The organism is Prevotella sp. P5-92 (assembly GCF_002251245.1).
GTDB lineage: Bacteria > Bacteroidota > Bacteroidia > Bacteroidales > Bacteroidaceae > Prevotella.
On record NZ_NPJG01000075.1, the window covers coordinates 1 to 43187 of the forward strand.

At 49.0% G+C, this 43187-nt stretch carries 38 protein-coding genes and 1 pseudogene; 12 read left to right on the top strand and 27 right to left on the bottom strand.

Features of this window, described 5'->3' with window-relative positions; translation table 11 throughout:
* Window positions 1–295: 295 nt before the first annotated feature.
* A complete protein-coding gene (locus CIK99_RS07760) occupies window positions 296–1441 on the bottom strand; it encodes a glycosyltransferase family 1 protein (protein WP_173805335.1) in 1146 nt (381 codons plus the stop codon).
* Window positions 1442–1606: 165 nt separating this feature from the next.
* Between CIK99_RS07760 and CIK99_RS07765 the strand changes: the two genes are divergently transcribed.
* Genes CIK99_RS07765 through CIK99_RS07775 form a run of 3 tightly spaced genes read left to right on the top strand, consistent with a single transcriptional unit; the run spans window position 1607 to window position 4760 of the window.
* Window positions 1607–3556, top strand: a complete 1950-nt coding sequence (locus CIK99_RS07765; RefSeq protein WP_094380966.1) for an LTA synthase family protein — start codon at window positions 1607–1609, stop codon at window positions 3554–3556.
* Between the two features lie 39 nt (window positions 3557–3595).
* Window positions 3596–3994, top strand: a complete 399-nt coding sequence (locus CIK99_RS07770) for a glycosyltransferase (RefSeq protein ID WP_094380967.1) — start codon at window positions 3596–3598, stop codon at window positions 3992–3994.
* A 19-nt stretch (window positions 3995–4013) separates the two neighbouring features.
* Window positions 4014–4760, top strand: a complete 747-nt coding sequence (locus tag CIK99_RS07775; RefSeq protein WP_254047752.1) for a glycosyltransferase — start codon at window positions 4014–4016, stop codon at window positions 4758–4760.
* Here CIK99_RS07775 and CIK99_RS07780 read toward each other — a convergent pair.
* From CIK99_RS07780 to CIK99_RS07820, 9 genes are all read right to left on the bottom strand, one after another.
* On the bottom strand, window positions 4738–5703 hold the full coding sequence (locus CIK99_RS07780) for a glycosyltransferase family 2 protein (RefSeq protein ID WP_094380969.1): 966 nt from the start codon (window positions 5701–5703) through the stop codon (window positions 4738–4740). The two genes, CIK99_RS07775 and CIK99_RS07780, sit on opposite strands and share 23 nt — an antisense overlap.
* A gap of 36 nt (window positions 5704–5739) precedes the next feature.
* On the bottom strand, window positions 5740–6534 hold the full coding sequence (locus CIK99_RS07785; RefSeq protein WP_094380970.1) for an alpha-1,2-fucosyltransferase: 795 nt from the start codon (window positions 6532–6534) through the stop codon (window positions 5740–5742).
* Entirely contained in the window at window positions 6521–7285 is a 765-nt protein-coding gene (locus CIK99_RS07790) for a glycosyltransferase family 2 protein (RefSeq protein WP_094380971.1), read from the bottom strand. Before CIK99_RS07790 ends, CIK99_RS07785 begins: the two co-directional genes overlap by 14 nt.
* Window positions 7286–7290: 5 nt before the next feature.
* Window positions 7291–8265, bottom strand: a complete 975-nt coding sequence (locus CIK99_RS07795; RefSeq protein WP_094380972.1) for a lysophospholipid acyltransferase family protein — start codon at window positions 8263–8265, stop codon at window positions 7291–7293.
* Between the two features lie 113 nt (window positions 8266–8378).
* On the bottom strand, window positions 8379–9314 hold the full coding sequence (locus CIK99_RS07800) for a M14 family metallopeptidase (RefSeq protein WP_094380973.1): 936 nt from the start codon (window positions 9312–9314) through the stop codon (window positions 8379–8381).
* Window positions 9315–9377: 63 nt separating this feature from the next.
* The gene (locus CIK99_RS07805; RefSeq protein WP_094380974.1) at window positions 9378–10310 is read right to left on the bottom strand and encodes a M14 family metallopeptidase; all 933 of its coding nucleotides are present in this window, start codon (window positions 10308–10310) and stop codon (window positions 9378–9380) included.
* Window positions 10307–11086, bottom strand: coding sequence for a transglutaminase family protein (locus CIK99_RS07810; RefSeq protein WP_094380975.1), 780 nt, complete (start codon window positions 11084–11086; stop codon window positions 10307–10309). Before CIK99_RS07810 ends, CIK99_RS07805 begins: the two co-directional genes overlap by 4 nt.
* On the bottom strand, window positions 11083–11781 hold the full coding sequence (locus tag CIK99_RS07815) for an alpha-E domain-containing protein (protein ID WP_094380976.1): 699 nt from the start codon (window positions 11779–11781) through the stop codon (window positions 11083–11085). The genes CIK99_RS07810 and CIK99_RS07815 overlap by 4 nt, the downstream gene beginning before the upstream one ends.
* Window positions 11782–11842: 61 nt before the next feature.
* Window positions 11843–13171, bottom strand: coding sequence for a circularly permuted type 2 ATP-grasp protein (locus CIK99_RS07820; protein WP_094380977.1), 1329 nt, complete (start codon window positions 13169–13171; stop codon window positions 11843–11845).
* 371 nt (window positions 13172–13542) lie between these two features.
* Here CIK99_RS07820 and purL point away from each other — a divergent pair, with 371 nt between their 5' ends.
* The 3 genes from purL to CIK99_RS07835 are packed head-to-tail and all read left to right on the top strand — an operon-like array spanning window position 13543 to window position 18470.
* Window positions 13543–17259, top strand: a complete 3717-nt coding sequence (gene purL / locus CIK99_RS07825) for a phosphoribosylformylglycinamidine synthase (RefSeq protein ID WP_094380978.1) — start codon at window positions 13543–13545, stop codon at window positions 17257–17259.
* Window positions 17260–17300: 41 nt separating this feature from the next.
* Window positions 17301–17846, top strand: coding sequence for a chromate transporter (locus CIK99_RS07830; protein ID WP_094380979.1), 546 nt, complete (start codon window positions 17301–17303; stop codon window positions 17844–17846).
* Window positions 17847–17894: 48 nt separating this feature from the next.
* Window positions 17895–18470 (top strand): chromate transporter, encoded by a 576-nt coding sequence (locus CIK99_RS07835; RefSeq protein WP_094380980.1) that lies wholly within the window; start codon window positions 17895–17897, stop codon window positions 18468–18470.
* Between the two features lie 218 nt (window positions 18471–18688).
* Here the strand turns inward: CIK99_RS07835 and rnc are convergent, their stop codons facing one another.
* The 4 genes from rnc to CIK99_RS07855 all read right to left on the bottom strand — a co-directional run bounded on the left by rnc (window position 18689) and on the right by CIK99_RS07855 (window position 22503).
* Window positions 18689–19720, bottom strand: a complete 1032-nt coding sequence (rnc, locus tag CIK99_RS07840) for a ribonuclease III (protein WP_094380981.1) — start codon at window positions 19718–19720, stop codon at window positions 18689–18691.
* Window positions 19710–20972 (bottom strand): beta-ketoacyl-ACP synthase II, encoded by a 1263-nt coding sequence (gene fabF, locus CIK99_RS07845; RefSeq protein ID WP_094380982.1) that lies wholly within the window; start codon window positions 20970–20972, stop codon window positions 19710–19712. The genes rnc and fabF overlap by 11 nt, the downstream gene beginning before the upstream one ends.
* Before the next feature lie 84 nt (window positions 20973–21056).
* Complete coding sequence (locus CIK99_RS07850; protein ID WP_094380983.1) at window positions 21057–21293, bottom strand: acyl carrier protein; 237 nt, start codon at window positions 21291–21293, stop codon at window positions 21057–21059.
* A gap of 208 nt (window positions 21294–21501) precedes the next feature.
* A complete protein-coding gene (locus CIK99_RS07855) occupies window positions 21502–22503 on the bottom strand; it encodes a 4-phosphoerythronate dehydrogenase (protein ID WP_094380984.1) in 1002 nt (333 codons plus the stop codon).
* A 167-nt stretch (window positions 22504–22670) separates the two neighbouring features.
* Between CIK99_RS07855 and CIK99_RS07860 the strand changes: the two genes are divergently transcribed.
* From CIK99_RS07860 to CIK99_RS07875, 4 genes are all read left to right on the top strand, one after another.
* The gene (locus CIK99_RS07860) at window positions 22671–23282 is read left to right on the top strand and encodes a DUF4254 domain-containing protein (RefSeq protein WP_094380985.1); all 612 of its coding nucleotides are present in this window, start codon (window positions 22671–22673) and stop codon (window positions 23280–23282) included.
* Window positions 23279–24331 carry a glycosyltransferase family 9 protein gene (locus CIK99_RS07865; RefSeq protein ID WP_094380986.1) on the top strand — a complete coding sequence of 351 codons (1053 nt, stop codon included), beginning with the start codon at window positions 23279–23281 and terminating at the stop codon, window positions 24329–24331. Before CIK99_RS07860 ends, CIK99_RS07865 begins: the two co-directional genes overlap by 4 nt.
* A gap of 197 nt (window positions 24332–24528) precedes the next feature.
* Complete coding sequence (gene rd / locus CIK99_RS07870; protein ID WP_094380987.1) at window positions 24529–24693, top strand: rubredoxin; 165 nt, start codon at window positions 24529–24531, stop codon at window positions 24691–24693.
* A gap of 5 nt (window positions 24694–24698) precedes the next feature.
* On the top strand, window positions 24699–25628 hold the full coding sequence (locus CIK99_RS07875) for a cation diffusion facilitator family transporter (protein ID WP_094381003.1): 930 nt from the start codon (window positions 24699–24701) through the stop codon (window positions 25626–25628).
* A 79-nt stretch (window positions 25629–25707) separates the two neighbouring features.
* On the opposite strand, the gene CIK99_RS07880 is transcribed toward CIK99_RS07875, so the two are convergent.
* Both CIK99_RS07880 and CIK99_RS07885 read right to left on the bottom strand, forming a co-directional pair.
* Entirely contained in the window at window positions 25708–26013 is a 306-nt protein-coding gene (locus tag CIK99_RS07880) for a Dabb family protein (RefSeq protein WP_094380988.1), read from the bottom strand.
* A gap of 143 nt (window positions 26014–26156) precedes the next feature.
* Complete coding sequence (locus CIK99_RS07885; protein ID WP_094380989.1) at window positions 26157–28634, bottom strand: GH36-type glycosyl hydrolase domain-containing protein; 2478 nt, start codon at window positions 28632–28634, stop codon at window positions 26157–26159.
* Between the two features lie 251 nt (window positions 28635–28885).
* On the opposite strand from CIK99_RS07885, the gene CIK99_RS07890 reads away from it, so the two are divergent.
* Window positions 28886–30199 carry a cellulase family glycosylhydrolase gene (locus tag CIK99_RS07890; protein WP_094380990.1) on the top strand — a complete coding sequence of 438 codons (1314 nt, stop codon included), beginning with the start codon at window positions 28886–28888 and terminating at the stop codon, window positions 30197–30199.
* A 48-nt stretch (window positions 30200–30247) separates the two neighbouring features.
* Here CIK99_RS07890 and CIK99_RS07895 read toward each other — a convergent pair whose 3' ends face one another.
* Together CIK99_RS07895 and aroQ are read right to left on the bottom strand one after the other, a co-directional pair.
* Window positions 30248–30880 carry an O-methyltransferase gene (locus tag CIK99_RS07895; RefSeq protein ID WP_094380991.1) on the bottom strand — a complete coding sequence of 211 codons (633 nt, stop codon included), beginning with the start codon at window positions 30878–30880 and terminating at the stop codon, window positions 30248–30250.
* Between the two features lie 63 nt (window positions 30881–30943).
* On the bottom strand, window positions 30944–31357 hold the full coding sequence (gene aroQ, locus CIK99_RS07900) for a type II 3-dehydroquinate dehydratase (RefSeq protein WP_094380992.1): 414 nt from the start codon (window positions 31355–31357) through the stop codon (window positions 30944–30946).
* A 55-nt stretch (window positions 31358–31412) separates the two neighbouring features.
* Here aroQ and CIK99_RS07905 point away from each other — a divergent pair, with 55 nt between their 5' ends.
* Window positions 31413–32321 carry a site-specific tyrosine recombinase gene (locus tag CIK99_RS07905; protein WP_094380993.1) on the top strand — a complete coding sequence of 303 codons (909 nt, stop codon included), beginning with the start codon at window positions 31413–31415 and terminating at the stop codon, window positions 32319–32321.
* On the opposite strand, the gene cysS is transcribed toward CIK99_RS07905, so the two are convergent.
* From cysS to CIK99_RS15335, 9 genes and pseudogenes are all read right to left on the bottom strand, one after another.
* The gene (gene cysS, locus CIK99_RS07910) at window positions 32311–33801 is read right to left on the bottom strand and encodes a cysteine--tRNA ligase (RefSeq protein ID WP_094380994.1); all 1491 of its coding nucleotides are present in this window, start codon (window positions 33799–33801) and stop codon (window positions 32311–32313) included. The two genes, CIK99_RS07905 and cysS, sit on opposite strands and share 11 nt — an antisense overlap.
* Before the next feature lie 84 nt (window positions 33802–33885).
* Window positions 33886–35574 (bottom strand): MFS transporter, encoded by a 1689-nt coding sequence (locus CIK99_RS07915; RefSeq protein ID WP_094380995.1) that lies wholly within the window; start codon window positions 35572–35574, stop codon window positions 33886–33888.
* A gap of 6 nt (window positions 35575–35580) precedes the next feature.
* Entirely contained in the window at window positions 35581–36687 is a 1107-nt protein-coding gene (locus CIK99_RS07920) for an HlyD family secretion protein (protein ID WP_094380996.1), read from the bottom strand.
* Between the two features lie 39 nt (window positions 36688–36726).
* Window positions 36727–38049 carry a TolC family protein gene (locus CIK99_RS07925; RefSeq protein WP_094380997.1) on the bottom strand — a complete coding sequence of 441 codons (1323 nt, stop codon included), beginning with the start codon at window positions 38047–38049 and terminating at the stop codon, window positions 36727–36729.
* 603 nt (window positions 38050–38652) lie between these two features.
* A complete protein-coding gene (locus CIK99_RS15890; RefSeq protein ID WP_256387392.1) occupies window positions 38653–38787 on the bottom strand; it encodes a hypothetical protein in 135 nt (44 codons plus the stop codon).
* Window positions 38788–38808: 21 nt separating this feature from the next.
* A complete protein-coding gene (locus CIK99_RS07930; protein WP_094380998.1) occupies window positions 38809–41697 on the bottom strand; it encodes a BspA family leucine-rich repeat surface protein in 2889 nt (962 codons plus the stop codon).
* A 185-nt stretch (window positions 41698–41882) separates the two neighbouring features.
* The gene (locus CIK99_RS07935) at window positions 41883–42356 is read right to left on the bottom strand and encodes a hypothetical protein (RefSeq protein WP_094380999.1); all 474 of its coding nucleotides are present in this window, start codon (window positions 42354–42356) and stop codon (window positions 41883–41885) included.
* 35 nt (window positions 42357–42391) lie between these two features.
* The gene (locus CIK99_RS07940; protein WP_094381000.1) at window positions 42392–42796 is read right to left on the bottom strand and encodes a DUF5675 family protein; all 405 of its coding nucleotides are present in this window, start codon (window positions 42794–42796) and stop codon (window positions 42392–42394) included.
* Window positions 42797–42850: 54 nt separating this feature from the next.
* Window positions 42851–43187 (bottom strand): annotated as a pseudogene (locus CIK99_RS15335) (hypothetical protein); the annotation flags it as partial.

Sequence of the window (43187 nt, forward strand, 5' to 3'; positions counted from 1 at the left end):
TATAAGATAAAATTGGGAAAAAGCACACCGTTTAAAATCAAACTGTAATACTGTAATACTGTATTCATTTTTGTCTTTTTGACTGTCTTTTCCTAAAAACAAGATTTACTCTGATTTATCAATTTGTTTATGTTCACACGTCATTTCTTGACCTTCTATCAAGTGAATGTTTACTTTTTTCCTAAAGTATTTTACCCTATGGAATGAACCAGACTTGCACCCTTAGAGCTTATAATTTTTGGTAGCCTCGATTCAATCGAGGTTACCACTGACTGACACTGACAGAAGGGAAAAGTCAACTCTGATTCATAACCTTCTGATATACGGCCATAAGGTCTTGGGCAAGTGTCGAGGCGGCGAAACGGCGCGAGTAAGACAGACCTTCGGAGATCATGGCGCAGCGAAGGGCGTCGTCAGACATGATACGACTGATGGCCGCCGACATCGCCTCGACATCGTCGGGCGACACATATAGCGACGACGGACCGCCTGCCTCTTCAAGACACGACCCCGTGCAGCCTATGGCAGGCACTCCGGCCGTGATGGCCTCGAGCAGCGGGATGCCGAAACCCTCCACACGCGACGGATAGACAAAGGCCGAGGCAAGACGATAGAACGACGGGAGATCGGTATAGCCCACTCCGTGATAGACGTGAAACAAGTCCTCGATACCTTCTTCCGCCACACGGCGCTCTATCTTGTCGAGATATGAGGTGCGACGACCCACGGCCACAAGATGCACTCGTTCGCCACGAGCCGCCAGACGCGCCACAGCCTCAACGGCGAGAAGGAGGTTCTTTCGCTCCTCGATGCTTCCCACATAGAGCAGAAACTGCTCGGGCAACGCATGGCGCCTTGCCACGTCGATAAGACGCGACTGGGGAACAGGGACGGCAAACACAGGGTCGCAACCCTGATAGACAACGTCTATCTTGTCTGCCGCCACGCCATAGCGCTCCACTATCTGCCGCTTGGTGTAGTGGCTGACGGCGATGATGCGGTCGGCATTGACACAGGCACGGCGGAACTTGAAGTCGTAGATCTTTCGGTCGATGAAATGATAGCAATGAGGATGGCTGAGAAAGATGAGGTCGTGGATGGTGACCACCGACTTGCATGAAGCACGACGGATGGTGAGAGGCAGCTCGTTGCTCAGTCCGTGGAAGATATTGACGCCATCGGCCTTCAGCGCCCCGCTCATGCCCCACACTCGCCACAACGAGCGCATACGGCGCCACAACGCCTTGACAGGGAAGACGACGCCGAGATTGTCGCTGGGCGGTATCTCGCCGAGGTATTCGGTACGCCGCTCGTTGGGGACGTACATGAGGAAACGGCTGTCGGGGAATGTCTCCGACAGACTGCGAATGACGAAACGGCTATAGTTGCCAAGGCCTGTGCGGTTTTGTGCTGCCCGCTTGGCGTCAAATCCTATTATCATGAGTGCAAAGTTGTTTTGCGTGCAAAATTAGCAAAAATTATTCAATTTTCCCTCCTTCGATATATAAAAATGGTGAAATACAAAAAAATAGCTGACGACAATGTGGTTATTATCAATATTTTTTTGTATCTTTGCATAAGATAAAAAAATAGATAAGGAAGATTCATGAACGCAATAAGATTAGTGTTAAACCTCGCGCTGGTGTATGTGGCATATGGGATATGCCGCCTCGCATATATGGCGGAAAACTGGAGCTACTATGCCGACACGATGACTTGGGGAGCATTTCTCGACATCTGTCGCGGAGCGTGGTTTTTCGACACCTCTGCCATACTCTACACCAATGCCCTCTTTGCCCTGATGCTCCTCCTGCCGCTGCACGTGAAGGAGTGCCAGGCGTGGGACAAGGCCGCGAAATGGGTGTTTGTAGTGGTTAACGCTATTGCCATAACAGCTAACCTCGCCGACTCCGTATATTTCAAATACACCACACGCCGCACGACGATGACCATCTTCTCCGAATTTTCAGAAGAGGGCAACCTTGCCGGCATCGTGGGCGTGGAACTGCTGCGCCACTGGTATCTCGTATTGCTCTGCGCGGCCATGGTGTGGGCACTGTGGCGATGCTACTTCGAAAGGCCGCGGACGAGGGTGACACCTCGGCTCAGATACTACGCCATGCAGGTGGTGAGCCTCGCACTGTTTGTACCACTATGCATCTGCGGCATGAGAGGCGGCGCCACGACGGCCGTAAGACCCATAACGATAAGCAACGCCAACCAGTATGTGGATCATCCCACCGAGGCTGCACTGGTGCTCAACACGCCTTTCTCGCTCATCCGCACCATAGGGAAGAAGGTGTTTGAGGTGCCACATTATTTCGACAAGGCTGAGATGGAAGCCATCTACTCGCCCGTACACCAGCACAAAGCCGACTCGGTCAACACGACGAGAAAGAAGAAAAACGTGGTGGTGTTTATCGTGGAGAGCTTCGGACGCGAGTATATAGGAGCCTACAACAAATGGTTGGACAACGGGCGGTATAAGGGCTATACGCCTTTTGTTGACTCGCTGATACAACACAGCCTGACGTTCCGTTACTCGTATTGCAACGGAAGGAAGAGCATCGACGGGATGCCGTCGATACTATCGTCGATACCCATGTTCCTCGAGCCGTTTTTCCTCACTCCGGCATCGCTCAACGATGTGAGCGGCATTGCCGGACAACTGAAAGACAAAGGCTACTACTCGGCCTTCTTCCATGGGGCGCAAAACGGGTCGATGGGCTTCCAGGCATTTGCCCGTGCCACGGGCTTCGACGACTATTTCGGGCGCACCGAATATAATGCCGACAAGCGCTTTGGCGGCGACGACGACTTCGACGGCATGTGGGCGATATGGGACGAGCCGTTCCTGCAGTTCTTTGCCACCAAGATGTCGGAGTTTAAGGAGCCTTTCGTGTCGGCCGTCTTCACCGCCTCGTCTCACCATCCTTACAAGGTGCCGGAGGAATACAAGGATGTTTACAAAGAGGAAGGCATCGTGATACACAAGTGCATAAGATACACCGACAACGCGCTGCGGCGCTTTTTCGACAAGGCGAAGACCCAGCCTTGGTACAACAACACACTCTTCGTGATCACGAGCGACCACACCAACCTCAGCGACCACGATTACTATCAGACCGACCTTGGCGGTTTCGCCTCGCCCATCATCTTCTTCGACCCGAGCGGCGACCTGCAGCCTGGCATGCGCGATGCCATTGCGCAGCAGATAGACATCATGCCCACCGTATTGTCATATTTAGGCTACGACAAGCCCTACGTGGCCTTTGGCAACGATCTCCTCTCCACCGCCGACGCCGACACATGGGCAGTAAACTACCTGGGCGGCATCTACCAGTATGTGAAAGGCGACTGGCTGCTGCAGTTTGACGGACAGAAAGCAAAAGCCCTCTACCGCTTCCGCACTGACCTCCTCATCAAAGACAACTGTCTCGGCAAGCATCCCGACGTAGCGAAAGCCATGGAACGCGAACTGAAAGCCATCATACAGCAGTATATGACGAGGATGACGGAGAATGAATTGGTGGTGAAGGGAGTCAAGATGAGATAACTCCAGAAAAATTACACTAGAATTATATGACTTAAAATTATGTCAGAACAGAGTAATAAAGTAACGGTGGTCACGGTGTGCCGCAATTGCGCCCGTATGCTGGAGAAGACGATAGAAAGCGTTGAGACACTATCGTATCCCGATATAGAGTATGTGATAGTTGACGGCGCGTCAGACGACGACACGCTGAACGTGATAAAGAAACACGAAGGGAAGATAGACCAGTGGGTGTCGGAACCTGACAGAGGCATCTACGACGCCATGAACAAGGCTGTGACGATGGCAAAAGGCGACTGGGTGATATTCATGAATGCTGGCGACGTGTTTGCGTCAGACGACTGTGTGGAAAAAGCCATGGCATGTGCCTATGACGCCGACGTGGTAAATGACATGTTCTCATGCAAGTGGAGAGAACGAAAACAGATATTATTCAAATAATAAAAGAACAAACATATATATGATTCCAAAGACAATACATTACTGCTGGCTGTCTAACGATCCTTTCCCGCGGAAAATAAGGAAGTGTATGGATACGTGGAAAAAAATTCATCCTGACTACGAGGTGAAGAGATGGAGTACGCAAAACTTCGACATTGACTCCGTGCCATACGTGAAAGAAGCCTGCGAGGCAAAAAAATGGGCGTTTGCTGCCGACTACATTCGCATGTATGCCCTTTACAACGAAGGTGGCATATACCTCGACTCCGACGTGATGTTGCTGAAACCTTTCGACGAGTTCTTATGCAACTCATTCTTCTCGTCTATGGAGTATCACCCGATACAGATTGAGAAATGCGGAACTATGCAGTATATTGACAGCAACGGAAAGCGTATTGCCGACAAGTTTATTGAAGGAATACAGATACAGGCCGCAGTGATGGGAGCCGAGAAAGGTTGTGCGTTTGTAGGCGAAGTGCTGGAATGGTATAAGGACAAACACTTTGTAGACAAAGAGGGAAACCTGAAGACCAACGTGCTGTCTCCTTACATCTATGCCAGAGTGGCTGAGAAAATGGGATTTGTGTATAAGGATATTGACCAGTGCCTACCTGGAAACGTGAGGATCTTTCCTTCGGAAATATTTGCCGGAAACAAGCACGAGGTGACTCCAAACAGCTATGCCATACACATGTGTGCCCACAGTTGGCATCTCACTCCTATGGAGAAGATAAAGAAATGGCTTAGTGCTTTTTCACGAAAATAGAGGTGGCGCTATTAAAGCGGATGAAGAACGGAAGATGGTGCTTCAGCAGATATGCCCTCAGACGCTGTTTGGCGTTGAGACGGCTATAGTCTATAGGCATATTACGCAACTCTTCCGACACTTCTTCCACCGACTTCAACTTCTCGGCGTAGGATATAGGTGAGCGGGCAATGTCTTTTGCCACCTTGATGACGCTGTTCACATATATTGCCTTGCACTCTTCCTGACGGTCGGGAAAGAGGTGCTTCTCCTTTATGACCGACATGCGAATGTTTATGGCTTTGTACATCAGCAGGTTGTGGTTCTTGACTGGCTTGTGAAGCAGGCTGTCGGGATTCATCCTGTAGTGGTAGAGCGCACGCGAGAGGTATGCTGTGGTGCGGGCGTTTGATGCCCATGAGAAGAACGTGCCATGATCCTCAAACGACCTCATGTCTGGAAAGAGAGAGATTATTTCGCGCTTGAAGAGCGTAAGCCAAAGGTAGCTCGGCATTTCATTAGTGAAGATTTTCCATAACGTCTCTTCCCGGTTGAGAATGGTGACGCTTCCGTCGTTGTTACCTTTTATCACTGATTTCTTTTCTTCTTCCACTATATGCTCATATACAACCATGTCTGCGTTAGTCTTTTGCATGGTGTCTGCTAAAGAGGCAAGTGCGTTGGGTTCAAGCCAGTCGTCGCTGTCTACAAAGTACACCATATCGCCATTACATTTTCTGATGGCGTTGTTTTTTGCCATGGCAGTTCCCTGGTTGTTTTGGTGTATCACCTTTATTCTCTTGTCCTTTGCAGCGTATTCGTCGCAGATGGCAGGAGAATTGTCAGGACTGCCGTCGTCTACTATCCACATCTCCCAGTCGTTGAATGTCTGCTGAAGAATGGAGTCTAAACATTGTCTAAGGAATTTCTCTGTCTTATATACTGGTACAATTATGCTAATCATCGTCTTTTTTAATGAGGTGAAAGTAATGAATATTTTTCAAATGATTCTCTTGAAGAGGTTGTCGAAAGTGTCGAATTTGAGTTCTTCATCGGCTGACATAATCCATGCCAACGGCAGGTTGTGATACATGGAGGCCACGAGCGAGAAGGTGCTGGGAGCTCCTATTATGTAATCGCATTCTGAGAGCATGCAGAGGTCTTCGGCAGGATTGCCGTGAGGAATTATCACTCTTATGTTCGGATCAACCACTGAGCGTATGGAGTCAAGATTGGGGTCGTTGCCGCAAACATATAGTTCTACAGGTTTTCCGCTATGGCTGTTGGCAAAGCGTCTTACTGCTTCGGCATATTGGGTGTCGCTATACCAGTAGCGTCCGCCATGCCATGTCTTGTAGTCGCCGCGCCTGATGTGAAGTCCCAGTTTCGTTGCGTCAGTCTTTCCCATCATGCCTTTCACCTTATTTATTATATTAGGGTTGAAGGCAAAAAGATTAATTATCTCTTGCTTGTATTTCAGGAAGAGATCGTAGTATCTTACTTCCCATCCTTCCACTACAATATTATGATGGTTTTCGAGCAGTTGTTGCGCTTCTGGATTGTCGCCCACATTATGGAATCCAGCCACAGGCAACATTCCCATGTTTGCTGCGTATTTTGCCACAGCATAGGTGAGGAAGTTGTGCCATCGTGTGTGGCAGATGTGAAAATACTGGTATTTATATGCAAAACGCATCGACACAGCCTTGCGGTCGTGCTCCCTTGCCCATGCATAGACATGTCCGAACTGCAGGATGTTGTTACACATCCTGCCTTTATCTCTAACGAATATCATTCTGTCGGTTATATTCAATAATTTTTGCCACTGTTATAAACTTGTAGAAAGCGTAGAGCACGGAGTTAATAAAACCAGCCTTACCCCTTCTAATGCCCCCTTTGAAGAAATAGCTGCGTATGAAACGCCAAAGAGGCGAAACCAGGAGGGCTGTTGCGCCGTAGTGTTTTCCAAAGCGTTTCTTCACCTCGTTGTCGGTGTAGAGGTCGGTCTTTTTTAGACGCATGCTTATCGTGTCGTCTGCCAAATGGATGAAGGCAAGTTCCTTACGCTCCTTTGGCAGGTAGCCGAGTGGCCCGTTGACTTGAGGAAAGGTGTGGACATAAGGAGGCCAAGTGGTGCCTTCCTTTATGAAAAAGCGGAGCTGGTAGTCGGGATAGTCAAACAGACGTTGCATGAAGTAGTTCTTTCGCGGTATGTAAAGGCCTGCAGGACAGTCTGGCTGCGAGATGCGTGAATAGAGATAGTCTCGAAGCTCGGGTGTAACCAACTCGTCTGCGTCGACAACGAGAACCCAAGGCGACTGGGCTGACTGTATGGCAAAGGTGCGGGCAGGTTCAGCACTTTTGTGGTCGGCCTTTGGAAAAGTCACCACCTTCGCCCCGTGTTGGCATGCTATCTCCACGGTGGCATCAGTGCTCTCCATGTCGCACACGACAATCTCGTCGAAGTCTTTCACCGACTCCAACACTTTTTTCAGCAGCCTTTCGGCATTGTAGGTGTTGATTACAACCGATATCTTCTTGTCCATAACACTTATCCTTTTATTCCCTTTCGTCGTTTTATCTCTTCAAGGTCGCCAAGATCCACGCGACCTGTGGCGGCGTCGTAGCGGATGTTGAATTCCTCATGAGTGCGTTTCCATCGATTGTGGGTCCAGAGATAGAAAGCTGGCTGGCGGCATATGCTCTGTTCGAGGAGATGGAAATAGCTGCGTGTGATCTCCGTCTCAGGCTGGTGTGCGGCGTGTTCAGCCATCAGCATGTAGTTGCCCACGTAATATCCTCTCTTCTCGCGTCGCATGTCGAGATAATAGACATCGGCGTCGAAATTGCTTGCTATGCGTTCTCCTCCTGTCAGCACAGGAGTGTCGTGATGCAGGAAATCGAGCCACAGATGGATATTATTCCAGAAAGGCACCTGGTCGGCAATGAAACCCACGGTCCACAGCTTTCCCTCGCGCTTTATGCCGATGAGGCGGCGTAGAGTCTCAGCCATAGGGATGCTTTCCGCACCATGGCGTCCGCGGAGATAGAGGAAGAGGCGGTCCATAGACTCGTTTTCGAGCTTATGGTAAATCTGTCCGAACACCACGCGGTCGAGATGTTCGGTAAACACGAGAGGTGTCGATGAAACCCATTCCCAGTTGCAGTAATGGCCGAGATACACCGCCACATTTCTGCCCTCCTTATAGCTCTGTTTCACTCTCTCTACGCCTTCGAAACGCATCCTCTTCATAAGGTTTTGCCGTGATATGCTGAAGAGCTTCAGGGTCTCGACGATATAGTCGCAGAACCAGTGATAATAGTCTTTTTCTATCTTCAGCAGTTCGCTGTCGCTCTTTTCGGGGAAGCTGTCTCTCAGCTGTTTTCTCACGAGAGCTTTCCGGTATCCCCAGATGTGATATGCCACGACATACAATGCGTCGCTTATCACATACAATATCCAGAATGGCAGCAGGGATATGAGATACCACGACAGAAACAGGATGACATATAGTGCTCGTTTCATGCTTTTTTCCGTTTTTTTTATGAATGGTGGCAAAGGTAATGCTTTTTTATGAAAAAAAGGCTTGGCGAGCAAAATATTTTTCTGTTTTCGCGTATTTTATTGTGTTTTCCCCGTTAGCAGTCGAGTTTCTGTATGCGGAAGAGGATAGAGTGCTCGAGTGTCAGCGGACGGTTGTGCATGAAAAAGATGGTGCCGTCGGCAGGGCTTTTAACTTCTTCTATCACGCTGCTGTCATAAGGATCGAGGATGTGTGCCAGCGTCGCTCCTTCCTTGACATGGTCGCCCACGTTGGCCACACGGTAGAAGATGCCGGCGCGGCGCGCCTTCACGTTAATCAGCTCAGATTCGTCGAAAACGACAGACTCATAACCTGCATTCTGTATGCGGTATTTTATTATCCTCGTCTTTTTCATAAAACGGAGGATGGCGTCGGTGGTCTGTGTGACGGCTTGGTGTTCGATATGTGAAGTCTGTCCGGCATAAATTGAGAAAGCCTTTGTGCCCCAGATTTGCCAGTTGTAGTTGAGGAGTGTGGTGTCGAAGGGTAACGGCTTTCGTGTGGTGACATAAGGCATGCCAAAGAGGCAAGCCGTCTGCACGTCTTCATAGCCGGTGCTGAGCATGCGCACGTGCGGCACGAAGTCGCCCGACATGTAGAAACTTGCCAACTGCATGCCGTAAGCGAAGTCTTTGATTTGTTCAAACAGCGCCGCAGCTATGCGTTGCGTGGTCTCTCCCTTGTCGTAGCCAGGAAACATACGGTTGATGTCGGTGCCGTCCATTGCCCAGAAGCGTTTCGACACGTTCATAGAGAAGGGATTGCACGACGGGATGACAAGGATGCTCTTTCCGTCGGCAATGCCTCCGCGGCGCTCTATGTCCTTGAGCACAGCCACAAGGCGTGCGCAGATGTATTGCTGCTGTATCTCGTCGCCGCGCATGGCACCGACGATAGCCACTGTCTTTTCTCCTTCGCCAAACCAGTAGCCTTCGATTATGAAAGAGCCACGATAGGGCGATTTCATCTCAAACAATATTTCTTTTCTCATCTTGTTGTCTGCATAATTAATTCTTTTGAAGTTCCCTTAACTTCCTCAACTCATTTAACTTATTTAACTTCCCATCCTGTATATCCTCGCCATCAGCGATCCCTCATACACAATTGGGTAAGCTCTGATGGTGAAGAGATAGCCTTCTACGGGCGACACCACACGGCTCAGGATGGCTCCTGTGAGAGGTTCGACGATCTGTCCTATCTCCTCACCATCAGCCACTACCACGCCACATTTCAGTTCGGTGATGAAGATGCCCGACGTGGCGGCATTGAGAAATTCCACGTTGTCGCCTTTGCACACTATAGGGTTTGAGATGGCATTACGGTTTACGATGCCCTTCCACATGCCCATCTCGCGCATGAGGTTGAAAATGCCATCCACAAGACGATAACACATCTTGTGGTTGATGCGCTGGCCCACGCCCATCTCTACCACCACACACGGTGTGCCCGTGGAGTTGAGCGAATGGGCGAGTGTGGCTTCAAGCACCGTCGCCGCGTCGTGTATCCACACGAAGTCGAGATTGAGAAGTGTTGCCACAGGCACGAGACGGTCTTCGTCGAGGACGTTGATTCGTGCCTGTGGCGTTTCACGGAGATAGAGATTACTTGAATGAATGTCGATTACGAGGTCGGCACCCTTTAGATCTTCGATGATGGAGAATGCCATCTGCTCGGCTACCGAACCCTCGGGATTGCCGGGGAAGATGCGGTTCATGTCGAGGTCAAAATTGGGTATTCCACGTTGTATGGTGTCGATGCCGAGAGGGTTTAGTGCGGGATAGATCTCCACAACACCATCAAGCGACCCGATGCTCTCGTTCAGTCGGCGTGCCATCTCGTAGCACACCATTTGTCCTTCGAGTTCGTCGCCGTGTGTACCGGTAACGATACACAGTCGTTTGCCTGGCTCTGAGCCGGCGATGACATTTTTCTTTATCGCAAGCCGCTCGTCGATGGGCAGTTCTGTTGATGTTACTGTCTGTATCATAGTTCTTTAAGTGTCACGTTGATTTGAGTTTGCTGTATGGCGTTGCCGATATACACGCCGCGGTTTACGGGGCAGTCGGCTGCGTCGCGACCATGTGCTATCTTCACGTATCCGTATGTTATACGGCAGTCGTTGGTGGGGTCGAATCCTATCCAGCTATAGCCGTCGTGTATCTCCACCCAGGCATGTGTCTCGCCTGTGCCTTCCACAAATCCAGAAATATACCTCGCCGGGATATTCTCCAGTCGACAGAGGGCTATCATGAGGTGGGCATAGTCCTGACACACGCCACGCCTACTGTCGTATATCTCGCTTGCGGGCGTGTCGATGGTCGTGGTGAGAGGCATGTATTCCATACATTGGTAAACGTCGTGGCAGATGGTCATCGCCTTGTCGGTCACTGACGTCCCGGGCTCGAACTTGTTTATCGACTCCCTTTCAGCCTGTTTCAGGCTGAGCAACGTGAGCGGGGTCGGGATGAGATATGCCGACGAGATGCCCAGCGGAGTGCGGGTCATATAAGGCGACATATCGACGATGCCAGTGCTGACGTATGCCAAAGCGCTGTGTTCGTCGCGTTGTCCACCATAAACGATACGGTTGCCGAAGGCATCCACACCGTGCGACACGTGGAATCCATGCGGCACCACGAGATGTTCCTCCTCAATGCTCATATATGTTCCCGTCATGGGTTGACACCGCAGCAGGATATGATGGTCGGTCACGGGTTGGCTGAAGGAGACTATGGTCTCATAATTGTAAAGGTATCGTTTCATACGCGTACCAGTTGGTTCACATATTTTATCAATTTTATCTTATACTCTTCGTTGGAGAGATCGAACGCCTCGGAAGTGATGAGCTGGTCGAGCTGCCCACCAATATTGTCGTCGAGAGCTCCGTTCATCTCGCGGCAGTAGCGTTTCAGCGAGTCGTAGGCCAATGCCACCCTACGGAAAGGATAGCCGAAGCGCAGCTGCATGTCAAGATTCTCTACGTTGCGGCCTATCATCATTATGTTCAGTGCCTTGTGGTTTTGCAGACGCTGTTCTGATGATCCCCAGAATGCCAACGACCAGTCGATGATGGGCTGCATATGGCTAATGTTTACCGTTGCTTCGAGCTTACACTTCTTCAGGTGTGCCACGCTCATCTCAAGATAGCTGAGCGTCTCCGACATGATGTCCTCACGAAGAAGTATGGCATTGTCCATGGCAAACCTCAGGGCAGAGAGCACCGAACTGGGATTGTCCTCGTCGTAGAGCATGCCGTAAGTAAACTCCTCGTCGGTCTTGTATCTTCCCGACGAGTCGAGCTTGAGCCAGAAGTCGGCATAGTTTTCGGGTTCGCCGTCGATCATCTCGTCGAAACACTTGTTGAGCTGGTGAAGTGTGAGATATACACGGCACACATATCTGCCCAACCAATATAGCCTGTTTGCCTTTGCGGCTGAAATAATATCGCTTTTTACCATTGTTGTTGTGTTGCTATTCTTTCGTTATCCAATTTATTACATCGTCGTTTTACAATCCTTGTCACTCTGTCAACACCCATGTATCCTTGAAGCCACCACCCTGCGACGAGTTGACGACAAAGGAATATGGGTTGCGTGAAAAGCGTGTCAAGCCGCTTTTCCACACCTTTGTCTCTTTGCCTGTGACAACAAAAGCACGAAGGTCGGCTTTTCGCCATACCAGCTTGTCGTCTTCGAGAATCTCGAGGTCCTTGAAATCGATGACCTCCTGCGCTATCCAGCGGCGCGGATACTTCACTATCAGCTGGCGCAGCTCTTCGAGTTTGTCGGGAGCAAGGTCAGAGCCGAATACTACGCCGTATCCGCCCGCCTCGCTCACGTCCTTTATCACCAATTTGTCGATATTATCCATCACATAGTCATAGTCTTCCTTGAAATACGGCAGATAGGTGGGAGCATTCTGCAAAATTGAGTTCTCGCCGAGATAGTACTTCACCATCTTAGGCACAAAATAGTAGATGCCCTTGTCGTCGGCCACGCCGTTGCCTATGGCATTGACCAAAGCCACATTGCCCTTGCGGTATGCCTGCATGATGTTGGGCACGCCGAGAAGCGAAGAGGGCTCGAAGGTGAGAGGATCCATATACTCGTCGCTTATGCGGCGATAAATGCAGCCCACACGTATCTTCTCTTTATACATACCGCCATAATAAACCTTGTCGTCCTCGACAAAGAGGTCGCCAGGATAGGCAAGCGTGGCGCCTGTCTTCTCGGCGAAATACGAATGTTCGAAAAACGCCGAGTTGTAACGTCCAGGGGTTAATATCACCGATATGCCACGATGCTCGTTCATATCATCCATCATGTCGCGTATCAGGTCGGCATAGTCGCGGTTGTCTGCCACGGCGTTGGTGGCAAAGGTATTGGGCGACACCTTACGGGTGATCTTACGCGCCATCATCGGATAGCTCGCTCCCGACGGGATGCGGAGGTTATCTTCCAGCACATACCACTGACCATCCTTGCCTTCCACAAGGTCGATGCCTGAGATGTGGGAATAAACCTTGCCTGCCGGATTTATGCCCTCGCATATAGGCATATAACCTTTCGACGAATAGACAAACTCCTCTGGTATTATTCCGTCCTTCATTATCTTCTTCTCATGATAGATGTCCCATAAAAAAAGATTCAGTGCTTCTACACGTTGTTTAAGACCTCTCTCAAGATAGTCCCAGTCTTGCTTGCTGATGATACGGGGAACGGAGTCGAACGGGAACAACTGCTCGTTGAATACACCTTTCCTATATACTCCAAAACGTACGCCAAACCTTTCAAGCAACTTGTTGACAGCATCACGGCTGTCGGTTAGATCCTTAATATTCACTTCCATAATTCTATCTCCTGTGTTTGCGTTGTTGTTATCTCCGATTATGTCTCTTTATTATCTCATATTATACTCATTAAATTACTCTCTTCAAGTTGACACTATGTATTGTTATTCGCTGCAAAATTATACAAAATGTTAGTGCAAAACAAGAAAATTACTTACTTTTGTTATTAGAATGTTTATATATCTAACATAATGTAATATTTAACAGGATATCCTTTCACATTGGCATACAGAAGCGACTGAATGCTTACAGATTGTAAGTAAGAGGGAAATCGGCGGAAAAAAACAAAAAAATGTGTACTTTCATTCGCTAAAATAAAAAAAATGTATTAACTTTGCCGCAAAATAACAAACATTAAAGAAGACAACGTATGATTCTCTTTTTCAGAACACCATCAAAGAGCGTGATCGCCACCGAGGCAGACCACCAACTCAATCAAAGTGAAATCGACGAACTATCATGGCTTTACGGAGACGCAAAGCTTGAAGACGGCGAGTGTCTTGAAGGATATTTCGTCGGACCACGACGCGAAATGATCACTCCTTGGAGTACGAATGCCGTAGAGATTACACAGAACATGAATCTCCACGGCATTCTGCGTATCGAGGAATACTTCCCGGTAGAGTCGAAAGACGCGGAATACGACCCTATGCTTCAGCGCATGTATGACGGCATCGACCAGACGATATTCACCGTCAACCATCAGCCTGAGCCAATAAAGCATGTGGATAACCTTGAGGAGTATAACGAGAAGGAAGGACTCGCCCTCTCGCCCGAGGAAATAGAATATCTACACAAGGTGGAACAACAGCTCGGCCGACCTCTCACCGACTCCGAGATATTCGGTTTCGCACAGATCAACTCCGAGCATTGCCGACACAAGATATTCGGCGGAACATTTATCATCGACGGAAAGGAAATGGAGTCGTCGCTCTTCCAGATGATAAAGAAGACCACACAGGAAAACCCAAACCTAATCCTCTCCGCATACAAAGACAACGTGGCTTTCTCGCAAGGTCCCGTGGTGGAGCAGTTCGCTCCGGCCGACCAGTCAACAAGCGACTTCTTCCGCACGAAACCTATCGAGAGCGTCATCTCGCTGAAAGCTGAGACTCACAACTTCCCGACAACAGTCGAACCGTTCAACGGTGCCGCTACCGGCACAGGAGGAGAGATTAGAGACCGTATGGGCGGAGGCGTTGGCTCGTGGCCAATAGCAGGAACAGCCGTATATATGACTTCTTACCCGCGACTCGAAGGAGGACGCGACTGGGAGGATATTCTGCCTGTGAGAAAATGGCTCTACCAAACTCCCGAACAGATTCTCGTCAAGGCGTCGAATGGCGCCAGCGACTTCGGAAACAAGTTCGGACAACCTCTCATATGCGGTTCGCTGCTCACCTTCGAACATCAGGAAAAAGGCGACACACGATATGCTTACGACAAGGTCATCATGCTCGCCGGCGGCGTGGGATATGGCACAAAACGAGACTGCCTGAAGAAAGAACCTCAGAAAGGCAATAAAGTAGTGGTGGTAGGCGGCGACAACTACCGCATCGGTCTTGGAGGCGGCTCGGTGTCGTCAGTAGATACAGGACGATACAGCAACGGCATAGAGCTTAACGCCGTACAGCGCGCCAACCCAGAGATGCAGAAAAGAGCATACAACCTGATAAGAGCTCTGTGCGAGGAAGACACCAATCCCGTTGTCAGCATCCACGACCACGGCTCGGCAGGACACGTCAACTGTCTCTCGGAACTTGTAGAAGAATGTGGAGGAAAGATAGACATGGCAAGTTTGCCCATCGGCGACAAGACGCTCTCGGCAAAGGAGATTATCGCCAACGAGAGCCAGGAACGCATGGGACTGCTCATCGACGAGAAACATATTGAACACGTAAGACGCATAGCCGAACGAGAGAGAGCACCTCTGTATGTAGTGGGTGAGACAACTGGCGACGCTCACTTCTCGTTCGAGCAGGCTGACGGCGTAAAACCATTCGACCTCGACGTGGCACAGATGTTCGGACACTCGCCAAAGACCGTAATGGTGGATTCTACCGTGGAACGCCACTACAAGGACGTGGAATACTCGAAAGAGAAAATCGACGAATACCTCAACCGCGTGCTACAGCTCGAGGCTGTGGCTTGTAAGGACTGGCTCACAAACAAGGTCGATCGCTCGGTGACAGGAAAGATAGCAAGACAGCAATGCCAGGGACGACTGCAATTGCCTCTCTCTGACTGCGGTGTAGTAGCTCTCGACTATAGAGGGAAACAAGGTATAGCAACTGCCATCGGCCACGCGCCACAGGCAGGACTCGCATCGCCAGAGGCTGGCTCGGTGCTCTCAGTGGCCGAGTCGCTGACAAACATCGTCTTCGCTCCTATCGTCAACGGACTGGGCGGAGTAAGCCTCTCAGCCAACTGGATGTGGCCTTGCCGCTCGCAGGAAGGCGAGGATGCACGCCTCTATAGCGCTGTGAAGGCACTGAGCGACTTCTGCTGCGCGCTGAAGATCAACGTGCCGACAGGCAAGGACTCGCTCTCCATGTCACAGCAATATCCAGACGGACAGAAAATCATCGCTCCAGGTACAGTCATCGTCAGCAGCGGCGGACAGGTTACCGACGTGCGCAAGGTGATAGGACCAGTGATGGTGAACGACAAAAACGCGAAATTCTATCATATCGACTTCTCGTTCGACGAGCACCGACTCGGCGGCAGCGCCTTTGCACAGAGCCTCGGAAAGGTGGGCGACGACGTGCCTACGGTAAAGAACCCGGAATACTTCGCCGACGCATTCAATGCTGTCAACGAGATGATATCACAACGACTCATCTACTGCGGACATGACATCAGCGCCGGTGGTATCATCACCACACTCCTCGAGATGACATTCGCAAATATCGAGGGAGGAATGGATATCGACCTATCCGCAATATGCAAGAACGGCGACATCGTGAAGACTCTGTTTGCCGAAAACCCAGGCGTAGTGGTCGAAGTATCGGCCGACAACGACGAGGCTTTCAGAAACTATCTCGACCAGCAAGGCGTGGCTTATGCCATGATAGGCCGTCCAACCAACACTTCTTCACGCAACATCGCGGTGAAGATAGGAGACTGGAGCCACAACTTCGACATAGAGAAGCTGCGCGACACATGGTACAGCACCTCTTATAAGCTCGACCAGAAGCAGAGCTTCAACGGCATGGCAAAGAAGCGTTTCACCAACTACAAGAAACAACCTCTTGAGATGATCATGCGCTCAGACTTCGACGGTTCGTTCGCACAACTCGGAGTGACTCCAGACAGAAAGGAAATGTCGGGAATAAGAGCCGCCATCATACGCGAGAAAGGCACCAACGGCGACCGCGAAATGGCATACTCGCTCTATCTTGCAGGATTTGATGTCAAGGACGTGATGATGACCGACCTCATCAGCGGACGTGAGACGCTCGAGGATATCAACATGATTGTGTTCTGCGGAGGATTCTCCAACAGCGACGTGCTCGGCTCGGCAAAGGGATGGGCAGGCGCCTTCCTCTACAATCCAAAAGCAAAAGAAGCTCTCGACAAATTCTATGCACGTGAGGACACTCTCTCGCTCGGTATTTGCAACGGATGCCAGCTGATGGCTGAGCTCAACCTCATCAATCCTGACCACAAGTACCAAACTCACCTCTGCCACAATAGCTCAAAGAAGTTTGAGAGCCAGTTCCTCACGCTGAGCATTCCACGTAACAACAGCGTGATGTTCCGCTCACTGAGCGGATGCAAACTCGGCATCTGGGTAGCTCACGGCGAAGGACGCTTCTACTTGCCTCAGCCAGAAGACAGCTATAACGTCATAGCAAAGTACAACTATGCAGAATATCCTGGCAATCCTAATGGCTCGGCATACAACGTGGCTGGTATTTGCAGCGACGACGGTCGTCATCTCGCCATGATGCCACACCTCGAGCGTGCCATCTTCCCATGGCAAAACGGATGGTATCCACGTACACGCCGACAGGACGACTGCACTCCATGGCTGGAGGCGTTTGTCAATGCACGCAAGTGGATTGAGGAGAAATTGAAAAAATAATGTAGTAAAAGATTGAACAATTGAAAGATTGATTTATTGTTTTGGATAAGTTTTATTCAACAAGTTTTAAAACATTCTTCAAGATTGGCGTATTCACCCTTGGTGGTGGATACGCCATGATACCTATTATAGAGAGCGAGGTGGTGGAACGAAAGAAATGGCTCACTAAAGAAGACTTTGTCGATACGGTGGCCATAGCGCAGACATGCCCAGGAGTGTTTGCCATCAACCTCAGCGTCTTTATTGGATATAAGATGCGACGCTTACGCGGTGCCATATTCACGGCATTGGGCACGGCACTTCCTTCGTTTCTCATCATCCTAATAATTGCCATGTTCTTTCACCAGTTTGAGGACAACAAGGTGGTGGCTGCCATATTCCGTGGCATTCGTCCTGCCGTGGTGGCGCTCATCGCCGTGCCAACATTCAAAATGGCAAAGACGGCGAAGATAGGATGGAGTAATTGTTGGATTCCCGTGGCATGCGCATTGGCAATATGGGCCATGAAGGTGTCGCCTATTCTGATAATCATATTGGCAGCTGCCGGAGGATATGTATATGGCAAATATATCAAACCCACGGAGTGAGAGGCTTGTTTCACGCCATAAGTCATCCAATAAAATAACACAAAAGATATGATATTCTTTCTTCTTTTCATAACGTTTTTCCAAATAGGACTATTTGGTTTTGGCGGAGGCTACGGCATGTTGTCGCTCATTCAAAACGAAGTGGTGTATAACCATCATTGGCTCACCACTTCGCAGTTTACAGATATCGTTGCCATTAGCCAGATGACGCCTGGCCCTATTGGCATCAACTCTGCCACATATTGTGGATATACAGCTGTCCACAATGCGGGATATGGCAATGCCTTATCAATGCTCGGTAGCGGAATAGCCACGTTTGCTCTCGTGTTGCCATCGTTCATTCTCATGATTCTCATCAGCCGCATGTTCCTCAAGTATATGAATACCACGATGGTACAGTCGGCTTTCAGCGGATTGCGTCCGGCGGTTGTTGGCCTTCTTGGTGCTGCCACGCTGATGCTTATGACTCCCGACAACTTCAGCCTTCCTTCTGTCAACCCATGGCAGTTTTGGATAAGCTGTTTCCTCTTCGCAGCGACGTTTGTCGGCACTTATTTCGTGAAAATCAATCCGCTGAAGATGATTGCCTGCTCGGCTGTTGCAGGATTAGTGCTATTGTATTAGTGACGAGAAATCACTCACAATATTAATTCTGCAATAACAAAACTCACGATATTTTTTCTGCGATGACAAACTATCGATTCAAACATGAGTTTTCTTCACCAAAAATAAAAAAACCACAGAGATCCAGATTCGGAGTCTTTGTGGTTTTTTCTGTTCACAGATTCGACTATATTCGCCGATTATCTTATTCAACTTAGTCGTCAAAAACTGATTCGACATTATTCGCCGAAGGCGGCAGCTTCAGCTGCAGCGATAATATCTTCACGCGACATTTGTTTTGGCGTTGCCGTAATGTCAGAGAGGTCAAACTCGTCGTTATTGTCGAGTTTATTGTTTTTCTTCTCGGTCATTTCGGTAGCCGTTGGCATTGTTTTCGCCTGTTTTGTCTGTTCTTCATCCGTTGTTGTAAAGATGATGAAGTCGTTCTTCTCTTCTGTGTCAGGAACATTGATTACTGGAGCTTCCTCCATTTTCGTCCTGTTAGCCTTTGCCTCAAAGATGGCATCGATGAACTGCGGTTCGCGTTTTAGGCGCTGCAATGTCTCTTTGGCAGCCAGTTGTTGGCTTTCCTTTTTCGAATATCCCTTTCCTTTGCTGCCTTCCAGTCCTTCGATACAAGTTTTGTAAACGAAGGTAGGACTACCTGTCTCGTCCTTGCTTTGGCTCACTTGCTGGAAATCGAGTCTCACCTTGTTTTTCTGGCTCCATTCGATGAGTTTGCTTTTGAAATTCACCTCTTTATAAGCCACCTTGTCTATATTGATGAGTTTTTTTAGTATTTGCTTCTGCATAAACCTCATACAGGAGTCGTATCCTCTGTCAAGATAGATGGCTCCGACGAGAGCTTCAAATGCGTTTCCTCCCACATAGCTGTTATGGCTATTGTTGTGTCCCGAAGAAAGGATGAGTTGGTTGATGCCCATTTCTTGTGCAAGACGGTTGAGTGTGTCTCGCTGTACGAGTTTGCTTCTTGTATTGGTGAGGAATCCCTCTCTTTTTCCATCAAAGTGCCGATAGACAATATCGCCTACCACGGCGTCGAGGATGGCATCACCCAGAAATTCCAATCTCTCGTTGTTTACAGGTTTTCCTTTAGCGTTTCTCCTTGCCACACTCTTGTGCATGAGAGCCATTTTGTAATATTCTATCTTTCTTGGATAGAATCCCAGTATTTGGTAAAGAGAAGAAAAAAGCTCCTTCTCCTTTCGGAAAGGGAGCTTTATTTTGTCAATAATGATATTATTCAGCATATTTCTTGAATACTACACAAGCGTTGTGACCGCCAAAGCCGAATGTGTTGCTGATGGCAGCACGCACTTCGCGCTTCTGTGCTGTGTTGAACGTGAAGTTGAGGTTGTAGTCAATCTCCTCGTCGTTGTCTCCCTCTTCGTGATTGATGGTAGGAGGAACGATATCGTTCTTTACAGCCAAGATGGTAGCCATAGCTTCAACAGCGCCTGCAGCGCCGAGCAGGTGACCTGTCATCGACTTTGTAGAGCTGATGTTGAGCTTGTAGGCAGCATCACCAAACACTTCCTTGATAGCCTTAGCCTCAGAGATGTCACCCACGTGTGTTGATGTACCATGCACGTTGATGTAGTCAATATCCTCTGGTTTCAGTCCGGCGTCAGCAAGAGCGTTCTGCATGACGAGACGTGCGCCGAGTCCCTCTGGATGAGAAGCGGTGATGTGATAAGCGTCGGCGCTCATTCCCTCGCCCACCATCTCAGCGTAGATCTTGGCACCACGAGCCTTAGCGTGCTCCAGTTCCTCAAGGATGAGGCATCCTGCTCCCTCGCCCATGATAAATCCGTCGCGTGATGCGCTGAATGGGCGTGAAGCTGTAGCTGGAGAATCGTTGCGTGTGCTGAGAGCGTGCATGGCGTTGAATCCGCCTACTCCACAAGCACAGATGGCAGCCTCTGCACCACCGGCAACGATGGCGTTGGCTTTACCGAGACGCACGAGATTGAACGCGTCGGCGAGAGCATTTGTGGAAGAGGCGCATGCCGATGTCGTTGTATAGTTAGGGCCGTGGAAGCCGAAGTGTATAGATATTTGTCCAGATGCGATATCTGCAATCATCTTTGGTATGAAGAATGGGTTGAACTTTGGACCATCCTCCTCGTGGACACCGTAGTATTTCACTTCATCCTCGAAGGTCTTTATACCACCGATACCCACACCGAAAACCACACCGATGCGGTTTTTGTCAACGCTGTCAAGGTCCATTGCGCTGTCCTTCACTGCCTGCATTGCCGAAATCATTGCCAGCTGTGTGTAGCGATCCATCTTGCGTGCCTCTTTACGGTCGATGAATTCGGTGATGTTGAGGTTCTTCACCTCGCATGCGAACTGTGTTTTGAACTTTGATGCGTCAAATAATGTAATAGGTGCAGCACCACTGACACCATTGACGAGGCTGTTCCATGTCTCCTCTGGTGTGTTGCCTACGGGAGTAACGGCTCCCATACCTGTTACAACTACTCTTTTTAATTCCATGTAAAAAAAATGATGTTGAAAAAGTTGAATGAAGACAATTGGGAATTTCAGAATGTGAAATTCCCAATTGACAATGATTCAAGATTATTTTGAATTCTCTTCGATGTAAGCGATAGCGTCACCTACAGTGCCGATCTTCTCAGCCTTGTCGTCTGGGATAGATACACCGAAAGCCTTCTCAAACTCCATGATGAGCTCTACTGTGTCGAGAGAGTCTGCACCGAGATCGTTTGTGAAGCTTGCTTCTGGCTTTACTTCTGCCTCATCTACACCGAGTTTTTCAACGATGATTTCCTTTACTTTAGATTCAATTTCTGACATAATTTTTTTGTTTAAAATGTTAATTAATAATTTCTAACTCAAAATTTCGGGTGCAAAGTAACTAATTTTTAATGAATTATGCAAATTTTTTTGTGAAAATCCGACATTTTTTGCACAAACACCCATATATTGTGCAATAATTTTTGCTCAAAATAGTGTATTTTGTGCACTCATTATTTGTATTTTAGTTTTCTGTCCGAAAGGGAAATCAGCATTTTTCTCGTCGGAGATGATAGTTTCCCCGTTGTTCCTCAAATGCCTCGGGATGTGCTTTCAGCAGCTGGCTGTCGTAGAGCGGATTGTACAGTTCCAGTGGGTCGCCGTTATAATGAAATCCTGCTGGCAGTTGTGGCGGTGTTATTTTTCCTGGATTATCCATTCCGAAGAATTTGCAGAGCGCTTCTATCACCATATTGTCGGCATTGACTTTTCCGTCTGCCGAGTATCCAGCAATGTGTGGAGTGGCAATATAAGCGCGTCGGAGCAGTTCTGGGTTAATGTTCGGTTCACCTTCCCATGTGTCGATGATGGCATGTGCCACTATTCCGTCGTCCATGGCGTGTAGTAGCGTCTTCTCGTCTATTACACCGCCCCTGCTGGTGTTGATTATCGTCACTCCTCGTTGTCCTATGTCATTCATAAACCGTGAATTGGCGAGATGAAATGTAGGATGTGTTCCGTCGTATGTCAGTGGCACGTGGAAGGTGATGATGTCAGCCTTTCTGCAAATCTCGTTGAGTGTGACGAGTGTGTCGTCATCGAGGAATGGGTCGTTGACGAGAATGTTCATTCCCATTTTTTCTGCCACCTTTTTCACCTCGTGTCCCACATGTCCATATCCTACGATGCCCAATGTGGCTTTTGCCGTGTCAAAGCCGAAGTCACGTTTCATTGAGATAAGAGCCGTTTCGATATATTGTCCGACGGAAGCTGCGTTACATCCCGGACAGTTCATCCACCTTATCCCGGCACGATCGAGATAGTCGGTGTCGAGATGGTCGATGCCAATGGTGGCCGTGGCAACAAATCTCACTTTGCTGCCTTCGAGCAGACGTCTGTCGCATCGCGTGCGTGTCCTCACGATGAGTGCGTCGGCCTCCCTGACGTCTTCGGCCGAAATATCAGCACCTTTTATATATAAGGTGTCATGTGTTATCCCAGAAAGAGCCTCTCGGATATATGGTATTTTGTCATCAACAATTATTTTCATCTCTTGTCAAATATTCCCCTTTTGCTGTGTTTTTTCTCGTATTTGGGCGCAAAAGTACATAAAATCTTGAAAAAATAACCAATTTTCTATGAAAATCTACTATTTTTGTTGGTGATTTAAAAAAGATTGCTTAGATTTGCAGATAAAAATAAAAAGAAAACAGAAAAATGTCATTTTCAGAACACAGCAACAAGATTTTCAATCAGGCCATTCGCGACTACCACTTGACCGACAATGTGGACACGCCCATGAACAATCCCTACGAGAGAGGCAGCATCGACTATAGCCTGTATATGAAATGCTGGATAGACACTGTCCAGTGGCACTTTGAGGACATCATTCGCGATCCGCACATCAATCCTGATGATGCATTGTCGCTGAAAAGACGTATCGACAGGAGCAATCAGGATCGTACAGACTTGGTTGAGGAGATAGACAGCTATTTCCGTCTTCAGTATAGCCAAGTAAAGCCATTGCCCGAGGCCCGTCTTAACACCGAGAGTCCGGCATGGGCTATAGACCGTCTGTCAATCCTGGCATTGAAGATATACCACATGGCAGAACAGGTGTCACGCGAGGATGCCTCGGCGGAGCATCGTGCCAAATGCCAGGCCAAGCTCGATGTGCTCAACGAGCAGCAGGTAGATCTTGGCACAGCCATCGACCAGCTTCTCGACGACATATCCGAGGGAAAGAAATACATGAAGGTCTATAGGCAGATGAAGATGTATAACGACCCTTCTACTAATCCTGTCCTTTACGGCAGCGTCAGGAAATGAGGAAGGAGCATCTTCTCATCATCAGGTTTTCCGCCCTTGGCGACGTGGCGATGATGGTGCCTGTCGTATCCTCATTGGCAAGGACTTATCCCGACTTACGCATCACGGTGCTGAGCCGCACCTTCGCGCGGCAGCTGTTTGACGACATCTCACCCAACGTCAGTTTCATGGGCGCCGACCTCAAGGTGGAATATCGTGGTATAAAAGGTCTTAATGCCTTGTATCGTAGGCTTACGGCGAAGAATTTTACTGCCATTGCCGACTTCCACAACGTGTTACGCTCTGATTATCTACGTCTTAGATTTAATCTTGACAGATACCGTGTGGCACATATAAAGAAAGATCGTGCCGGAAGGCGACGTCTCACCTCCACCGCTAACAAGTGTCTTGTGCAACAGCCGTCTCCGTTCAAGAAGTACGCCGACGTGCTTTCATCCTTGGGCTATCCCGTCGAGGTGAAGTTCCAGTCAATCTTCCCCGATGAAGGCGGCAATCTCAACCTTCTTCCAGCCGTTGTCGGTCCGAAGAAAGCCAATGTCAAGTGGATAGGCATAGCCCCGTTTGCCGCCCACCAAGGCAAGGTATATCCGGTTCGGCTGATGTATCAGGTGGTGGAAGGCATCGCAAGCGGTAATCCTGGTTGCCGTTTGTTTCTCTTTGGAAAAGGAGCCAAGGAGGAAAGCGTCTTCAACGAGTGGTGTCAGTCTGTTCCACAGTGTGTCAGCGTAGGCGCACATCTCGAGTCGCTGTATCAGGAACTCATCCTCATGAGCCATCTCGACGTAATGGTGTCGATGGACAGCGCCAACATGCACCTTGCCTCGCTCACCGCCACGCCCGTGGTCAGCATTTGGGGAGCCACACATCCGGTTGCCGGTTTCCTTGGCTGGGGTCAGAGCATGGATAATGTCATACAGCTCGACTTGCCTTGCCGCCCATGCAGCATCTTCGGCAACAAGCCCTGCCTCAGAGGCGACTATGCTTGCTTGAGAAACATTGCGCCAGAGATGGTTGTGGAACGCGTCAACAAGATTTTGTCCAAGACATAGTGAGCACCTAAAGTTGGAGAAACCACGTATTCTTCCGACGGTTGAGGAAAACGTATTCTTCCGATGGTTGAGGAAAACGGTTGAGGAAAACGGTTGAGGAAAACGGATACTGAAAAGCAGTTACGTATCAACGATTGCGAAATATCATTTGGATATTATTCATTTATATTTACCAACATTTAAAAAAATAGAAGATTATGAAAAAGTACATTTGCGACACATGTGGCTGGGTGTATGATCCAGCAGTAGGCGATCCCGAAGGCGGTATCGAACCAGGAACAGCATTTGAGGATATTCCAGACGATTGGGTATGCCCATTGTGTGGAGTAGGAAAAGACGATTTTTCTCCAGTAGAGGAATAATGTCTATGACAACCAAAGAACGCGAGAAAGCCATCTATCGCGTAACCATCGCCGGAAGCATCATCAACATGGTGCTCCTGGCGTTTAAATTTATTGCGGGCATCCTTGGCGGTTCAGCAGCGATGATAGCAGATGCCGTCCACTCGCTGTCAGATTTCCTTACCGACATCGTCGTGATGGTCTTTGTGCGCATCAGTTCTAAGCCTGTTGACGAGGGTCACGACTATGGTCACGGCAAGTACGAGACGCTCGCCACGTCGCTCATCGGCATGGGACTTCTTGCCGTAGGAGTGATGATTTGCTATAACGGCCTTCACGACATCTACCATGCCATTCAAGGCTACCATCTCCGTCAGCCAGGGTTCATAGCTCTCGCCGCAGCATTGCTGAGCATTGCCCTGAAGGAATGGGCTTACCAGTTTACTGCCCGTGTGGGACGCAAGGTTGACTCCAAGGTGGTGATAGCCAACGCTTGGCATCACCGCAGCGACTCCTTGTCGTCGATAGGCACAGCGGTGGGCATTGGCGGAGCCATTCTCCTTGGCGACAAGTGGTCTGTCCTCGACCCGTTGGCCGCCGTCATCGTGAGTGTCTTCATCATGAAGACCGCCATGTCGCTATTGCGGCAGTCGTCCGACGAGCTGCTTGAGAAGAGTCTTCCTTCAGATATTGAGGCAGAGATAGTAAACCTTGTCAACGAGGAGCCAGTGGCAAGCGAGGTGCATCATCTCCGCACCCGTCGAATAGGCAATAACATTGCCATAGAGATGCATGTGCGTATGCCAGGAGAGATAACGCTCTACGAGTCACATCTCTATGCCACGAATATAGAACGGCGATTACGCGAGCGGTTCGGCGCAAACACCCACGTAGGTCTTCACGTCGAACCGCTGAAAATTGACGGACATTACGTAGATCCGCGCCATCTTGATTGACGGTCGTTGATATCCACGTCATAGATGTTGACGAATCGTAATGTAGATCAGCTCGTTAATCGATATGTAAATCCGCTCGTTATACTGTATAGTCGAGGCAAGTGCGCTGTACGGTATAAGGGCGGACTTTTGTATTGGCCACTGCCACATGTTCTGGATGCGTGGCATAAGCCTTCAGTGCCTCGGTACTTTCGAGTGTGCTGTCGAGCATCACGTCGCAGTTAGACGAGTCGAGTCGTCCGTCGATATTCACTTTGACATCTATCAGTCCCGGCACCTTTCCCACCAGTTGCTCAAGACCTTCCTTTATGCCTTTTTTCACTTCTGTTTTCTTCTCCTCAGAGAGTTCTGGATTCAGAGTCCAAAGAATAATATGTTTTACCACGAGAAAAAAATTAATATTGAAATAATAAAAAATTGAAAAATTCGCGCGAACGCGGCCGTGATGATTGCGCGAACGCGGCCGTGATGATTGCGCGAACGCCGGCCGTGATGATTGCGCGAACGCGGCCGTGATAAATCTATTGATTAGCAAACCACCTCTACGGTGTGTTCTCCTGGAGCATAAGGGATCACGTTTCCATCCACGGCAACTCCATCTACGGTCATCTGTCTGATGCCCGACTGGCGTCCGTCAGGATTCTTCACTGTGATGGTATAACGAGCGTCGCGGAAGCATCGTGTGACGGTGTATTCCTTTGCTGTGTCAGGCAGGCACGGACGAATGGCGAGTCCATCGTAGTCGGGTTGTATTCCGAGAATATATTGGCTGACGGTGAGCCACATCCATGCAGCTGTTCCGGTGAGCCACGAGTTCTTTCCCTCTCCAGGCTTGTAGGCATCTTTTCCTGCCACCATTTGGCAGTTTACGTATGGTTCCACCTTGTGAAGCGTCTGATATTTCTCTTCCACGTATGAAGGCAATATCTTCGTATAGTGTTCCCAAGCCTCGTTACCCCGTCCAGCCACGGTCATACCGATGATTACCCATGGATTGTTGTGGCAGAAGATGCCAGCGTTCTCTTTGTATCCTTCAGGATAAGACGATATCTCACCCATTTCGACATGATAGACAGTGTATGCAGGATTGTTGAGCACGATGCCGTGTTCGCAGTCCATCATCTTCTCCACGGAGTCGATAGCCTTATCCACCATTCCCTCTTCGAGTCCGATGCCGGCCATCGTACACCATCCTTGGCTCTCGATGAATATCTTTCCCTCTTCGTTCTCTTTCGAGCCTATTTTGTTGCCGTAGAAGTCGTATGCTCGCAGATACCAGTTGCCGTCCCATCCGTGTTTCTTCACGGCTTCCACCATGGCGTTGACAGCTGTTTCCATGCGTTCAGCCTCATCGTTGAAGTTGTCGATGCCATATTTTGCGGCGTCGTCGCCCTGCTTATCCAGCTGACGGCATAGTTTCACATATTCTTTTCCTGTCACCACGAAGAGTCCTGCAATCATGAGCGATTCTGCTTTCGATCCCTTGCTGTTGTTCTCCGTTGTCTGGAACGACTCGTTAGGATCCCACGAGAAGCAGTTGAGGTTGAGACAGTCGTTCCAGTCGGCACGTCCTATGAGTGGCAGTGCGTGTGGTCCGAGGTTGTTGGTGACGTGTTCCATCGATATCTTCAGGTGTTCGAAGAGCGTCTTCTCGCTTCCCGGCTGATTGTCGAACGGCACTGGTTCGGCGAGGATAGAGAAGTCTCCCGTTTCCTTGAGATAAGCCGCTGTTCCGAAGATGAGCCAGCAAGGGTCGTCGTTAAATCCACCTCCGATGTCGTTGTTTCCCCTTTTAGTGAGAGGCTGGTACTGGTGATAGCATCCGCCGTCTTGGAACTGTGTAGAGGCGATATCGATGATGCGCTGTCGTGCTCGGCTTGGTATGAGGTGAACGAATCCCACGAGGTCTTGGTTCGAGTCGCGGAATCCCATTCCTCTTCCCACTCCGCTTTCGAAGAAGGATGCTGAGCGCGAGAAGTTGAAAGTCACCATACACTGATATTGGTTCCATATGTTTACCATGCGGTCGAGCTTGTCGTTGTCGCTCTTCACCGCAAACCGGCTGAGCAGTTTGTCCCAATACTGTTTTAGTTCGTCGAAAGCCTTGTCCACCTTTTCCGTTCTGTCGAATCTCTGTATGAGGTTGTGAGCTTTCTTTTTGTTAATTACCTTCTTAGCCACAAACTTCTCTTCCTGTTCATTTTCCACATATCCCAATAGGAAGATGAAGTCGCGGCTTTGGCCTGGATTGAGTTCCACTTCTATATAATGTGAAGCTATCGGGCTCCATCCGTGTGCGAAGCTGTTGCGTGGTTTTCCCTCTACGACGGCGTCAGGAGCCGATTTCTCGCTGTAGAGTCCCACGAATGTCTCTCGGTCGGTGTCGTAGCCCTGTATATCGGCGTTCACGGTGTAGAACGCATAGTGGTTACGTCTTTCGCGATATTCCGTCTTGTGATAAATTGTCGAGCCTTCGATCTCCACTTCTCCTGTAGAGAAGTTACGTTGGAAGTTCTCCATGTCGGTGGCAGCGTTCCAGAGGCACCATTCTGTAAACGAGAATAGTTTGATGTTCTTCACCTCTCCGGTAGTGTTTCTCAGTGTGAGTTTCTGCACCTCGGCCAATGTCTTCAGCGGCACGAAGAAGAGTGCTGACGCCTCTATGCCGTTCTTTGTTCCTGTGATACGCGTGTATCCCATGCCGTGTCGGCACTCATAGGTGTCGAGTGGTGTTCGGCAAGGTTTCCATCCTGGGCTCCATATCGTGTCGCCGTCCTTGATATAGAAGTATCGCCCGTCGTTGTCCATCGGCACGTTGTTGTAACGATAGCGAGTGATGCGTCTGAACTTAGCGTCTTTGTAGAAGCTGTACCCTCCTGCTGTGTTGGATATGAGGGAGAAGAAGTCCTCATTTCCAAGATAGTTGATCCAAGGCCATGGGGTCTTTGGGTCGGTGATGACATACTCACGGTTGTTGTCATCGAAATGTCCGTATCTTTTTTCCATTTTTATAAGTTAATGATTACTATTGTTTCATATCAATACTGTTGGCAAAATTAGTCTTTTTTCTTTATATGGCAAAACATTCTCGCTGATTTTTTTTATTTGCGTAGCAATAATGCTTTCAATATTCACATAAATCAAGGCAAGATGTTAAAATAGTATCAGTATTTGATATGTAATATTTTTGCTGTTTAAGAATTTATGGCTAATTTTGCACCCGACAATCAAAACATAACTAAAAAACAATAATTACGATGAAAAAGATTTTTTCTCTTATGGCAATTATGTTTGCAGCTTTCGCCTTCGTTTCGTGCAAGGGCGGCAAGACAGATTCGGCAGAGAAGTTTGTGCGCGTTGCCGATGGTCATTTCGTGCGCAACGGCAAGCCATATTATTATGTAGGCACCAACTTCTGGTATGGTGCCATTCTCGGTTCTGAGGGTCGTGGCGGCGACCGCGATCGTCTTCTTTCTGAGCTCGACTTCATGAAAGGCATCGGCATCGACAATCTCCGCATCCTCGTGGGCAGCGACGGCAAAGAAGGTGTTCTGACCAAGGTAGAGCCCACGTTGCAGAGGTCTCCGGGCGAGTATAACGACACTATCCTTGCCGGTCTCGACTATCTGCTCATGGAGATGGGCAAGCGCGACATGGTTGCAGTGCTCTACCTCAACAACTCGTGGGAATGGAGTGGCGGCTATGGTTTCTATCTTGAGCATGCTGGCGAGGGCGTGGCTCCTCGTCCTAACGAGGACGGCTATCCTGCGTATATGAATTTCGTTCGCAAATACGCCACTTCGGAGAAGGCTCACCAGCTGTTTTACGACTACGTGAAGTTTATCGTGTCGCGCACCAACCGTTATACAGGCGTGAAGTATGCCGACGACCCGACGATCATGTCGTGGCAGATTGGCAACGAGCCTCGCGCCTTTGGGAAGGAAGAGCTTGCGCCGTTTGCCAAGTGGCTGTCCGAGACGTCGTCGCTCATCCGTTCGCTCGACGCCAACCATCTCATCTCCATTGGCAGCGAGGGTGCTTGGGGTTGTGAGGGCGACTACACGACATACGAGACGATCTGTTCAGACAAGAACATCGACTATTGTAACATCCATATCTGGCCTTATAACTGGAGCTGGGCGCGCGCCGACAGCCTTGTCGAAGATTTGCCAGCAGCCTGCGACAGCACGCTTGAGTATATCAACCGTCATCTTGAGATATGCGACCGTCTTGGCAAACCGCTTGTGATGGAGGAGTTTGGCTATCCTCGCGATGGCTTCAAGTTCGACAAGGCGGTGAGCACCAAGGGTCGCGACGGCTATTATAAGTATGTCTTCTCGCTTGTGGCGGACAATGCCGAACAGGGAGGCAAGTTTGCGGGTTGCAACTTCTGGGCGTGGGGCGGCTTTGCCAATCCTCAGCACGAGCAGTGGCTGCCGGGCGACGACTATACTGGCGATCCTGCCCAGGAAGCGCAAGGTCTCAACTCTGTGTTCAGTTCAGACACGACGACATTAGACATTGTGAAAGTTCAGGTTGAGAGAATGAAAAAGTTGGAGGAGAAAAAATAATTCACTTAGGAATTAAGGAGTTAATCAGTTGTTATCTCCTTAATTCCTTTATTTTATCCTTATCAGCGTTAGTCCGTCCCTTAGCGGAAGGATGACTTTTTCCGCTCGCTTATCGTTGGCAATATAGTCGTTGAAGCGTCGTATGCCGATGGTCTGTTGGTCTTTGTCGTAGGCAGGATCGGTGACATGTCCGTCCCACAGCGTGTTGTCTGCGAGAATGAATCCTCCTTTTCTCACCACCTTCATCGCCATCTCGTAGGTCTCGATATAAGTGCGTTTGTCGCCGTCGATAAAGGCCATGTCGAACACGACGCCGAGCTTAGGGGCTTCCTGTATGGCGTCGCCGATGATAAACTCAATCTTGTCTGCCAGGTGCGAGCCTTCGATCCACGGCCGTGTGAAGTCTTCCTGCTCGTCGTTTATCTCGAAGGTATAGACCTTTCCTCCCTCGTCGAGTCCTTCGGCAAGGCAGATGGCGCTATATCCGCTGAAGGTGCCCACTTCGAGAATGTTTTTCGGTCTTATCATCCTCACTATCATCTTCAGCAGCCGTCCCTGCAGGTGTCCGCTTGCCATGCGTCCGTGCAGCAGATAGATGTTTGTGGCGCGGTAGAGGCGATACAGATAGTCTCCTTCCGGGTCGCTATGTTCCCTGACGTATTTCTCCAGTTCTTCGTTCATATTTTTTTAAGTTGACAAGTTGACGGGTAAACGAGTTGACGAGTAAACGAGTTGACTGAAATATTATATAAAACTCTCTATTGCCAATCTGTATGAATCCATGCCGAAGCCGCATATCACGCCGCGGCATGCTGAGGAGATGTAAGAGTGATGTCTAAACTCCTCGCGTTTGTGTACGTTTGAAATGTGTACCTCTATCACTGGGGTTTTCAGCGAGCGTATGCAGTCGTGTAGGGCGATGCTGGTATGCGTGTATGCGCCGGCGTTGAGCACGATGCCGTCGTAGGTGAATCCCACCTGCTGCAGCTTCGTTATCAGTTCCCCTTCGATGTTGCTCTGATAGTAGTCGATGTCGATGTCGGGATAGCGCTTTCTCAGAGTGTCGAGATAGGCTTCCATCGTGTCCGAACCGTATATTCCCGGTTCGCGTGTGCCCAAGAGATTAAGATTTGGGCCATTAATTATCTGTATTTTCATTATTTCAAAAAAAAATTGTTATATTTGCAGCGCAAAAGTACAAAATAATACAGAAATGAGCAAGAAAACGACGGCAAATATATTGCAAAAGTTCAAAAGATACCTGAAATTGGAGTGCAACTTCTCCAAAAACACCATCGACGCCTATTTTTACGACGTCGGCAAGCTCGTTGCCTACTGCGACGACAAGGGTTTGGACTTGGTCTCGCTCGAGCTGTCAGACTTAGAGGATTTTGCTGCCACGCTCCACGACATAGGCATTGGCGCCGTGTCGCAGTGCAGGGTGCTGTGTGGTGTGCGGTCGTTGTTCAGGTTTATGGCTCTCGACGGCTTTCGCGAGGACGACCCGTCTGAACTGCTCGAGTCGCCACAGATGGGCGAGCATCTTCCCGAGGTGTTATCTACCGAGGAGGTTGACATCCTTGAGTCGTCTATCGACCTTTCCAAGTGGGAAGGGCAGCGCAACAAGGCCATCATCGAGGTGCTGTTTTGCTGTGGTCTGCGTGTCAGCGAGTTGGTGTCGCTGAAGCTGTCAGACCTGTTTCTCGACGAGCAGTATATCAGGGTCACGGGCAAGGGTTCGAAGGAGCGTCTCGTGCCCATTTCCGAGAGTGCCATCAAAGAGTTGAACTATTGGTTTCTCGACCGTCGTGAGATGCGTATCAAGTCTGGCAACGAGGATTATGTCTTTCTCAATCGCTGGGGCAGCAAGCTCACTCGCACCATGATCCTCATCATGATAAAGCGTCAGGCCGTGTCGGCAGGTATCACGAAGACCATCAGTCCCCACACGCTTCGCCACAGCTTCGCCACGGCTCTGCTGAAGGGCGGTGCTGATCTTCGTGTCATCCAGTCGCTGTTAGGCCACGAGCATATCTCCACCACCGAGATTTACACTCATCTCGACGATCGTATGATACGTGAGGAGGTGCTTAATTGCCATCCGAGAAATATTAGACATTAAGTTTCCAGACGCATCCGTCCTTGGTGTCTTTCACCTCGAATCCGGCGTCTTTCAGTGCGTCGCGTATTTGGTCGCAAGTGACCCAGTCTTTGTTGGCTCTTGCTTTTGCTCTGAGGCTGAGCACCATATCCACTACTTTTCCGTAAGCCTCCTCGCGGTCTTCGTTGTTGTCGGCTTTCTCGTCTCTGAGTCCGAGGATGTCGAATGCGAAGAGACGCATCACTTGCTTCAGTTCGTCGAGACAGTCTTGGCAGATGGTGGCCTTGTGGTCGAGCAGTTTGTTCACCGTAGAGCAAGCCTCGAAGAGATGGCTGATGACGAGCGGTGTGGCGAGGTCGTCGTTCATGGCGTCGTAGCACTTCTGCCTTAGTTCCTTCACCACCTTCATTGTCTCGTCGTCGCATTTGTCTGTCGGCGTGATTCGGTCGAGGTCGTTGAGTCCGTTCATGAGTCTCTCCAGTCCCTTCTCGCTTGCCACGAGTGCGTCGTTAGAGAAATCTACAGTGCCTCGGTAGTGTGCCGAGAGGATGAAGAAGCGTATTGCCATTGGGCTGAATGCCTGCTTGAGCAGTTCGTGGTTGCCTGTGAAGAACTGTTCGAGTGTGATGAAGTTTCCGAGCGACTTACCCATCTTCTGTCCGTTGATGGTGATCATGTTGTTGTGCATCCAGTATTTCACCATCGGCTCTCCCTGGCTTGCCACGGCCTGTGCTATCTCGCACTCATGGTGAGGGAAGATGAGGTCCATGCCTCCGCCGTGGATGTCAAACTGCTTGCCGAGGTATTTTCTTCCCATGGCTGTACATTCGCAGTGCCATCCGGGGAATCCGTCGCTCCATGGGCTTGGCCATCTCATGATGTGTTCTGGCTGAGCTTTTTTCCAGAGGGCGAAATCTACCTGGTTGTGTTTCTCGCCCACTCCGTCGAGTTCGCGGCTGTTGTTTATCACGTCGTCGAGGTTTCTGTGCGAGAGGATGCCATACTTATGGTCTTTGTTATATTTCTCTATGTCGAAATACACGCTTCCGTTGCTTTCGTAGGCATATCCGTTGTCGATGATTTCCTTCACGAGCTGTTCCTGCTCAATGATGTGTCCTGTGGCATGGGGTTCAATGCTTGGCGGCAGCACGTTGAGAGCCTTCATGGCGTCGTGATAGCGGTTGGTGTAGTATTGTGCTATCTCCATGGGCTCGAGCTGTTCGAGTCGTGCCTTCTTCTCTATCTTGTCGTCTCCCTCGTCGGCATCGTGCTCGAGGTGTCCCACGTCTGTAATGTTACGCACGTAGCGCACTTTGTATCCGAGATGCTTGAGATAACGGAAGAGGATGTCGAAGGTGATGGCAGGGCGCGCGTGTCCGAGATGCGGGTCGCCATATACTGTAGGTCCGCAAACATACATTCCCACGTTTGGGGCGTGTATAGGCTCGAAGAGCACTTTGCTTCGAGTCAGTGTATTGTAAATCAGAAGATTTTGTTCCATGCTATTTTTCATTTATTCTTGTTTCCGACTGCAAAGTTAAGCTAATTTGCCGACACTACAAAATAAATCAGAGAGTTTTTTCAATTATTCCCCTCTCCACGACGGCGGCGCGATAGTTTTCGACATAAGCCACTCTTTGGTGTCGCGGCTGATGTCGCGTTTAGGCCATGGCACGAGTACGACGATCAGTGCGCATGCCAAGCATCCGTAGATGGTCCATCCCGCCATTTCTTTTATCGCGGTGAGCGTGGCTTGCACCTGTATCTTTCCTTTTGTCGATATCGACGCCATCTGCTCTGCCTCGGTCTCGCTCTTTCCCTGGTAGCGCATGCCGCGTGCCGTCTGGTCGTAGTTTGACGCCACAGGGTGGTTCATGCGGTCGTAGTCTTGCGCATAGCGTGTGATGTAGTGTTGCTGTCGGTGCTGGAACACGTTTGTGTATATCGCGGAGCCTATTCCCGGTGCGACTATCATTCTGACGGTGAGCATTATGCACACCCATGTTGACATCAGTCTGTAAGGCATGCGCTGGTTGGCATACACGGCTGTCACGGAGTAGAGCAGCATCATTCCTGTGGCGCGTATTATCACTGGCCATTTCATTCTCTCGTAGAGTCCCTCGGTCTGTACCTCGAAATACATAAATAGCGAGGCGAGTCCTATAAAGACGAATCCCATGGCGAAGAGCCATTTCAGGTGAATCTTCTTGGCGCTGGCAATGATGGCTCCCACCAGTCCGAGGAAATATCCCAGGAGCACCCAGTTGCCCAGTTCGGCTATCTGCAGGTTGTCGCATTTCATGCCCACACCTACGAAGATGTTGACAAACATCTGGCTCGAGTTGAATATCATGAGTCCGAGGAAGAGCAGTATGCCTCCCTGTATGCTGCGCCATTTCAGGGCCTCGAGCACGAAATAGGGCGACTGCCTTGTCTTCTCGAGATACACAAACAGCAGTATCGAGACGATACATATCACCGTGGCCCAGCGTATCGTGGAGTCGTCATACCAGTCGAGCGTCTTTCCATATACCATTATGTATATAAAGGAGCAGCACATGGCCGAGAACACCACCACATTGCCGAACTTCGAGAACGACAGCGGCGGGTGTTTCGTGGGATAAGGGTTGAACGGCATGGCTATGAGCGTGATGAGCACTGCCACGAGCATCGTCGCCATCATGGCGTAATACACATACTGCCACTCGTAGTAGTAGGCAAACCATGCCGTTAGCCACGTGCCGAGCTGTCCGAGAATCATGAAGAAGAAGTAGATTGTGGGCATGCTTGTGGTCTTCTCCGTGTCGAGCTTGTCCCATCCCTCCTCGGTCAGCGGCTCGTTGCCCGCCGTGAGGTTGTTTGTGGCTTCGATGTGGAAGCAGTATTTGATGAGTGTAAACAGTGTTGACATCAGCAGTGCCTGACGCACGAATCCCATCGTCAGGCTGCACAGTCCCAAGACGAAGACGCTGTCGGTGCGTGCGCATATAAAGCTGAGCACGATGAGTATGGGAAATCCTATGAGGCTCATCAGCTTCTGTCGTCGCAGACACACCACGGTGTAGAAGAATGGCGAGAAGGCCGCCATTCCCACCGAGGTGACGAATCCCACAAACGAAATATGTTCAGACTGTATGCCCAGCCCCCCGACCATCTCACTGCTGTTGGCCGAATAGACACCGCTGACGGTCATTATAGGTATGAAAAGCACAATCAGGAAGATTATCCCGAGAGGCTTAGGCACCCAGTCGTAGAACGGGAAATTCTTGTTCATCGCCGTTTATTTTCTCTCTGCTTTCACTATCACCATCATTCCCGCAGCCAGCTTGGCGTTGTCTTCCTTCGAGAGGTTGACAAAGTCGATGCGCACTGGCACGCGCTGCTGTATCTTGACGAAGTTGCCGGCCGAGTTGTCGGTGGGCACGAGCGAGTATTTCGATCCTGTGGCGCCTGAGATGGCTGTCACCTCGCCCTCAAACTCCTTGTCGCTGATGGCGTCGATGGTCATCTTCACCTTCTGTCCCACGAAGAGGTTTTCCACCTGTGTCTCCTTGTAGTTTGCCACCACCCATTTCTGTGTGTTCGGCACGATGTATGTTATGGTCTGTCCGGCGTTGATATACTGTCCTTCCTCCAGGGCGCGTCGTCCTAACTTTCCGTCGCATGGTGCCGTCACCACGCAGTAAGAGAGGTTGAGCTTGGCCATTTCGAGTGCTGCGGTGGCGCGCTCTATGGCTGCCTCGGTGTTGCCCAGACGGTTGTTCACCTCGTTTACTCCCGATAAGGCAGCCTTCTGCTGGCGGCGTGTGGCGTCAAGTTTTTTCTTAGTGGCTTCATATTCTGTCTCTATCTGTTCGAGCTGAATGGGTGTGGCGGCATTGCGTTCCACGAGGTTCTTGTAGCGCTGGCGGTCTTTCTCCAGCTTAGCCAGTCTCACCTCAATCTCGGCTATCGATGCGTCATACACGTCGGCAGTCTTGGTAGTGGTCTGCAGTGTCGCTCCCACCACGTTTTGTCCTGCCATGGCGTCCTTTAGTGCAGCCTCAGCCTCCATCACCCTTATGCGATATTCGCTGTCGTCGAGCACGAGGAGCGTGTCGCCTTTCTTAACGTCTTGATGCTCAGTGAAATAAATCTTCTTTATGTATCCTGTGGCGCGTATGTTCACGGGCGAGAGATACTGTTCTACCTGTGCGTCGTTGCTGGTCTCGTTGTTTTTAAAGTCGAGAAACATGCACACCACTTCCCACACTCCCCAGAGCAGTATGGCCACTCCTATGAGGCTTACTATCATCTGTCTCACGCGCTGTTTCTTCAGTTTCTTTGCTTTCTGTTCAGCAGTCATCTGGTTGTCGTTACCTTCTGTCATATTCTTTTTCTCTTCCATTGTTTTATCTCATTGTTAAAATTATTCAAACTCTTTTTATTACTTAAACAGCTCGTCGAGTTTTCCCGTCAGCTTCAGCACGGCGAGGTTCGACACCTGGTAGTTGTAGTGGGCGGTGAGGTAATTGTTCTGCGCGTCGCTCATGCTCATCTCGTCTTGCAGCACCTCCACCATCGATACGATGCCCTCGCGGTAGCGATCTACGGTGACGCCGTAGATGCCCTCAGCCAGACGGTAGTTGTCTCTCTGCTTCACGTAGTTGCGCTGGTTGTTGGCAAGGTCGTTGATGGCGTTGGCATACTGCGTCTGCATGCTCTTCAGCGCATTTTCATACGACAGTTTGGCGTTGTCTATATCCACCTGCGCCTTCCTTATCTTCGATCTTTTCTCGAATCCGTCGAACACCGGCACCCTCAGCTGCAGACCTATTCCGTTTGACCGATACCAATGGTTCGACTCGCCCGAGTGGAACCAGTTCTTAAACTTGTCGGTATAAGCCGTGTAAGCCCAGTTGGCGCTCAGGGCGAGCGTGGGCAGATAGCCGTCCTTGGCCATCTTCTTCTGCAGCTCAGCCATGTCGAGCTTCTTCTGCAGCAGTTGCAGTTCGTAGAGGTTGGTGTTCAGTCCCGTCAGCTGGGCGTCGTCCACCTTATCTACAACCTTTTCCTCCACAACTATATCCTTCTCCGCCGGATAGTCCATCACGTATTTCAGCATGTTATACTGCTCTGACAGCATCGCCTTGGCGTTGGCGAGCTGCACGTCCATGGTCTCTATCTTCACGTTGATGCGCTTGAGGTCTATCTCGAGTGCCATGCCGTTGTCGTAGAAGGCCTGTGTGATGTCTCTGAGCTCCTTAAAGCGTCTGATGTTGTCGTTCACTATCGAGATCTGCTCGGTAGTGTTCTGTATGAGGTAGTACATCTTGCTTATCTGTACCATAAGGTCCTCGCGCGCCTTCTCGTACGAGAGCTGGTTGAGTTGGTCGAGCGTCTTGGCGATGCTGATGGCCGTGAGCGCCGTCTGACTGTAGAGCGGCATCTGCAGTGCGAGCGCCGCCGACGAGTTGTACTGCAGCGTCTTTGTCACGTTGTACGTCTTGCCGTAAGCCGTTCCGTCGGTGACAGATACGGGCGGGTCGAAGTTGTCGTTGAGCGACGCCGAGAAGTTTATCTGCGGTAGCAGACGCGAACGGTTTTCGCTGATGTTATGCTTGCCTTTCACTATTTCTCCCTTGGCAATTTTCAGCGACAAATTGTTTTCAATGCCAATGTTCAGGCATTGTCCTAACGTAAGCTTTTCCTGTGCATTCCCTGCTGTCGAGGAAAGCAATAAAGCAAATGTGAACACTAATGATTTCATCTTATTCTTTCTAATTCGGGTGCAAAGGTACGCATTTTTAATGATATACGTGTATTCATATCATAAGAAAAACTATTCAATATTTCCTTTTAACGTTTTCTTGTTTATTTTTCACATAAATACGTACCCATAGGTGGTGAAGTTCACCACATGGAGGTTACCGTCCTTTGCTATCCCCGCCATTTCTTCCCCCTCAAACCCATTCATGTCTCGAATATTTTACTTGCCGAGATGCAGCTTTTCTTATGCAAATTACACATTTTCTTTCATATAAGCATCAAAATCATCAGAAAATTATTCAATATGCTGACAATTTAACAATTATACACACCAATCCGCACTATTTCGGGTGCAAAACTAAGAGAATCACGAGGGACAGGTACATCGACCCTAAAGAGTGAACCAATGTACCTTTCCTCATGACCCCCTCTTGAACTAAATCGCAGACGAACAAAAAGAAGAGACAACTGAGTTGCCTCTTCTTTTATGTGACAGTTGAATGTGATTTCAACTTGCTTGGTGGCTTGCATCGGTACGGTAGCCAGCGTTTGGATTACCCCTTGTGGGGTCTCCGTGATCCAATCCCCCATTGTCGGGATGATGTTAGTCGCCGTAGTATTCGCCGGTTAATCCGCCATAATCTTCCTCAGAAGCATAACGTATCGACCCAGCGAGGATGACACTGGGAGTGATGTTATACACTTTTATTGCGGGATGGATATACTTTTTCTTTTCCATATTTATTAATGTCGTAATGAGTTATTTGATGATTAATTTCATTGTCTTGTTGCCACGGCGCACGATGTTCACACCTTTTATGGGAGCGTCGATGCGGCGGCCGTTGATGTCATAGTATTCGGCATCGTCGGTGGCCACAGAGTTAAGCAGGTCGATGGCAGACGTTCCTTCATTCCCCTCGTCCCCACGACCGATAGAGAATGCCCTGGCACTCGAAGTTTGAGCAGAAGACTCTGCAGAGGCAGTCATAGTCATATATGCGCGGAAGGGCTTGACGCTAACTTTCGTCACATTCGTGTTTTCATACATCTTTGCGGGATTCATCAGTTTGTTGTTCAGCAGGATGAAGGCATTGCCGTCGGCATCCTTAGAGAAAGTCTTCGTCTGATATGTGCCGCAGAGCTGCAGAGAGCTGCCGTCATCGCCAGTGACTGCCGTGCCATCAACAGGCGCTTTTACTATCTCAGCCTTGTTCGCAGAGATATTGATCTTCTTTTCCTCGTTTTTCACGCCATCCTTAAACTTGAAGAGCACTGGCGTTCCGGCATCAATCGTTCCCGTTATTTCCTCAATCTCCACAGCATTAGCAGTTGCGCCCTTAAGCTGATATGCGGTAAAATTATCTGGGGTATATGCAAATGGCAGGCAGAGTGAGAACCATGTTGAATTAGACGACGAGAGGTCGCGGGAATAAGTAGCCTCGTTAGCCTTAAACTCATATTTTGGAGTGAAGTCATAGTCTCCTGACAGGTCAAGATTTTTAGTCGTCAAAGGATTTCCGCATAATTCCACCTTATTCTCGCCCAATGTGAAATATGTCTTGAAATAGCCAGTGTTATAGTTGGCCATGGATTTGCCTGTATTACCTGAGTCGGAGTATGAAGCAGCTCCTACGAGATTTGTGCAATCTTTAAACATATAAGAACCACTAGGTTTATGGTCTGTGGTAAAAGCATCGCTGGCATAGATTGTCGTGAGGCCTGAGCAGTAACTGAACATGTAGCTCATATTCTCCACCTTGGCTGTATTGAAACTTGAAAGGTCAAGAGATGTGAGTTTTTTGCAGTCTTTGAACATATAACTCATATTCTTAACCTTGGCAGTGTTGAATGATGACAGGTCAAGAGATTCGAGGCTTGAGCAGCCATTGAACATGTAGTTCATATACTCCACCTTGGCAGTGTTGAATGATGACAGGTCAAGAGAGGTGAGGCCTGAGCAGTTATAGAACATACAGCTCATATCCGTCACATTGGCAGTGTTGAATTTAGACAGGTCAAGAGAAGTGAGGCCTGAGCAGTTATAGAACATGTAGCTCATATCCGTCTCCTTGGCAGTGTTGAATTTTGACAGGTTAAGAGAAGAGAGTTTGGAGCAGCCATAGAACATCCTACTAATATCCTCCACCTTGGCAGTGTTGAATTTTGACAGGTCAAGAGAGGAGAGTTTGGAGCAGCTATTGAACATGCCGTTCATATTCTCCACATTGGCAGTGTTGAATGATGACAGGTCAAGAGATGTGAGACTTGAACAGCCAGAGAACATGCCGTTCATATACTTAACATTGGCAGTGTTGAATTTAGACAGGTCAAGAGAGGTGAGACCTGAGCAGCCAGAGAACATGTAGTTCATATTCGTCACATTGGCAGTGTTGAATTTAGACAGGTCAAGAGAGGAGAGGCCTGAGCAGCCATAGAACATTTCGTACATATCCTCCACTTTCTCAGTGTTGAGATACTCTATTCCTTGTATTGTATTAACCGACCCAAATTCTTTGAACCACCTATAACAAGAAACTGGTTTGGCATGCGTAAAAGACGGAGTAAAGACTACTTTTGTGCAATTATTTTTCACCTCATTGATATACCACCCCGGGACACTATTGCCTTCATTTAATTTATATTCTCCATTTGTTCCTGTTGTATAATTCGCCACTTTAAATGTCAATACTTTTGTGCTTGCATTCCATTTAACGTATGGCGTTAAGTTGCTCTTGCTGAAATAGCCGGATGTACAGTTGGCCATGGATTTGTCTGTTTTATTAGAATCGAATTTAACAGTTCCTTCGAGTTGGTTGCAACCATAAAACATCTGATTACTATAAGAATTGGTGACCTCGTCAGTGGTGAAATAATCGCTGACATAGATTTTCGTGAGACCTGAGCAGCCATAGAACATGTGTTCCATATTCGTCACATTGGCAGTGTTGAATGATGACAGGTCAAGAGAATTGAGCTTTTTGCAGCCATTGAACATCCAGCTCATATTCTTAACCTTGGCAGTGTTGAATGATGACAGGTCAAGAGAAGTGAGGCCTGAGCAGTTCTGGAACATGCGGTCCATACGCTCATCCACATTGGCAGTGTTGAATGATGACAGGTCGAGAGATATGAGGCCTGAGCAGCCATCGAACATGTAGTACATTTTCTTAACCTTGGCAGTGTTGAATGATGACAGGTCAAGAGAAGTGAGGCCTGAGCAGTTCTGGAACATGAATGCCATATTCTCCACTTTCTCTGTGTTGAATGATGACAAGTCAAGAGAATTGAGCTTTTTGCAGCCACTGAACATGGTGTTCATATCCGTCACTTCCTCGGTATTGAGATTCTCTATGCCTTCTATTGTTTCAAGTGACGTAAAATTATAGAACCATGAATTACAAGTAGTTGGCCGTACATTTTTGAATGATTCATCAAATACCACTGTGGTACATTTAGTTTTGCTAATCCATCCATTATTATTGAGCTCATAAGCGCCGGTAGGCACACTCGTCCCTCCATAGAATGTGAGGGTTGTTGAGGACTCATTCCATTGGGCATAACCCACTGCTTCCTGTGCATTAGCAGGGAGCGAGAATAGCATAATCATGATAGCTATCATGAATGCTGTGAGATTTCTTTTCTTTGTCATAATACGTTATCTATTTAATTTATGATTTCAGGGTGCGAAATTAGTGATTTTTATTTGTATATAGTAACAAACGGATAATATTTTAAATATTTTTAAATAAACATCATCGGTAATTAAGAATAATTGGGGACAGGTTCATCGACCCTAAAGAGTGAACCAATGTACCTGTCCCCATGACCCGTCAACTAAACTATTCTCTTTCTCTTCTTATTCTTTCTCGTTATCTTTATCGTCACCTCCCTCCCCTCTTTCAGTTCTTCCAATACCCTTTCCTTCACGCAGTCATACGTGGCTTGTGTATCCACGAGCAGGCCTATGGCGGCTTTTTTTCCAACAATGATCCTACCGTCGAAACGGCGGTGGACTCCGTTGCCTTCGCTGATCATCGGGCATCGCTTGGGCAATGCCAAGTTAGGATAGGACAGTGACTTTTTCTTACATTGTCCACAATCGTGAGGATAGCCAGTCTTGTCCTTTTCCAGTATGAATATTCTCTGCTCGTGATACAGCTTACACTTCTTCATCACGGCATGATATTCTCCTAGTTTCAAACACGAGCATCTGTTTTCGAGCGTGTCCATAGCCGGACCACCGTCAATGCTCAGCACGCCCTCCACTAAGTCTTTTATCGCTTTCTGTCTTGTTATTTTTATTTCCATAATAATTACTTGTTTTGATTACGGTTTTGTGTGTGTCATTTTATTTCCACGCTTACGTCCTCCCCACTCTTCATCGCCTCCTCAACACTTCGGTACAACGTCTCGAAATACGTCTTGCTCCTTACCAGGTTGCCGTAGTAGTTCAGCCCCACGAGGATGCAGCCGCGGGTGTCTTCCAGCGAGTTGCCTGGATGGATCATGATGCCCGTGAAATGGGGTACGTTCTCAAGGAACGGCATCTTGCGTTTAAACTTGTTCGACCATCGCATCGAGAGCACGTAGCAGCCGCAAGGGATGGCGGTTTTACCCGCCACCTTTTTCTCCTTGCTCCAGTCTATCGAACGTAGTTCTAACGTATCCGCCATCACCTTTCCGTCTATCGCCAACTCGCCTATCGTGCGGTCGCGCGACTTAATCTTGCGTCTTATTGTTATTTTCATTGTATATACCCTTTAAAATAAAACTGTAATACTGTAATACTGTATTCAATGTTATCAGATCTTTCTAATCAATCCATTTATGTCATTAAAATCAATTAGATTCCGACTTCTCCAAGTGAAGAGTTGAGTCCTGACAGCACGCAAGTCACATGTTTTACCCAGTTTCTTGCGAACAACGATAAGGTCTTCTATCTTAAACTCAGACTTCAACATCATCAGCATGTTCATCGGACCACGCTTGTTAGTCGCCTTTTCCTCGTCGCCAAACGCCTCGTCGAGCATCGGTCCGAAGATGCGCATCTTCACCCAGAGGTCGTAGCGCAGCGACCATTCCACATACTGCTGAATCTCGTCGGTCCACGTCTCGTCGTTCATTGCGTAGAGCAGCATG

Bases quoted from the DNA above. Each gene is read 5' to 3' on its own strand.
- CIK99_RS07760 (WP_173805335.1), bottom strand. From the start codon at position 1,441: ATGATAATAGGATTTGACGCCAAGCGGGCAGCACAAAACCGCACAGGC.
- CIK99_RS07765 (WP_094380966.1), top strand. From the start codon at position 1,607: ATGAACGCAATAAGATTAGTGTTAAACCTCGCGCTGGTGTATGTGGCA.
- CIK99_RS07770 (WP_094380967.1), top strand. From the start codon at position 3,596: ATGTCAGAACAGAGTAATAAAGTAACGGTGGTCACGGTGTGCCGCAAT.
- CIK99_RS07775 (WP_254047752.1), top strand. From the start codon at position 4,014: ATGATTCCAAAGACAATACATTACTGCTGGCTGTCTAACGATCCTTTC.
- CIK99_RS07780 (WP_094380969.1), bottom strand. From the start codon at position 5,703: ATGATTAGCATAATTGTACCAGTATATAAGACAGAGAAATTCCTTAGA.
- CIK99_RS07785 (WP_094380970.1), bottom strand. From the start codon at position 6,534: ATGATATTCGTTAGAGATAAAGGCAGGATGTGTAACAACATCCTGCAG.
- CIK99_RS07790 (WP_094380971.1), bottom strand. From the start codon at position 7,285: ATGGACAAGAAGATATCGGTTGTAATCAACACCTACAATGCCGAAAGG.
- CIK99_RS07795 (WP_094380972.1), bottom strand. From the start codon at position 8,265: ATGAAACGAGCACTATATGTCATCCTGTTTCTGTCGTGGTATCTCATA.
- CIK99_RS07800 (WP_094380973.1), bottom strand. From the start codon at position 9,314: ATGAGAAAAGAAATATTGTTTGAGATGAAATCGCCCTATCGTGGCTCT.
- CIK99_RS07805 (WP_094380974.1), bottom strand. From the start codon at position 10,310: ATGATACAGACAGTAACATCAACAGAACTGCCCATCGACGAGCGGCTT.
- CIK99_RS07810 (WP_094380975.1), bottom strand. From the start codon at position 11,086: ATGAAACGATACCTTTACAATTATGAGACCATAGTCTCCTTCAGCCAA.
- CIK99_RS07815 (WP_094380976.1), bottom strand. From the start codon at position 11,781: ATGGTAAAAAGCGATATTATTTCAGCCGCAAAGGCAAACAGGCTATAT.
- CIK99_RS07820 (WP_094380977.1), bottom strand. From the start codon at position 13,171: ATGGAAGTGAATATTAAGGATCTAACCGACAGCCGTGATGCTGTCAAC.
- purL (WP_094380978.1), top strand. From the start codon at position 13,543: ATGATTCTCTTTTTCAGAACACCATCAAAGAGCGTGATCGCCACCGAG.
- CIK99_RS07835 (WP_094380980.1), top strand. From the start codon at position 17,895: ATGATATTCTTTCTTCTTTTCATAACGTTTTTCCAAATAGGACTATTT.
- rnc (WP_094380981.1), bottom strand. From the start codon at position 19,720: ATGCTGAATAATATCATTATTGACAAAATAAAGCTCCCTTTCCGAAAG.
- fabF (WP_094380982.1), bottom strand. From the start codon at position 20,972: ATGGAATTAAAAAGAGTAGTTGTAACAGGTATGGGAGCCGTTACTCCC.
- CIK99_RS07850 (WP_094380983.1), bottom strand. From the start codon at position 21,293: ATGTCAGAAATTGAATCTAAAGTAAAGGAAATCATCGTTGAAAAACTC.
- CIK99_RS07855 (WP_094380984.1), bottom strand. From the start codon at position 22,503: ATGAAAATAATTGTTGATGACAAAATACCATATATCCGAGAGGCTCTT.
- CIK99_RS07860 (WP_094380985.1), top strand. From the start codon at position 22,671: ATGTCATTTTCAGAACACAGCAACAAGATTTTCAATCAGGCCATTCGC.
- CIK99_RS07865 (WP_094380986.1), top strand. From the start codon at position 23,279: ATGAGGAAGGAGCATCTTCTCATCATCAGGTTTTCCGCCCTTGGCGAC.
- rd (WP_094380987.1), top strand. From the start codon at position 24,529: ATGAAAAAGTACATTTGCGACACATGTGGCTGGGTGTATGATCCAGCA.
- CIK99_RS07875 (WP_094381003.1), top strand. From the start codon at position 24,699: ATGACAACCAAAGAACGCGAGAAAGCCATCTATCGCGTAACCATCGCC.
- CIK99_RS07885 (WP_094380989.1), bottom strand. From the start codon at position 28,634: ATGGAAAAAAGATACGGACATTTCGATGACAACAACCGTGAGTATGTC.
- CIK99_RS07890 (WP_094380990.1), top strand. From the start codon at position 28,886: ATGAAAAAGATTTTTTCTCTTATGGCAATTATGTTTGCAGCTTTCGCC.
- CIK99_RS07895 (WP_094380991.1), bottom strand. From the start codon at position 30,880: ATGAACGAAGAACTGGAGAAATACGTCAGGGAACATAGCGACCCGGAA.
- aroQ (WP_094380992.1), bottom strand. From the start codon at position 31,357: ATGAAAATACAGATAATTAATGGCCCAAATCTTAATCTCTTGGGCACA.
- CIK99_RS07905 (WP_094380993.1), top strand. From the start codon at position 31,413: ATGAGCAAGAAAACGACGGCAAATATATTGCAAAAGTTCAAAAGATAC.
- cysS (WP_094380994.1), bottom strand. From the start codon at position 33,801: ATGGAACAAAATCTTCTGATTTACAATACACTGACTCGAAGCAAAGTG.
- CIK99_RS07915 (WP_094380995.1), bottom strand. From the start codon at position 35,574: ATGAACAAGAATTTCCCGTTCTACGACTGGGTGCCTAAGCCTCTCGGG.
- CIK99_RS07920 (WP_094380996.1), bottom strand. From the start codon at position 36,687: ATGGAAGAGAAAAAGAATATGACAGAAGGTAACGACAACCAGATGACT.
- CIK99_RS07925 (WP_094380997.1), bottom strand. From the start codon at position 38,049: ATGAAATCATTAGTGTTCACATTTGCTTTATTGCTTTCCTCGACAGCA.
- CIK99_RS15890 (WP_256387392.1), bottom strand. From the start codon at position 38,787: ATGGAAAAGAAAAAGTATATCCATCCCGCAATAAAAGTGTATAACATC.
- CIK99_RS07930 (WP_094380998.1), bottom strand. From the start codon at position 41,697: ATGACAAAGAAAAGAAATCTCACAGCATTCATGATAGCTATCATGATT.
- CIK99_RS07935 (WP_094380999.1), bottom strand. From the start codon at position 42,356: ATGGAAATAAAAATAACAAGACAGAAAGCGATAAAAGACTTAGTGGAG.
- CIK99_RS07940 (WP_094381000.1), bottom strand. From the start codon at position 42,796: ATGAAAATAACAATAAGACGCAAGATTAAGTCGCGCGACCGCACGATA.